The sequence below is a fragment of the Lichenibacterium minor genome (assembly GCF_004137685.1).
Taxonomy (GTDB): Bacteria; Pseudomonadota; Alphaproteobacteria; order Rhizobiales; family Beijerinckiaceae; genus Lichenihabitans; species Lichenihabitans minor.
In genome coordinates, this window is sequence record NZ_QYBB01000010.1 from 109663 (window position 1) to 152532 (window position 42870).

Sequence of the window (42870 nt, forward strand, 5' to 3'; positions counted from 1 at the left end):
CGGGCCGCGGAAGCGTCCCTGGCGGCGGCCGGGATCGCCTACACGGTCTTCGACGCCGTGGTGGCGGACCCTCCGGCGGCCGTGGTCGAGGCCGCGGCGGCCCGGGCGCGGGCGGAGGACGTCGACCTCGTGCTGTCGATCGGCGGCGGCTCGGCGCTCGACACCGCCAAGCTCGTCGCCTACCTGGCGCGCTCGGACGAGCCGCTCGACGCGCTCTACGGGGTCGGCCTGGCGAAGGGGCAGCGCCTGCCCCTGGTCCTGGTCCCGACGACCTCCGGCACGGGCTCCGAGGTCACGCCCATCGCCATCGTGACGACGCCGTCGCAGGAGAAGAAGGGCGTGGTGTCGCCGCGCCTCCTCCCCGATTGGGCCATCCTGGATCCCGAGCTGACGCTCGGCCTCCCCGCCGCCGTCACGGCCGCGACGGGCATCGACGCCATGGTGCATGCCATCGAGGCCTACACCAGCCGCCACCGCAAGAACCCCCTGTCGGACCAGTTCGCCCGCCAAGCGCTGGCCTTGTTGTCCGGCAGCATCCGGACCGCTTGCCGCGACGGCGCCGACCTCGCGGCGCGCTCCGACATGCTGCTCGGCGCCAGCCTCGCCGGCATGGCCTTCGCCAACGCGCCGGTGGCGGCCGTGCATGCGCTGGCCTACCCGATCGGGGCGCTGTTCCACGTGCCGCACGGCCTGTCGAACGCGCTGGTGCTGACGGGCGTGATGCGGTTCAACCTGCCCGACGCCGCGGCGCTCTACGCCGAACTGGCGCCCATCGTGGACCCCGCCGCGGCGGGGCGGCCCGAAGCCGAGGCCGCCGGGATGCTGGTCGACGCGCTGGACGCGATCGGCCGGGACTGCGGCGTGCCGGCCACCCTGTCGGCCGTCGGCATCGGGGAGGGCGATCTCGACCGGCTCGCCGCCGACGCGATGCGTCAGACGCGGCTCCTCGTCAACAACCCGCGCGAGATGACCCCCGCGGACGCGCGCGCCATCTACGCGAACGCGCTGTGACGGCGCCGGCCCCCGAGGGCGCGGGGTTCCCGTAGGGTCCGCTCGTGCCGGCCGGTCCCGCCCGGGGGCTCGTGCCCGCCGGGTCACGCCGCGGGACGGGCGACGCATCGTCGGTCCTGCGGCGTCGATGCCGTGCCGCGCGGGGCGGCGATCCTCGTCCGGCCGTTCGGCCGGACGCCGCCTCAATCCCCGTCGAAACCGTAGACTTCGGGCAGGATGAAGATCGCGGCGAGCAGGCCGCAGAGCGGGAAGATGCACACGAACAGCGTGGCGGCGGCCTGCCCCACGGCGGTGAACAGCGGCGGGAACAGGAAGATCGACAGGAAGGAGGGCAGCTTCACGAACATGTAGGCGAAGCCGCTCGCCGTGCCGCGATATTCCGATCGGGCCACCAGGGTCGGGATCGTCATGCAGTTCGAGGCGTCCCAATAGTGACCCCACAGCATGGCCGCGGCGGCGAAGGGCAGCACCGTGTTGTGGCCGGCCCAGATCGCCCAGGCGGCGACCACCAGCGACACCAGCACGATGGAGAAGCCCGCGATGGAGATGCCGCGATGGCCGATCTTCGGCGTCAGCAGCGGCCCGACCCAGCCCGACACGGCGGCCAGGCTGTAGAGCGCCATCAGGACGAAGTTGTTGCCCAGCACGGACGACACGCCCACCATGGTGAACAGCACCGGCAGGTAGAAGCCGAAGGTGGCGAATTCGGCGCCCTGGGCGAAGCAGGCGATCCAACCGAAGATCGTGGCGCGCCAGCGGATCGGGTCCTTGCGCAGGTCGGCCAGGAAGGCGGTCGGCCGCGGCTTCGGCACCGCCACGTCGCGGTCGGGCAGCATGGCGAGCTCGTCGCCGTACATCGCCAAGGTGGTGCGCTTGGCTTCGCGGAAGCGCCCGTGGCGGATCAGCCAGACCGCCGTCTCGGGCAGGTCGTGGCGCATCAGCAGGATCACCAGCGCGGGCAGGGCGCCGAGGCCCAGCGTCACCCGCCACAGCATCTCGTGGTCGAGGCCGGCCAGCAGGAACACGGCGATCACCGCCAGCGTCAGCACCTCGCCCACCGCGAACATGAACTGCCAACGGTTGCCCATCACCTCGCGCACGCCCTTGGGCATGGATTCCATGATGTAGGTGTAGCCGTTGGAGATGTCGGAGCCGAGCGGCACCCCGAGCAGCAGCCGGACCACCACGAGCCAGCCGACGCTGGTGACGAAGGCCTGGGCCACCGCCAGCACGATGAACAGCACCATGGTGGTGAGGAACATGATGCGTCGCCCGACCTTGTCGGCGAGCCAGCCGCCCAGGATGGCGCCGACCAGCGCGCCACCCTGGGTGGCGGCGGCGGCGAGGCCGAGCAGGAACGGGTCCGGATGGTACTGGTCCTTGATGAAGACCAGCACGAAGGCGATGGAGTACAGATCCCAGGCCTCGACCAGGATCGAGGACAGCATCAGCCACCCGACCCTGTTGCCCTTGGGGTTGTAGTGGGTCACGAGGTGCCGGACGGCACCGTCCATCACGGCCCGATCCGACCTGTCCAGCGCCATCGTCACGATGCGTCCCTTCCCCTCGGCTATCCCTTGGAAGAGTGCCCGCGACTGCGTCGGGCTTCTCTTCGGGCAAGAAGGCCCGGGATGGGCCCCGCCTGTCAAGGCGGGATGCCCGAGGCTCCGAACCAAAGGCGGGACGGCGCGGGCTCGCCCGACGCCATCCCGCCTCGTTTCGCTTTCAGGGGCGCCAGGCGTCCGCGGGCCGACCCGCGAACGCCTGCCGCAGTGCCGGGTCCGGCGGGTTCAGTAATCCATCCCGCCCATGCCCCCCATGCCGCCGCCGCCCATGCCGCCCATGGCGGGCGCGTCCTTCTGGGGACGATCGGCCACCATGGCCTCGGTGGTGATGAGCAGCCCCGCCACCGAGGCGGCGTCCTGCAGCGCCACGCGCACCACCTTGGCGGGGTCGACGATGCCGGCTTCCAGCATGTCGACGTAGCGCTCGCGGTAGGCGTCGAAGCCGAAGGTCGGCGACGCGTTCTCGCCGACCTTGAACACCACGGTCGAGCCTTCGACGCCGGCGTTGGCGACGATCTGGCGGATGGGGGCCTCCAGCGCCTTCAGCAGGATCGAGATGCCGGCCTTCACGTCGGGGTTGTCGGCCTTGATGTCGCCGACGGCGAGGCGGGCGCGCAGCAGCGCGATGCCGCCGCCCGGCACGATGCCCTCCTCGACGGCGGCGCGGGTCGCGTGCAGCGCGTCGTCGACGCGGTCCTTGCGCTCCTTCACCTCGACCTCGGTCGAGCCGCCGACGCGGATCACCGCGACGCCGCCCGAAAGCTTGGCCAGCCGCTCCTGCAGCTTTTCCTTGTCGTAGTCCGACGTCGTGTCGGCGATCTGCGCCTTGATCTGCGCCACGCGGGCGTCGATGTCGGCCTTGGCGCCGGCGCCGTCGATGATCGTGGTGGTCTCCTTGTCGATGCGGACCCGCTTCGCCCGGCCGAGCATCTCCAGGGACACGTTCTCGAGCTTGATGCCGAGGTCTTCCGACACGGTCTGGCCGGCCGTCAGAACGGCGACATCCTCCAGGATGGCCTTGCGGCGGTCGCCGAAGCCGGGGGCCTTCACGGCCGCGACCTTGAGGCCGCCGCGCAGCTTGTTGACCACCAGCGTCGCCAGCGCTTCGCCGTCGATGTCCTCGGCGACGATGAGCAGCGGCTTGCCGGTCTGCACCACGGCTTCGAGGATCGGCAGCATGGCCTGGAGCGAAGACAGCTTCTTCTCGTGGATGAGGATGTAGGGATCCTCGAGCTCCACCGTCATCTTCTGCGCGTCGGTGATGAAGTAGGGGCTGAGGTAGCCGCGGTCGAACTGCATGCCTTCGACGACGTCGAGTTCGGATTCGGCGGTCTTGGCCTCCTCGACCGTGATGACGCCCTCCTTGCCGACCTTGCCCATGGCTTCCGCGATCATGTCGCCCACGGCCTTGTCGCCGTTGGACGCGACCGTGCCCACCTGGGCGATCTCCTCCGACGATGCGATGCTCTTGGCGCGGGCCTTGATGTCGGCCACGACGGCCGTGACGGCGAGGTCGATGCCGCGCTTCAGGTCCATCGGGTTCATGCCGGCGGCGACGAGCTTCATGCCTTCGCGCATGATCGCGGCGGCCAGCACAGTGGCGGTGGTGGTGCCGTCGCCGGCGAGGTCGTTGGTCTTGGACGCGACCTCGCGCACCATCTGGGCGCCCATGTTCTCGAACTTGTCGGCGAGTTCGATCTCCTTGGCGACGGTGACGCCGTCCTTGGTGATGCGCGGGGCGCCGTAGGTCTTGTCGATCACCACGTTGCGGCCCTTCGGCCCCAGCGTGACCTTCACGGCGTCGGCCAGGATGGTGATGCCGCGCAGCATGCGGTCGCGGGCATCGGAGGAGAAGCGGACGTCTTTGGCGGCCATGGGGTCGGATCTTTCGAAGGGCGCCGCGGACGGCGCCGGGCCGGCGCCCGGGAGCGGGCTTGGCACTCCAGAACTGTGAGTGCCAAGGACCGGAATAGCGAGGCCGAAAGCGCCCGGCGGGCGAAATAAAAACAAACGGGGGTCAGGGGGCCGGCGGGCGGCACTTTCCGCGGACGTCCGGCGTTCGCGGGGCATCGCGACGGATTTCGACCGTCCACGCCCGTCAAAGCGACGGCGACGCCTTGTCGCGGGCCCGCTTTGACGCCACCTTCAGGGGTGGGCGGCGGACACAAGACGCAGGCCGCCCCGGGCTGAGGCCCGCTATGCGCGGCACCGTCGCGCGGATGGGACCCACATGGGACAAGAGAAGCGGTTCGGCAAGCGGGTCGCCGAGCCCTCGTCCGTGCAGATCGTCCACGAGCTGAAGCTCATGGCGCTGCGCCAGTCGCTCGACGCCACCGTCGCCCGGGACGGCACGGCGCCGCTCCCCGCCGACGAAGCCCGGCATCCCGTCCGCGACGGAACCGCCCCGTCCTTCCCCGACAGCCTGTGAGCCCCGCTATGGCGACCCATCTCTACGCCGTGGGCGAGCGCGTCTCGCTCGAATCCTCCATGCGCAACAGCGCCGACCGCGCCGACGTCTTCGTGGTGAAGACCCGGATGCCGCATGTCGGCTCGCAGTTGCAGTATCGCGTCAAGACCGAGGGCGAGCCCTACGACAGGGTTGTGACCGAGGGGCAGCTGACGCGGGTGGGCGGCATCGCCGCGGAGTGAGAGTCTGTGAATGAATGCCCTTTTGGCCGAAACCGAGGGGAAATGTCCTCGGTGTCGTCACGGGGCATTCAGGCACAGGTTCGATACCGTCACGAACCCTGAGCCGGTGCCGGCCGTGCCGCCCCCGGCGGGGTGACGGCGTGGCCCGGGGGCCGCGCATCCACGCGGGGCCTCATTCCACCACGAGTTCCCGCGGCCCGTCCGAGATCGCGACCCGCGGCACCAGCAGCGACAGCAGCAGCGTCAGCACAGCGATGCCGAAGATGCCCCAGAACGTGACGTGCAGGGACTGCCCGAGCGCGCCCCGCACGGCGTCGGCCGAGGCCGCGAGGGTGTCGGGCGCGTCGAGCAGGCGGCGGAGCTGGTCGGAGGACACGGCGGGACCGCTCAGCGGGTGGGCGAGCCCGTAGTTCAGCACCGTGCCCAGCACGGTCGCGCCCAGCGTCGAGCCGAGGTTGCGCGAGAAGATGTTCGACGCGGTCGCCGAGCCGCGCTGCGCCCAGGCCACCGAATCCTGGATGATGACGATGCAGGCCGTCGACAGGAACCCCATGCCGAACCCCATGATGGTGGAGCCCACGCCCGCCACCACGGGCGACGAAGACGAGCCGAGCACCACGAAGGCGACGGCGCCGAGCGGCAGCAGCACCGCGCCGAACAGCAGCGTCGGCTTGAGGCCGAAACGGACGAAGTTCTTCGCCGCCAGCGTGGCGCCGATGGGCCAGCCGAACACCATCATGGTCAGGGCGAAGCCCGCCACCAGCGGCGACTGGCGCATCACCCCCTGAACGAACATGGGCAGGAAGGTCGTCAGCCCGATGATCGTCATGCCGCTGAGCAGCGTCGCGGCGTTGGAGGTCGCGATGGGCCGCTGCGCCCACAGCTTGAAGTCGAGCATCGGGTCGGGCGCGCGCCGCTCCTGCAGGACGAACAGCACGGCCGCCACCACGAAGACCAGCGCGGGCCACAGCGTCGCCGTGCCCGAGGTGCCGGCCTCCGTCAGCGCCATCATCAGGGACGCGATGGCGACGGTGAACAGCGCCGCGCCGGCCACGTCGATCGAGCGGCGCTGCCGCTCGACGCCCTCGTGCAGGAACAGCACGAAGCCCGCCGCCGCGATCGCGCCGATCGGCAGGTTGATCCAGAAGATCCAGGCCCAGGACGCGTGCTGGATGATGAGGCCGCCGGCCAGCGGCCCGATCACCGACGAGATGCCCCACACGGAAGCCAGGTAGCCCTGGATCTTGCCGCGCTCCTGCGCGGAATAAAGGTCGCCCACCACCGTGATGCCGATGGGCTGGATGGCGCCGGCCCCCACGCCCTGGATCAGCCGAAAGACGATGAGGAGCGGGATGGAGGTGGCGAAGCCGCACAACAGCGAACCGACAAGGAACACCGCGATGCCGACGAGCAGCACCGGGCGCCGCCCGTAAAGGTCGGACAGCTTGCCGAACACCACCGTGGTGGCGGTCTGGGTCAGGAGGAAGGCCGAGAACACCCAGGCGTAGAGGTGCAGGTCTCCCAGCTGGCCGGCGATCTGCGGCATGGCGGTCGACACGATCGTGGCCTCGATGGCGATCATGAACATCGCCGCCATCACCGAAGCGAGGACCAGGGGTCGATTGGTGCGTGAAATGTCGGACATGCATGCAGGTGTAGCGCCGGATCGCGGCGATTGCAGGTGCGCCGGGGCATCGTGAGTTAAAAAGGTTCTTAAGGTCGGCCTTTCCCCGCCCCCTCGCCCGGCCGGTTCCTTGCATTATGTGAGGCAGGACCGGGCGGAACGGGGGACGGCATGGATCTCAGGGCCGATGTCGTGGTGTTGGGCGCCGGGATCGTGGGCGTGTCGGCGGCGCTGCACCTGCAGGAGCGGGGCCGCGACGTCGCGCTCGTCGAGCGGGCGCCTAGGGCCGGCATGGGGACGAGCTACGGCAATGCCGGGCTGATCGAGCGGTCCTCCATCTACCCCTACGCCTTCCCGCGCGACCTCCGCTCCCTCGCCCGCTACGCGCTCAACCGCACCACGGACGCGCATTACCACGCGTCGGCGCTGCCCGGCCTCGCGCCCTTCCTGGTGCGCTACTGGTTCAACTCGTCGCCGAAGGGCGTCGAGCGCATCGCCCGCGCGGCCCGGCCCCTCATCGAGCATTCGCTGATCGAGCACGAGCGGCTGATGGGCGCCGCGGGCGCGACGGGGCTGATGCGCAAGGTCGGCTGGATCAAGGGCTTCCGGTCGCAGCGCTCCTTCGACAAGGGCCGCCGGGATGCCGCCCGCCTCGACGGGCTCGGCCTCGACGTCGAGGAGCTCGACGCGTCCGGCCTCGCCGAACGCGAGCCGCATCTGGGCGAGGGCATGGTGGGCGCCCTCCATTTCCGCGATCCCGGCGCCGTGTCGGACCCGGGCGGCCTCGTCGAGCGTTACGCGGCGCTGTTCCGCGAGCGCGGCGGCCGCTTCCTCAAGGGCGACGCCGCCACGCTGGAAGAATCCGCCCCGGGCTGGCGCGTCAGGACGCGCGACGGCTGGCTGGGCGCCCGCGACGTCGTGGTCGCCCTGGGGCCGTGGTCGGACGTGGTCTTCGCCAAGCTCGGCTACAGGCTGCCCTTCGGCATCAAGCGCGGCTACCACATGCACTTCAGGGCGCGCGGCAACGCCGTGCTGAACCATCCCGTGCTCGACGCCGACGGCGGCTACCTGCTGGCGCCGATGGACCGGGGCATCCGCCTCACCACCGGCGCCGAATTCGCCCGCCGCGACGCGCCGATGACGCCGGTGCAGCTCCAGCGCGCCCTGCCCAAGGCGCGCGCCCTGTTCCCGCTCGCCGAGCCGCTGGAGGACATGCCCTGGATGGGCTCGCGCCCCTGCCTGCCCGACATGCTGCCGGTGATCGGCCGCGCGCCCAGGCACGACGGCCTGTGGTTCGACTTCGGCCACCAGCACCACGGCCTGACGCTGGGGCCGGTGTCCGGCCGCCTGCTCGCCGAGCAGATGACGGGGGAAACGCCCTTCACCGACCCGGCGCCCTACCGGATGGAGCGGTTCGGGTGAGGGCTCGGCGACCGGCCGGCGCGGGGGCGGCGGGCCCGGCCCGTCAGGCGCGGGCGAACCGGTCGCGCCAGCTCGGCATCGCGCCCGGGAAGGGCAGGGCGGCGGCCTCGTAGACGCCCCGGGCCACCGCGCGGGCCAGCGTTTCGGCGGCCAGGGCGCCGATCTCGGTCAGGTCCCGCGTCGTGGGGACCCGCGGATGGGACCCCGTCGCGGCCGCGAAGACCACGTCGCCGTCGAGCGCCGCGTGGGCGGGCCGCAGTGCCAGCGCCAGGCCGCCCTGCGCCACCACGGCGAGGCGCTTGCACTGTGCCTTGGTGAGGGCCGCATCGGTGGCGACGACGCAGACCGTCGTGTTGACCGGCGCCGTGCCCTTGGTGCGGAACGGCGGCGCGCCGCCGAGCCCGAAGGCGGGCAGGCCCAGGCCGCCGAACTCGCCGCCCCGCTCGTAGGGGGAGGCCCAGAAATGCGCGCCGTCGCCCACCGTGGCCTGGCCGAGCGCGTTGACGGCCGCGAGCGCCCCGACGACGAAGCCGCGCGCCGTGGCGGCGCTGGCGGAGCCGAGCCCGCCTTTCAGGTCCGCCGTGGTGGCGCCGAGCCCGGCGCCGACGCTGCCGAGGGCGAAATCGAGCGCCGCGGCCTCGACGGCGGCGTGCCCGAACTCCCAATAGGGCGGGCGCCGGCCCCAGGCCTTGTCGCCGCCGTTGGCGAGGTCGAACAGGACGGCGCCCGGCACGATCGGCACGCGCGCGGCCCCCACGGCGAAGCCCCGCCCGCGCCCGGCCAGCGCCGCCATCGCCCCGCCCATGCCGTCGAGCCCGAAGGCGGAGCCGCCGGACAGCACGATCGCGTCCACGGCTTCCACCGTCATCTCGGGTTCGAGCAGCGCCGTGTCGCGCACGCCGGGCGCCCCGCCGTGGATGGCGATCGACGCCGTCGCGGCGCGGTCGAAGACGATCGCCGTCAGGCCCGAGGCGAGCTTCGCGTCATCGGCGTGGCCGACCCGCAGGCCGGGCACGTCGGTGACGAGGTTGCGCATGCGGCCCGCTCAGCCCTTGCGGCGGAGCACCACCTCGTGGCGGATGCGGCGATGGTGGCGGACGGGGCCGCACACCGGCTCGCGGCCGAAGTCCCGCCGGTAGTCGGCGAGGTATGCCGCCATCGTTTCCCCGCCGTCGTGGTCTTCCGGCACGCCGGGGCCCTGCCACGAATAGCCGGCGTCCCAGCCGAAGCGCCGGCGGTAGCGGTCGCCGATCTTGTAGGCGCCGGGGCCTTGCCAGCCCGAGCGGTAGCGGCAGTAGGTCGTGGCGTCCCACTTGAATTCGGCGTGGCGCCGCGCCCGGCGGTCGATCGCCCCGTAGGTCGTGTCGAGCCGGGCGTAGTTCAGCTTCCAGTACGGGTAATCGCCGTTGGCGATCAGCGGCGAGGTGGCGCAGGCCGGAGCCGCGGAGGCCGCCAGCAGCGTGGAGGCCGCGAGGCCCAGGAACCAGTGACGCAAGCTCATCTCCCGCGCGGCCGTGCCGCCATGATCGCGTCCATCTAACGCCGAACCCGGCCCCGCCGTCGCACCCATTCTCGCGCCCGCCCGGAGAAAGCCGCGCTGTGTCGCCGCGGCGCAACGACCGCGGGCCCGGCGGCGGCGCGCTCGAACCGTCGGGCGGCGTTCCCCTCCCCGACGCGGAGGGGTAAGGAGGGGCCATGCCGACACATGTCTCGTTTCCGGCCGCGGTCCTGGCCGGGCTGATCTCCTTCCTCAGCCCCTGTGTGCTGCCGCTGGTGCCGCCCTACCTGTGCTTCATGGCCGGCACGACGCTGGAAGAGCTGCAGGGCGGCGACGCCGCCCGCTCGCGGCGCGGCGCGCTCCTGGCGAGCCTCCTCTTCGTCGCGGGCTTTTCCACCGTCTTCGTGGCCCTGGGCGCCACCGCCTCCGCCTTCGGCACGCTGCTGCGCCAATACGGGGAAGCGCTGTCGATCGTGGCGGGGCTCGCCATCATCGCCATGGGCCTGCACTTCGTCGGCCTGTTCCGGCTCGGCTTCCTGTACCGGCAGGCGCGCGTCGAGGTGGATCGGCCGCCCGGATTGTGGAGCGCCTACGCGATGGGCCTCGCCTTCGCGTTCGGGTGGACGCCCTGCATCGGGCCGATCCTCGCCGCCATCCTGGCCGTGGCGGGCTCGGCCGCCACCGTCAGCTACGGCGCCGCTTTGCTGCTCGCCTATTCGGTGGGGCTGGGCGTGCCCTTCGTGCTGGCCGCGGTGGCGATGGGGACGTTCACGGCCTTCCTGCGCGGGTTCAAGCGGCACTTCCAGACGGTGGAGCGGGTGGCCGGCGCGGCCCTGGTGCTGACCGGCATCGCCTTTCTGTCGGGCGGCATGCAGCAGGTGTCGTTCTGGCTGATCGAAACCTTTCCGGGGCTGGCGCGCCTGGGATGACGGCGGGCGTCGCGCCGGCCTCCGGCGGAAGGCCGGGTCAGGCCGCCAGCACCCGCCCGCCGTGGCGCTTCAGCCCGAAGCTCGCCGCGAAGGCGACCGCCGCGAAGGCCATCACCACCAGCGCCGGGGAGGTCGGCGCGCCGGTCGACGCCACCAGCGCGGCGGCGATCAGCGGCACCGTCCCGCCGAACAGCGTCTGCGAGATGTTGTAGGACACCGCCACGCCCGAAAAGCGCACCCGGGTCGGGAACAGGTCGGCGAGCACCATCGCGAAGGTGCCGTTGATCAGCGCCGCCACCAGCCCGGCGAGGACGAACAGCGTCACCACGTCGAGGCTCCGGTCCCGGAGCGCGGCGAAGAACGGGAAGGCCAGCAGCACGAGCAGCCCCGCGCCGAGCCCGAGCAGGAGCCGCCGCGGCATCCGGTCCCCGATCCAGGACACGACCAGCAGGCCCACCGATGTCGTGGCGAGGCCGACGTTCTGCGCCAGCGAGGCCTGCGCGGGCGAATACTGCAGCACCCGCACCAGGTAGGCCGGCAGGTAGGCGAACATCATGCCGTTGAACACCGAGGTGGCGGCCGAGGAGCCGACGCCCAGCACCAGCGGCACCCCGTGCCCGCGGAACAGCTCGCGCAGCGGCGTGCGCGACGCCACCGCCCGCATGGCGGCGAACTCGGCCGATTCGTGCAGCCGGCGCCGCACCAGGAACGACAGCAGCCCCGTGGCGCCGCCGATCACGAAGGCGATGCGCCAGCCGTAGGCGGCGGCGTCGGGCGGCGCCATGGCGGTGTTGATGGCCAGGGCCACCAGGGCGGCGAGGCTCACCCCCGAATTGACGCAGAAGAACAGCACCCCGCAGGCGAAGCCGCCCCGCGCGGGCGCGGTCTCGACCGCGTAGACGATGGAGCAGGGGAGCTCGCCGCCCAGGCACAGCCCCTGGACCAGCCGCAGCGCCACCATGGCGACGGCGGCGCCGAAGCCCCAGGTGGCGTAGCCGGGCAGCAGACCCATCAGCACCGTGGAGGTCGAGATGGCGGCGAGCGAGAACAGGAACACGCCCCGCCGCCCGAAGCGGTCGCCGAGCGCGCCGAGCAGCACGCCCCCGAGCGGGCGCGCCAGGTAGCCGCCCGCGAAGACCGAGTAGGACAGGACCAAGCCCACCAGCGGATCGGTGCCGGGGAAGAAGGCGGCCGCGATCGAGGGGGCGAAGATGCCGTAGACGATGAAATCATAGAACTCGAGCGCGCCGCCGAGGCTCGCCAGAACTATGGTGCGCCATTGCGCGCCGGTGAGCCGCGCGTTCGCGCCCCCGCGTCGCCCGGCATCGCCCGCCTCCGGACCCGCCCGCCGGACCTCCTCGATCGACATCGCCGCCTCCCGTCGCGCCCCGAAGCTCGACCCATGGGCGCAAGCGCGACGGCTCCGCGCCCCAGTCTCGTCGGTCCCTGGATGCACGTTTCCGCTGCGGGGGGGAAGCGCCTTCGGCGTCGTCGTCCCGGTCGTCCGCCCGGGCGGGCCGACGCGCCGCCGGGGCCGGGTTGCCGCGGCTGCCGCGGATCGTTACACCGGGACCGTTCGGACACGGGCGGATTCGCGGCGATGTCCCGCCGGAGCCACCATGCGCGCGCTGATCGAGATCGTCCTCCTCGTCCTGAACTGGTACAGCTACCTCATCATCGCGATGGCGATCCTGTCGTGGCTCGTCGCCTTCGACGTGATCAACTTCCGCAACGACATCGTGCGGTCGATCTGGCGCTTCCTCGAAGCCGTGACCGAGCCCGCCCTGCGCCCCATCCGGCGCGTGCTGCCCAACCTCGGCGGCATCGACGTGTCGCCGGTGATCCTGCTGCTGATCATCCTGTTCCTGCAGAAGCTGATCGTCGAGTACGCCTACCCCGCCGTCTACTGATCCGGCCCCGGCCGGGCGGCCTGCGCGTCGTCGTCCGCCGCGCCGGCCCCCTCGTCACGCCCCGACGGCGCCTGCGGCCGGCAGGGCCGCCGCTTCGGCCGGCCGGCGCGCGTAGCGCTGCGCCAGGGTCGCGCAGGCGAAGAGCTGGATCTGGTGGAAGATCATCAGCGGCAGCACGATGGCCCCCACCGCCATGCCGGGGAACAGGATGTTGGCCATGGGGATGCCGGACGCGAGGCTCTTCTTCGACCCGCAGAACACGATGGTGATCTCGTCCTCCTTCGAGAAGCCGAACAGGCGGCTCGCCGCGGTGGTGAGGCCCAGCACGAGGGCCAGCAGCAGGGCGTCGAGCCCGAAGACGAGCACGAGGCTCCAAGGGTCCATGTGGGTCCACACGCCCGCCACCACGCTTTCGCTGAAGGCCGAATACACGACAAGCAGGATCGAGCCGCGGTCGACGTAGGACAGGACGTGCTTCTGCCGGGTGATCCAGGGCCCCACCCAGGGCCGCAGCAGCTGGCCGAGGCCGAAGGGCAGCAGCAGCTCGACGGCGATGTCGGTGAGGGCCTTGAGCGAGAAGCCCGAGCCGTGGGTGGCGAGCAGGGCCGCCACCAACAGCGGCGTCAGCGCCATGCCGAGCAGGTTCGACACGGACGCGCTGCACAGGGCCGCGGGCACGTTGCCCCGCGCGATCGACGTGAAGGCGATCGACGACTGCACCGTGGACGGCAGAACGCAGACGAACATCAGGCCGGCGGCGAGCTGCGGCGGCAGCCAGCGGCCGAGCAGCGCCGTCAGCGCGAGGCCGAGCAGGGGGAACAGCGCGAAGGTCGACAGCAGCACGAGGCTCTGCAGCCGCCAATGCGCGATGCCTTCCACCACCGCCTTCGTGGACAGCCGCGCCCCGTACAGGAAGAACAGCAGGAACACCGCCACGGTGACGGCGTATTTGGCGATCGGCTCGGCGGCGCCCCGCGCCGGCAGCACGGCCGCGACCGCCACCGTGGCGAGCAGCGCGATGAGGTAATAGTCGAATTTCACGCGGGACAGGAGGCGGCTGAGCGGCATAGGCTGCATGCATCTTATGAAGTGACGGTCCGGCTTAGCAGGTTTCTCGCCGGGCGGAAGGGCGGCGGGACGAGCGGTCGGCCCCCTCGGCCGCTGGCGAGCGCACACGGCGACGGCGCGGCGCCGTGGCTGGACGCCCCTTCGTCGGCCGGCTAGCCTCGCGGCATGAAGCTCGGCCTGCGTCGCCCCTCGCCCCGCAAAAGCATCGCGGCCCGCACCTCGTGGCGGCGCTACGTCCGGCACAGCCTCGGCCTGAAGGCGCCGCGCGGCTGGGGCTGGCTGACGGATCCGCGCCGCGCCGCCTACAACCGCGTCTACGCCCGCACGACCTTCTCCTGGCGCCAGCTCCTGCGCTGGCTGCTCGGGTGAGCTTTCCCCACACGCTGGTGCTCGGCGGCGCCCGCTCGGGCAAGAGCCGCCACGCCGAGGCGCTCGCCCGCGGCACGGGCCTGGAGCGCGTCTACCTCGCCACCGCAACCGCCTGGGACGGCGAGATGCGCGACCGCATCGCCCGCCACCGCGACGAGCGTGCCGCCGACGGTTGGCGCACCGTCGAAGAACCTTTGGCGCTGGCCGCCGCCATGGAACGGGAAGCCGCCCCGGGACGCGTGCTGCTGGTCGACTGCCTGACGCTCTGGCTCACCAACGTGATGCTGGGCGCGCCCCCGGACGCCGCGCGAAGCGCCGTCGAGGCCGCCTGCGCGGCACTCGCCGCCGCGGTCCCGGCTCTCGCCGGGCCGGCGGTCCTGGTGTCGAACGAGGTCGGCTGGGGCATCGTGCCGGACAACCGCCTCGCCCGCGACTTCCGCGACGCCCAGGGCCGGCTGAACCAGCACATGGCGGAAAGCTGCGGGCGGGTCGTGCTCGTGGCGGCCGGGCTGCCGCTGACGCTCAAGGGCACCCCGGCCTGACGCGCGTCAGGCCAGCGCCTTCTCGATGTCGGCGACGGACTGGTTCGTGTAGTCCTTGCTCAGCGTGAAGGCCATGCTGGCCTCGACTTCCTTGTGCAGGCATTCGCGCATCTGGCCCAGCGTTTGCGGGTCGGCGATCAGCACGAGCTGCTTGTAGTCGCCGCGGTGGCGCATCGCGTAGAGCGCGTCGGCGAGCTGCTTGGCGAAGGTGGCCTCCTCGGTCTGGTGGACCGTCTGGTCCCCGGGCCGGGAGCCGGACGGGCCCTGGCTCCCTTCCGCGGACAGGCTCTTCGGCGTGATGCGGCGCTCCTCCTTCAGCGACAGGTCGGAGCCCGTCCCGGCGTTGCGGAGCAGGATGGCCTTGGCGCCGTCGGCCACGACCACGAGGGCGTCCGGCGGCACGGTGTGTTTCGACATGATGGGTCCCTTTCAGATGCCGGGGCAAACGCGCCCGGCGCCCGTCGGGTCCCGGCCATCGGACCCGCGGAGCGGGGTGCGGTCCGCGGACCGTACCGGGGAAGGTCGATGGGCGGGCTCCGGCGCGGCGCCTTGGGGCGAGGCGGGTCCTGCCCGTTCTCCGCGTCGTCCCGCGTCGGTCCCGAAGGATAGGCGGCCCCGCGGACGCCGCGTCCGGAGGATCGACTTCCCGACTGCATGGTCCATTCTGTCGCAGCCGGGCCCGCGGCCCCGAAACTCTTTGTCGTTTCTCGAAAGGCGGCGACGGAACCGAAGTCTGGTCGCCGACGTGTCAGAACGACGGCTTTTCCCCGACACAGCGATCGCGGGCTCGGCCGACAACGCGGGGGAACGGAACCACATGAACGACGCAAATTCGACCCACACCACCGAGGCCGGCGCCGAGCGTCCGCTCGACCTCGAAGCCGGCCGCCGCGCCTTCATGAAGGCGGCCGGCATCACCGGTGCCCTCGCGGCCTTCGCGGGCGCCATGGGAGCCACCGAAGCCAAGGCCCAATCCTCGGACGTCGACACGGCGATCCTGAACTTCGCCCTGAACCTCGAATATCTCGAAGGCGAATATTACAATCGCGGCGTCTACGGCGTCGGCCTGCCGGCGACCCTGACCTCGGGCAAGGGGTTCGGCGGTGGCGGCGTCCGCGGCGGCAGCAAGGTGAACTTCCAGAACGCCATCGTGCTCGACGCCATGGCGGAGGTCGCCAACGACGAGAAGAACCACGTCACCTTCATCCGTTCGACGCTCGGCTCCGCCGCCGCCGCCGAGCCGATCATCTCGCTCGACACGGCCTTCACGGCCTTCGCGGCCGCGGCCGGCCTGCCGGGCAACTTCACTCCCTACGACAACGACTACGATTTCCTGCTCGGCGCCTACATCCTCACCGAGGTCGGCGTGACGGCCTACAACGGCGCCGCGCCCTTCATCACGAGCAAGACCATCCTGGCCGCCGCCTCGTCGATCTTCGCCGCGGAAGCGTACCACCTCGGCACGATCCGCACCCTGCTCTTCGCCCAGCAGAACGCCGGCTACAACAACGCCACGGCGCTGATCTCCGCGGCCCGCGCCAAGCTGTCGGGCACGCTCGACGACGAGGGCATCGGGGCCGACCAGAGCACGCTGGCGGGCGGCTTCCCGTCGCCGGCCAACGTCACCGACACCGACCCCAACGGCCTCGCCTGGGCCCGCACCCCGCGCCAGGTGCTGAACGTCGTGACCGGCACCGCAGGGGCGATGGCCGGGGGATTCTTCCCGAGCGGCCTCAGCAACCCCAACGGCGAACTGGGCCGCCTGCTCGCCGCCACCGGGGGCTGATCCCCCCTCCGAGCCCGGCCGCGACGCGGCCGGGCCCTTCCATCCTGCCGCCGTCGCATGGCTGCGATCCCGCCGCGCGGGTTGACGCTGCTCGGGGTCCCGGGCGACCGCAGAGGGCTAAGCCTCGTGCCGGAGCTCCGCCCTTGTCCACGCTGACCACCGCGTCCGGAGATCCGCCCGCGCTCGACGCCGCCGTGCCGCGTGGCATGACGGTCCTGCTCGCCGCCACCTGCGGCCTGATCGTCGCCAACCTGTATTACGCCCAGCCGCTGGCCGGCCCGATCAGCGCGTCCCTCGGCCTGTCCCACGCCGAGGCCGGGCTCATCGTCACCATGACGCAGCTCGGCTACGGGGCGGGGCTGCTGTTCATCGTGCCGCTCGGCGACCTCGTCGAGAACCGCCGCCTCATCCTCGGCGTCACGGCGCTGGCGACCCTGGCCCTGCTCGCCGCCGCCCTGGCGCCCACCGCCGGCGCCTTCCTGCTGGCCGCGCTGCTGATCGGCGTGGGCTCCGTGGCGGTGCAGATCCTCGTCCCCTACGCGGCCCACCTCGCCCCGGAAGCCAAGCGCGGGCAGGTGGTCGGCAACGTGATGAGCGGGCTGATGCTCGGCATCATGCTGTCGCGGCCGGTGGCGAGCTTCATCGCCCAAGCCTCCTCCTGGCACGTCGTCTTCTTCGCCTCGACGGCCGTGATGGTGGTGCTGATGGCCGTGCTGCTGCGCGCGCTGCCGCCCCGCGTGCCGACGCAGCGGATCGCCTATGGGGCTCTGCTCGCCTCCATGCTGCGGCTGGCCCGCACGATGCCGGTGCTGCGCCGGCGCGCCCTGTACCAGTTCTGCCTGTTCGGCGCCTTCTCGCTGTTCTGGACCACGACGCCCCTGCTGCTCGCCGGCCCGGTCTACGGCCTGTCGCAGTTCGGCATCGCGCTCTTCGCGCTCGCGGGGGTGGCGGGGGCGGTGTCGGCGCCGCTCGCGGGCCGCGTGGCGGACCGGGGCTGGATCCGCCCGGCCTCGGGCCTCGCCATGGCGACCGTCGCGGCCGGATTCGGCCTCACGCATCTCGCGGCACCGGGTTCCCCGCTGGCGCTGGGGCTGCTCGTCGCGGGCGCCATCGTGGTGGATTTCGGCGTGACGGCGAACCTCGTGCTGGGCCAGCGCGCCATCTTCTCGCTCGGCGCGGAATACCGCGCGCGGTTGAACGGCATGTTCATGGCGTTCTTCTTCGTCGGCGGCGCGTTCGGGTCGGCGGTGGGCGGCTGGGCCTACGCGCAGGGCGGCTGGGCGCTGGCGTCCGCCATCGGCATCGCCCTGCCGATCCTGGCCCTGCTGCTGTGGCTCACGGAATGGACCGGCCGCCGGGCCTGACGCGGCATCCCGCATCCGCGGGCGGATCCCGCGGCGCGGGACCCACGTCGCGCCGGAGCGTCACGCCGCGGCGTGATGCCCCTCGATGCGGGCGATCTCGTCCTTCGAGCCGAAGATCAGCGACGCCCGCTGGTGGAGCTTGGTGGGCTCGATGTCCATGACGGTGCCGCCGAAGCCCGTGATGGCGTGGCCCCCGGCCTGCTCCACCACGAAGGCGATGGGCGACGCCTCGTAGAGCACGCGGATGCGGCCCTCGCCGTAGCCCGGCCGCGCGTCCCCCGGGTACAGGAACACGCCGCCGCGCATCAGCACGCGGTTGCAGTCCGCCACCAGGGACGCGACCCAGCGCATGTTGGTGTTCTCGCCCCGCGCGCCGTCGGCGCCCTGGAGGCATTCGTCGATGTAGTGCTGCACGGGCTTCGGCCAGTGGCGCTGGTTCGCCATGTTGATGGCGAATTCCTTGGTGGCATGCGGGATGGAAAGCTCGGCATGCGTCATCGCGAAGGCGTCGCGCTTGCGGTCGAGCGTGAAGCAGACCGCGCCCGCGCCCACCGTCATCACCAGGGTGGTCTGCGGCCCGTAGAGCACGTAGCCTCCGGCGAGCTGGTTGCGGCCCGGCTGAAGGAAGGCTTCGTCCGAGGCGGGGTCGACGCCCGGCTTCGTCGGCAGCACGGAGAAGATCGTGCCGATCGACACGTTGATGTCGATGTTCGAGGAGCCGTCGAGCGGGTCGAAGGCGACCAGCAGCGTGCCGTCCGGGTTGGCCGGCACGGGGTGCTCGTCCTCCTCCGACGCCACAGCCGCCACGGGGGCGCGGCGGCAGGCCTCGATCAGCATGCGGTCCGTGAGGTCGTCGAGCGCCTTCTGGGTTTCGCCCTGGACGTTCTGCGTCACGGCGGCGCCGAGGTCCTGCTCCAGGTTGCCCTGCGCGACCAGCACCGAGATGGCGCGGCAGGCGTCGGCGAGCGCCGCCACGGCGGCGGCGACGTCGCGCCGCCCCGCGTCGGCCCCGGCCCAGCCCTCGAGATAGTCGGCGAGAAGTTCTGCGGCCATGTGGTGCCCTCGTTCGGCGTCGATTCCCATCCTCGGTTAGCACAAACCGCGGCCGAGGGCAGGATTCGGCGGGCGCTTGCCACCGCGCCGTCCCGGCGCGGACCGGTCGGGGCGGCCTGCGAGGCTTCGCCTTTCCGCCGCCGCTGTGCCGACCGCGACCGGCGGGCGATCGGAAAGGCTCATCTCGGTCATCAGAATAATTTGTAAATCCGGGGTCTGCAATCGCAGACATGAATGACCTAACTAAAAGGCCAGCGACGGCCCGGTCGAACGTGCGACCTGGCCTTGGGAGCCCCCGTCATGGACCAATCTTTTCACTACGACCCCGCCGAATACCACGAGCAGGTCGTCCACATCGCCGAGCATGTCGTCGCCAACGACGACGCGATCCCGACCATCACGCCCCGCGTCGATGTCGAGACGAACAGCTATCACGGCTCCGCCATCCACCACGCCGAGCGGGACCGCCTGATCAAGCTGTATCCCCGCCTCCACCTCTGACCCCGGCGGGCGGAACCGCGAGACCGCCGGTCGGCCCGCCTTCGCGCGGCAGGACCGGCGTGGGACGGGGCCGCCCCGACGCCCGCTCCGGTGCCGCTCGACGCGTCGCCGGATGCCGTCCCGCCCAGCCGCGTGCCGTCAGGCCGCCCGGCGGTCCGCCGAGCGCTTGAAGCGCGACACCGCGCCGCCGAACTCTTCGAACAGGGCCCGGTTCACCGGGTTGGTGTGCGGGTCGTATTCCGCGTGCCACTGGACGGCCAGGGCGAAGCCGGCGGCGTCCCGGATCCGCAGGGCTTCGACCGTGCCGTCCTCGGCGACGCCTTCCACCACCACCCGCTCGCCGATCGCCATCAGCCCCTGGCCGTGCAGGGAATTGACGCGGATGTGGTCCCGCCCGAGCAGGCCCGCGAAGGTGCCGCCCCGCACCAGCGCGACGTCGTGTCGGTCCGCGAAGATGACGGCCGGGTCGGGGTGGGGTTCGCCGGTCGCCAGGCGCGGCATGCGGTGGTTCATGCGGCCGGGGAGCTCGCGGATCTCCGGATGGAGCGAGCCCCCGAAGGCGACGTTGAACTCCTGGAAGCCGCGGCAGATGCCGAACACCGGCATGCCGGCCTCCACGCAGGCGGCGATCAGCGGCAGGGCCAGCGCGTCCCGCTCCTGGTCGTAGGGCTCGTGGCTCGGGTGGTGTTCCGCGCCGAAGCGGTTGGGGTGGACGTTGGCGCGCGCGCCCGTGAGCAGGATGCCGTCGACGGCCTCCATCAGCGCCCCGAGGTCGGTGATGTCGGGTGTGCCGGCGAACATCAGCGGCAAGGCCCCGGCGGTTTCCGCCACCGCCTTCATGTTGGCCCGTGCCACGAGCTGCGCGTTGTAGCGGTCCTCGACCATGTGGCCGTTCCCGATGATGCCGACCACGGGTCTGGCCATTGCCCCCACCTCCACCGATGCCGCGTCACGGCGCTGCGCTCGCGCCGCGATCCCTCCGCATGCACGCGAACATCGTGCCAAGCGGGGCGGAAATCCACACCTTTGCGAGGCGGACGAGGGGCCACCCGCCCCGGATCGCAGCCATGGACCGGCCCGCTCACCCTTCGGCCAGCGGCAGCGTCAGCTCGACCTTCAGCCCGCCCAGGCCGGACCGCCCCAGCGCCAGCCCACCGCCGGACAGCTCCGCCAGCTCCCGGGCGATCGGCAGCCCGAAGCCGTGGCCGGGCGCCGCCTCGTCGAGCCGCCGGCCGGGGCGGAGCGCTTCCGGCATGGCGCTGTCCGACAGGCCGGGGCCGTCGTCCTCCACCGTCACGATCGCCTGGCGCCCTTCGGCACGCGCCGCCACGCGCACGCGCGAGCCCGCCCACTTGAAGGCGTTGTCCATCAGGTTGCCCATCATCTCGTCGACGTCCTGCGCGTCGCAGCCGAGCGAAACGTCGGCCGGCACCGACGTGTCGCAGGCGATGCGGCGGTCGGCGTAGATCTTGGGCAGCGCCGCCGCCAGGTCCTCGACGCGCGGCGCCAGCGCCGTGCGGGCGCGCGACGGGCCGCCGAGCGCCGCCGCCCGCGCCCGGCCGAGATGGTGGCGGATGCGCCGGTCCATCTGCTCGACGAGCCGCCTCATCTGCCCGTCCGGGTCGCCGGCCGGCGCGTCGAGCTTCACCGTCAGCGTGGCCAGCGGCGTCTTCAGCCCGTGCGCGAGATTGGCGACGTGGCGGCGGGCGCGCAGCAGGTTCTCGGCATTCTCGTCGAGCAGCGCGTTCACCTCGGACACGAGCGGCGCGACCTCGGCGGGCTGGCCCGGGGGGATGCGCTCGATCCGGCCGGCCCGCACGGCGGCGAGGTCGCGCTCCAGCCGCCGCAGCGGTTCCAGCCCCACCCGGACCTGAACGAGCGCGGCGGCCACCAGCCCGGCTCCGAGAAGCGCCAGCATGAGGGTAAGGTTGACCAGCACGTCGCGCAGAGGGTCCGTCAGCGCCGCCAGGGGGGCGGCGGCCAGCACCGTGGCGAGCGCCGGCCCGACCCGCGCCTCGCTCGACCGCAGCCGCAGCAGCGCCCCGTCCGGCCCGGACGCCACGCCGGGCCGCGGGTGGCCCGGGGGACGGTCGGGCGACGCCGGGGGCTCGCCGTCGCGCGCCTCGGGCGGCGGGGGCGGAAGGCTGCCCCGGGGCATGAGGGACCCGGAGCGTGCCACGACCTCCGACCCGGACAGCACTTCCCAGAACCAGCCGGAGCCCGGCCGGTCGAACGGCGGGCCTTCGACGTCGTGGCGGAGCGTCGGCCGCCCGTCCGGCGCGACGCCCAGGGCCGCCGTCACGGTGTTGATCTGCGTGTCGAGCCGGCTGTCGATCTGCGCTTCCATGAAGCGGCGCAGCGTCAGCGCGTCGACGAGGCCGGTCGCCACCACGGCCCCGACCACCAGCACCACGGCGCCTGTCGCCAGGCGGGCCCGCAGGGACCGGTGCCTGCGGGCCGGCGGCTTCGGCCGCGGGGGCTTCACGAGCCCGAAGCCGTGAGGCGGTAGCCGCGGCCCCGCACCGTTTCGATCCGGTCGTGGCCGATCTTGCGGCGCAGCCGCGCCACGATGACCTCCACGGAGTTCGAGTCCACCTCGGCGTCGCCGTCGTAGACGCGCTCGATCAGGTTCGCGCGCTCCACCACCACCTCCTTGCGCAGCGTCAGGCAGGCGAGCACCCGCCATTCGAGGCCGGTCAGGCGCAGCGGCAGCCCGTCGAGCTCGAAGGTCCCGAGCTGCGCGTCGAAGGTGAGCGGCCCGCAGACGATGCGCGACTCCGCATGACCTTCCGAGCGGCGGATCAGCGCGCGGAGGCGCAACACCACCTCGTCGACGCGGAACGGCTTCGTGAGGTAGTCGTCGGCGCCGGCCTTGAAGCCCTCGACCTTGTCGGACCAGCCGTCGCGCGCCGTGAGCACCAGCACGGGCAGCTTGCGGCCGGCCTTGCGCCAGGACTTGAGCACCGCGATGCCGTCGACCTTCGGCAGCCCGAGGTCGAGCACGGCGGCGTCGAAGCTTTCCGTTTCGCCGAGGTGCTGGGCGTCCTCGCCGTTGCGCGCGATGTCGACGGCGAAATGCTCGCGCTTCAGGACGGCCGCGACGCCCGCGGCGAGCTCGGCGTCGTCTTCGACCAGGAGCACGCGCATGGGACGGGTTTCCTTATGGGAGGGGAGGGCCGGGATAGGGGCGCCGGTTGAACCGAACCTGAACCGCCGGGTTCAGGGCCCGTCCTGGGGCCGGGCCTAGAAGGACGGCCATCGGCGCCGCCGCCGACCCGGAACGCGGGTCGGAGCCGGGAGGGTCCCGGGCGCCGAACCCAAGAGGATGACACGATGCGCAGACTGCTTCTCGCCGCCGCCGGACTGGCGCTGCTGATCCCCGCCGGCCTGTCCCAGACCGCCTGGGCCCAGACCGCCCCCGGCGCTGCCCCTGCCGCCCAGGCGACCCCGGCGGGCCAGACCGGCCCGATGGGCGGCCCCGGCATGCCCCCGCCGCCCCCCGGCGGCCCGCGCGGCCCCGGCGCCCCGGGCGGCCCCGGCATGATGCCGCCGCCCCCGCCGCCGAGCCGCGCCGCCCACTTCCACCTCCAGCGCGGCGATGCCGTGGTGGACGTGAAATGCGCCGACGACGATTCCACCAAGGGCTGCGCCGACATCGTGAACGCGATGCTCGACAAGCTCGCCGCCCTGCCGGTGCCGGCGGCCCGGAACTGAGGGGCGCCGCGGGGACCCCGCGGACCCGGGACGTCCGACGACAAAAGGCGCCGGCGGTGATCCGCCGGCGCCTTCCTGTATTTGGGTCAGGAGCCCGTCACGGTTCGTGCCGGGATCGGGCTTGTTTCCGGGCGCCCATGGGAAGCGCCGGCGACGTTCCGCCCGTCCGCGACCGATCGGGCACCCGTTCGCGGACCCTCAGTGGAACTGGGTCTTCAGCCGCTCGATCTCGCGCCCGGCGAGGTCGCTGACGCCGGTGCCGCGCGGGTCGCGGCGCAGCACGATCTCGGCAGCCTTCACGGCGGCGTCGGCCGCGGCGGCGCGCACGTCGGCGGTGGCCTGGATTTCCGCCATGGCGATCTTCTGCTCGGCCTGCTTGGTGCGGCGCGCGACGTAGTCGGTGAGGCGCGCCTGGGCCTCCTGGCCCATCAGCTCGGCCTCCTTGCGGGCCTGCGCCACGATGGCGGCGGCTTCGGCCTCGGCGGCCTGGGCCTTGCGCTTGAAGCTGTCGAGCACGGCGGCGGCCTCGTCGTGGAGGCGCTTGGCCGAGGCCAGCTCGTCCGCCACCTTGCGGGCCCGGTCGTCGAGCGCGGCGCCGAGCTTGCCGTGCACCCCGATGTAGGCGAGGCCGGCGACGAAGATGACGAAGCCGAGGGCGACCCAGAATTCAGCGTCCATGGCGGGCTCCTCAGATCTTCGACGCGGCGATGGCGGCGTCGACCGCCTGCGGGTCGGCCGGCTTGCCGGTCAGGTGTTCGACGATGGCGGCGGCGGCGTCGCGGGCGATGCCCTGCACGTTGCCCATGGCGCGGGTCTTGGTGTCGCCGATCTGGCGCTCGGCCGCGGCCATCTTGGCGTTGAGCTCGTCCTCGAGCGCGTGGCGCTTGGCGTCGTCGGCGGCGAGGAGCTCCTCGTGGGTCCTCTGGGCCAGGGCCTGGGCGCGCCCCTTGGCGTCGGCGAGCTTGGTGTCGTAGGCGGCGCCGGCCGCGGTGGCCTGTTCCTGCATGCGCGACGCGTCGGCGAGGTCGCCCTCGATGCGGCTGCGCCGGTTCTCCAGGATCGCGCCGACGCGCGGCAGGGCCACCGTCGACATCAGCCAGTAGAGGAGGCCGAAGATGATCACCAGCCAGAAGATCTGCGACAGGTAGGTCGAGCTCTCGAACGGCGGGAAGGCGGCCGATCCCGTGGCGAGGTCGGAGGCGTTGGCGAGGTTCTGTTCGGCGACGGCCATGTCGGTTCCGGGGTCGGGGCGCGGGCGGGGTCGGCGGTTCTGCGCCGGCGTGACGCCCCGGCGCGGGCCGGGACGGGGAACCGCCGCGGGGGATCCCCGCGGCGGTCGAGCATCACTTCACAAAGAGCAGCAGGATCGCCACGAGGAAGGCGAAGATGCCCAGGCCTTCGGCGAGGGCGGCGCCGATGAAGGCGCGGCCGAACTGGCCGTCGGCGGCCGACGGGTTGCGCAGCGCGCCCGACAGGAAGTTGCCGAAGATGGTGCCGACGCCGATGGCGGCGGCGCCCATGCCGATGGCGGCGAGACCGGCGCCGATGTACTTGGCGGCGTTCATGTAGGCGTCGGCCATGTGAAGCTGGGCCTGGACGGGATCCATGGGATGCTCTCTTTCTGGGTGGGGTCGGGCGACGTTTGTTGTTGGGTAATTATCAGTGGCCCGGATGGATTGCGTCGTTGAGGTAGACGCAAGTCAGGATGGCGAACACGTAGGCCTGCAGGGCGGCCACGAGCAGCTCAAAAGCGGTGAGGATGATGATGCCGATGAAGGGCAGGGGCGCGATCAGCGCCGCGGCGGTGCCGGAGCCCAGCAGCAGCACCACGAAGCCGCCGAACACCTTCAGGGTGATGTGCCCGGCCAGCATGTTGGCGAAAAGCCGGACGCTGAGCGAGATCGGCCGCGACAGGAACGAGATGATCTCGATCAGCACGATGAAGGGCAGGATCGGCTTCGCCACGCCCGAGGGGGCGAAGAGCCCGAGGAAATGCGTGCCGTGGCGGAACAGCCCGTAGCCGATGACGACCAGCATCACGAGCGCCGCCAGGGCGAAGGTGACGACGATCTGGCTCGTGACGGTGTAGGAGAAGGGCAGCAGGCCGAGCAGGTTGGCGAAGAGCACGAACATGAACAGGCTGAACACGAAGGGGAAGAAGCGCATTCCCTCGTTGCCGGCCGTGCCCCGCACCGTGTCGGCCACGAACTCGTAGCTCATCTCGGCCGCGGCCTGGAGCCGCCCCGGAACCAGCGAGCGGCGCGACGTGCCGTAGATCATCAGCAGCGACACCAGGCCGAGGATGATGACCATCAGCAGCGACGCGTTGGTGAAGGCGATGTCCGTGTGCCCGAGCTTGTGCGACGAGAACAGCGGCGAGACGTTGAACTGCTCGATCGGGTTGATTGCCTGCTCAGCCACGTCCAAACCTCTTCGCTGTCGGCGCCCCTCGCGGGGCCCCCCGTCCGATCCTGCGGCCCAGGGGCCGCCCCGTCTTCACCGTCCGCTGTCGCGCCGCGGCCCGGTGGGCTGCGCGGCGATGCGGTACACGTTCCAGAACCCCGCGACGGTGCCGAGGGCCCCGAACACGATGAGGGCGGCGGGCGAGATGCCCAGCCACCGGTCGATCGCCCAGCCGATGAACCCGCCCACCACCACGGCGGCGACGAATTCCGACATCACCCGGAAGCCCAGGCTCATGGCCTGGCCCATCCCGTTCGGGGAGGGGGCTCCGGCCGCGACCTTCGGCGCCGCGGCCGCCTTGCGGTGGCTGTCGAGCGCGCCGGACAGCTCCTTCAGGCGGGCCTTCATGGCCGCGTCGTCGTCGGGAGGGTTCGCCATGATCGGTGTCCCTCCCCGCCGCGGCCCGAACGTCGCGCCGCCGGGCCGCGAGGCTCGGGACGTGTTTCATCGCGAAAAAGGCACGGGCGTGCCCCATTCCGCTGGGCGGGTTCATAGAAACCAGCACCGGGATGGTGTCAAGAACGGCCCAGGCCTGTTTTCGCGGCTTTTCCGGGGACGCCCGGGTGCGACCCCGCCGTCGGAGGCGGCGCGCGCGGGCGACGTGCTAGGGTCGCCGGGCCGAAGCGTCCCGGAGCCCGGAATCCTCATGGCCAACGCCGTCCTCCGCCGCGCCGTCGCGGTTCTCGCACTCCTGCCGCTCGCCGCGATGCCGCCGGCCATGGCCGCCGCCGCCTCGGCCGCGCCCGCCAAGGCGGCGGTCGTGGCGCTCGCGCTGTGGAGCGACCCCGTGTTCCGGTCCGAGGCCGAGGGCGCCGCCCAGGTGCTGTCCGGGCGCTACGGCCACGGCGGGCCGGTGGTGGTGCGCTCCAACACGGCGCGCGCCATGGTGAACGGGCCCGCCGGCATCGCCGCGGCGCTGAAGGCCGCCGCGCGCGGCGTCGACCCGACCCGCGACGTGCTGATCCTGCTGCTGACCACCCACGGGTCGCCGGACGGCATGGCCGACAAGGGCGGGGGCCGCATCGACATCGTGCCGCCCGACCGGCTGCGCGCCATCCTCGACGCGAGCCCGTTCCGGCACCGCGTGCTGATCGTGTCCGCCTGCTATGCCGGCACCTACACGGCGCTGGCCGGTCCCGACACGCTGGTGATGACGGCGGCCGACAGCACGCACCCGTCCTTCGGCTGCCAGCCCGAGGCGCACTGGACCTATTTCGGCGATGCGCTCTTCAACCAGGCGCTCCGCCGGGACGCGTCGCTGCCGGCGGCCTTCGCCGACGCCCGCGCCATCGTGGCGGCCCGGGAAGCTCAGGACGGGTTCGCGCCGTCGAACCCGCAGATGGCGGGCGGCGAAGCGGTGCTGCCGCTGCTCGACGGCGCGGCGGGGCGTTAGGCCGGCCGGCCCTCTTTGCCTTTCATCAAGGCTGCCGCGCCATTATATGGAGTGTGATCCCGATGCCGCGCCGCGGCGTCCCGCATGCGGTCCTGGCCGGCCCATCGGCCGGTCGGAGAAAGTCGAGTCCGATGTCCCAATCGCCCGTCCCGTCAGCCCCGCCCGAGCCGAACGCCTATGGCGCCGATTCGATCAAGGTGCTGCGCGGCCTCGACGCGGTGCGCAAGCGCCCCGGCATGTATATCGGCGACACGGACGACGGTTCCGGCCTGCACCACATGATCTACGAGGTGGTGGACAACGCCATCGACGAGGCGCTGGCGGGCCACGCCGACCTCGTCACCGTGACGCTCAACGCGGACGGGTCGGTGTCCGTCACCGACAACGGCCGCGGCATCCCGACCGGCATCCACACCGAGGAAGGGATCTCGGCCGCCGAGGTCATCATGACTCAGCTGCATGCGGGCGGTAAGTTCGACCAGAACTCCTACAAGGTGTCGGGCGGCCTGCACGGCGTCGGCGTGTCGGTCGTCAACGCCCTGTCGATCAAGCTGGAGCTGCGCATCTGGCGCGACGGCTCCGAACACGAGATCGAGTTCGCCCACGGCGACTCCGTGTATCCGCTGCGCGTCGTCGGCCCGGCCGGCGAGGACGAGCGCGGGCGGCCTAAGCGCGGCACCGCCGTGACCTTCTGGCCCTCGCACGAGACCTTCACCAGGACCGAGTTCGATTACGGCACCGTCGAGCATCGGCTGCGCGAGCTGGCCTTCCTCAACTCCGGCGTCCGCATCGTGCTGACGGACGCGCGCCGCCCCGAGGTGAAGCGCGAGGAGCTCTATTACGAGGGGGGCCTCGAAGCCTTCGTCCGCTACCTCGACCGCACCAAGGCGGCGCTGATCGCCGCCCCCATCCTGATGAAGGGCGAGAAGGACGGCATGACCGTCGAGGTCGCGCTGTGGTGGAACGACAGCTACCACGAGAACGTGCTGCCCTTCACCAACAACATCCCGCAGCGCGACGGCGGCACCCACATGGCGGGCTTCCGCGGCGCCCTCACGCGCCAGGTGACCGGCTACGCCGAGCGCTCCGGCATCTCCAAGAAGGAGAAGGTCGACGTCACCGGCGACGACTGCCGCGAAGGCCTGACCTGCGTGCTGTCGGTGAAGGTGCCGGACCCGAAGTTCTCGTCGCAGACCAAGGACAAGCTGGTCTCGTCCGAGGTGCGGCCCGTCGTCGAGAGCATCGTCAACGAGACGCTGGGCCGCTGGTTCGAGGAGCACCCCGCCGACGCGAAGGTCATCGCCGGCAAGGTGGCCGAGGCCGCCGCGGCCCGCGAGGCGGCCAAGAAGGCGCGCGAGCTGACGCGGCGCAAGGGCGTGCTCGACGTCGCCAACCTCCCCGGCAAGCTCGCCGACTGCCAGGAGCGCGACCCCGCCCTCGCGGAGATCTTCCTCGTGGAGGGCGATTCCGCCGGCGGTTCCGCCAAGCAGGGCCGCAACCGCGAGTTCCAGGCCGTGCTGCCGCTGCGCGGCAAGATCCTCAACGTCGAGCGCGCGCGCTTCGACAAGATGCTGTCGTCCCAGGAGATCGGCACGCTGATCACCGCGCTCGGCACCGGCATCGGCCGCGAGGACTTCAACGCCGACAAGCTGCGCTACCACAAGATCATCATCATGACGGACGCCGACGTCGACGGCTCCCACATCCGCACGCTGCTATTGACGTTCTTCTTCCGCCAGATGCCGGCGCTGATCGAGCGCGGGCACATCTTCATCGCCCAGCCGCCGCTCTACAAGGTGAAGCGCGGCAAGTCCGAACAGTACCTGAAGGACGAGCGCGCCAAGGAGGACTACCTCACCGACAACGGCATCGATGGGGCGGTGCTGCGCCTCGGCTCCGGCGAGGAGCGCGCGCGGGGCGACCTCCGCACCGCCATCGAGCAGGCGCGGCTGGTGCGCGCCGTGCTGGCGCAGCTCCATTCCCGCTACGACCGCGGCGTGGTCGAGCAGGCGGCCGTCGCCGGCGCCCTGAAGCCGCTGTCGGTGCTCGGCGACGCGGAAGCGCTGAGGGTCGCCGAGGACGTGGCGCGGCGGCTCAACGCGCTGGCCGAGGAAACCGAGCGCGGCTGGCAGGGCGACATCGGCAACGACGGCTTCGTGTTCACCCGCGTCGTGCGCGGCGTGAAGGAGGCGGCGGTCCTCGACGGCGGGCTGCTCGCCTCGGCCGAAGCGCGCCGCCTCGACGAGCTTGGCCCCTCGCTTATCGAGCTCTACGACCGCCCGGCGGCCTTCGTCCGCGGCTCGGATTCGACCGCCGTGGCGGGGCCGACGGACCTCGTCGAGGCCGTGATGGCGGCGGGCTCGAAGGGCATCACCCAGATCCAGCGCTACAAGGGCCTGGGCGAGATGAACCCCGAGCAGCTTTGGGAAACCACGCTCGACCGCAACGCGCGGTCGCTGCTCCAGGTGAAGATCAAGGAGGTCGACGAGGCCGACGACATGTTCGTGAAGCTCATGGGCGACGTTGTCGAACCCCGCCGCGAGTTCATCCAGGAGAACGCCCTGTCGGTCGCCAACCTCGACGTCTGAGGAGGCCGTCGCCCCGGTCCGGACCAGCCCGGCCCGCGGCGGTCGGCGTCCGACGCGGACCGGTCGGGTGGTCGACCTGACGATGAGCCGGGCCAATCGACGGTGGCGGGTAGCGCCCGCGCCCACGAAGGTGGAAGCCGCGGGGACGCTTCGACGCCGATGACCCGGACCTCGCGCGCCGCTTCCCAAGCTCGTGCCGCGACGTCGTCGTGTCGACGACGCTTCGACATCCCTCCTCCGGCGGATCGGGTTCCGAAACAGACGCCCGGGACCGTGGCCCCGAGCCTGCCGTCACGCCCGAACGCCCTGCCGCGAGAGGCCGGCCCCGCACCGGGCGGGTCCGATCGCGGCTGCGAGGTTCGACCCTGCAGCCGCCGTCAGGGGGCGTCGAGCGTCACCGACATGGAGAAGACGCGCGCTTCGCCCGGCGCCAGGATCGTCATGCCCGGCTTCTCGGCCAATGGCCCGTCGAAGCCGACCGGGCTGGCATACCCCGACCAGGGCTCGATGCACAGGAACGGCGCGCCGGGCTTCGACCAGATGCCGAGCTGCGGCATGTCGGGGAAATCCACGCGCAGGCCCCGCCCGACAGGCGGCCCATAATGCACCGAGCGGCTCCGCGGGGCGAGAAACACGAGCGCGTCCGCGTCGAACAGGTGAGGCCCGAGGTCGAGCCTCCGACCCCGCACCGGCGACGGCTCGCGCCGCTCGGACAGCAGGCCGCCCTCGACGGCGGCGATGGGCTCCGGCTCGTCCGCCGCGAAGGTGACGACGTGGTCGGCGGGATCGGCGCCGTAGGGCAGGGGGCGGCGGAAGGCCGGGTGGAACCCGAAGGACGCCGGCATCGCGACCGCGCCGGCGTTGCGCACGGTGCCGGCGAGCGTGAGGGTCGCCCCTTCGATCCGGTAGTCGAGGTCGAGGGTGAAATCGAAGGGATAGGCGCGCCGCGTGGCCTCGTCCGCCGTGAGGCGCAGGCGGCAGGCGTCCGCGCCCGTTTCGACGGGCGAGAACGCCGCGGTGCGGGCGATGCCGTGCTGCCGCATGGGGTACGAGGCGCCGTCGACGCTCGACCGATCGTCCTTCAGGCGGCCGACGATCGGGAACAGGATCGGCGAGCGGCCGGACCAAAAGGCCGGGTTTCCGTCCCACAGGAGGTCGCGGCCCGCCTCGTCCCGCAGCCGCACGAGTTCGGCCCCGCGCAGGGCGATCTCCGCCGTGAGCCGCGCCGTGCCGATCCGGATCGTTTCAGCGTCGCCGTCCGCCATGCATCCGTCCTTCCGATCGACCGGGCCGGCGCCCATCATGGCGCGATCCGCCGCCCCCGTCACGCGGCGTCGGCGAGGCCGCGCATGGACAGGCCCGACCGCGCGCGCCATCCTGGGCGTCGACGGATCCGACGGATCCGACGGATCCGACGGAGCCCGGCATGCGCGCCTTCCACCATCCCTTCCGGACCTCGCCTGCGCCCGGCATCCCCGCGCCCCCCGGGCGGGACGGCGAGTGCGCCGTCGCGGCCTCCGGCGCCGGCGCGCTCGCGTGAGGGTCAACCCGCTCCTCGCCGCGACCGCGGCCCCGCCGATCCCCGCGGCGGGGCGCTGGAAGGCCGCCTACGACGGGCGGCGCGGCCCGCTGATCGACCTCGCCCAGGCGGTGCCGGGCGTGCCGCCGCCTGACGCGCTGCTGGAGCGCCTCGCCGCCGCGGCCCGCGATCCGGCCTCCGCCGCCTACGGGCCGATCGCCGGCGACCCGGCGCTGAGGGCCGCGCTCGCCGCCGACGTGTCGGCGCTCTACGGCGCGGCGGTGAGGCCCGAGGACGTCGCCATCACGTCCGGCTGCAACGAGGCCTTCGCGGTGAGCGTCCTGGCGCTGGCGGGCCGGGGCGACGCCGTGATCCTGCCGACGCCCTGGTACTTCAACCACAAGATGACGCTCGACATGCTGGGCGTGGAAGCCGTGCCGCTGCCGGCCGGCGCCGACGACGGCTTCGTGCCCTCGCCCGCGGCCGCGCGGGCCCTCATCGGCCCGAACACCCGCGCCATCGTGCTGGTGTCGCCCAACAACCCCACCGGCGCCACCTACCCGCCGGACGTGCTGTCGGCCTTCCTGGCGCTGGCCCGGGAAACCGGCATCGCCCTGGTGCTCGACGAAACCTATCGCGACTTCCTGCCCGCCGGCCGGGTGCGGCCGCACGGGCTCTTCGCCGAGGACGGATGGCGGGACGCGCTGGTCCACCTTTATTCCTTCTCGAAGAGCTACGCCGTGCCGGGCCACCGCCTCGGCGCCGCCGTGGCGGACCCCGCCCTGCTGGCCGAGGTCGCCAAGGTGCTCGATTGCGTGACCATCTGCCCGCCCCGCGCCCCCCAGGCCGCCGTGGCCTGGGCGGTCGAGGGCACGCGCGGCTGGCGCGCCGCGACGCGCGCCGCCGTGGACCGCCGCGCGGCGCTGTTCGCCCGCGCCGTCGCGGCTTCGCCGGGCTGGTCGGTGTCGGCGATCGGCGCCTATTTCGCCTATGTCCGCCACCCGTTCGGCGGCACCGCCGAAGCCGCGGCGGCGCGGCTCTGCGCCGAAGGGGGCGTGCTGGCGCTGCCCGGCTCGTTCTTCGGCCCCGGGCAGGAGGACTACCTGCGCTTCGCCTTTCCCAACGTCCGCGACGACGAGGTCGCGGGCCTGGCGGAGCGCCTCACGGCCGTCGGAAGGGTTCCATGAAGATCACCGCGATCGAAACGCTGCGCACGGCCGAGTTCGCCAACCTGCTCTGGGTGCGGGTCCACACCGATGCCGGGGTGGTGGGGCTCGGCGAAACCTTCTACGGCGCCGGCGCCGTCGAGGCCCACATCCACGACACGCTGGCGGGGCGCCTGCTCGGGAAGAACCCCCTCCACATCGAGGCGCTGAACCGCGAGATGCTGAACCTGCCGATGGCGCAGGCGAGCACCGGCGTCGAATACCGCGCCGCGTCGGCGATCGACATCGCGCTGTGGGACGCCTTCGGCAAGGTGTGCGGCCAGCCCGTGCACCAGATGCTCGGGGGCCTGTGCCGGCCGCGGCAGCGGATCTACAACACCTGCGCGGGCTACGGCTACGTCCGCTCGAACGACATCAAGCCCGTGTCGAACTGGAACCGCGCCGCCGAGGCGGCCGGCCCCTACGAGGACCTCGGCGGCTTCATGACCCGCGCCGACGCCCTGGCGGAAAGCCTGCTCGAACAGGGCATCACCGCGATGAAGATCTGGCCCTTCGACCCGGCGGCGATCCGCAACGAGGGCATGTCGATCACGACGGACGAGCTCAAGGCCGCGCTCGAGCCCTTCGAGAAGATCCGCAGGGCGGTGGGCGACCGGATGGAGATCATGGTGGAGTTCCATTCGCTGTGGAACCTGCCGATGGCCAAGAAGCTCGCCCGCTGGATCGAGCCCTACGCGCCGACCTGGTACGAGGACCCGATCCGCATGACCTCGCCCGGGGCGCTGGCCGAACTCGCGCGCTCGACCGACGTGTGGATCTGCGCCAGCGAAACGCTGGGCTCGCGCTTCCCCTACAAGGACATGCTCGACCGCGACGCGGTGCACGTCGTGATGGCGGACCTGTGCTGGACGGGCGGGCTGACCGAGGGCCGCAAGATCGCGGCCCTGGCCGACACCTACCACCGCCCCTTCGCGCCGCACGATTGCGTCGGCCCGGTGGGCTTCGTGGCCGGCATCCACGCTTCCTTCTCCCAGCCCAACACGCTGATCCAGGAAAGCGTGCGGGCCTTCTACACGGGCTGGTACCGGGAGCTCGTGACGGTGATGCCGGCCATCGAGGACGGTTTCGTCCTGCCCCTGGAAGGCCCGGGGCTCGGCACGGAACTCCTCCCGGCGGTGTTCGAGCGTCCCGACCTCACCCTGCGGCGGTCGGAGCCGTGACGGTGCCGGGCCTGTTCGATCTCGGCGGGCGCACCGCGCTCGTCACCGGCTCCTCCCGGGGCCTCGGCCGCGCCATGGCGCAGGGGCTGGCCGAGGCCGGCGCCGCGCTGGTGCTCAACGGCGTCGACGCGGGGCGGCTCGCCGAAGCCGCCGCCGCGCTGCGGGCCGCCGGCCACGAGGTGCACGAGGCGCCCTTCGACGTCACCGACGAGGCCGCCGTGGCGGCGGCCTTCGCCCGGCTCGACGCCGAGGGCATCGCCGTCGACGTGCTGGTCAACAACGCCGGCATCCAGCTGCGGCGCCCCCTGGTGGAGCTCGACACGGCCGATTGGCGGCGCGTCATCGACACCAACCTGACGAGCGCCTTCGTGGTGGGGCGCGAAGCGGCGCGGCGGATGATCCCGCGCGGCGCCGGCAAGATCGTCAACATCGGTTCGCTGACCAGCGCCGCGGCGCGCGCCACGGTGGCGCCCTACACGGTGGCCAAGGGCGGCATCAAGATGCTGACGCAGGCCATGACGGCCGAATGGGCGCGCCACGGCATCCAGGCCAACGCCATCGGCCCGGGCTACATGCTGACCGACATGAACCGGGCGCTCGTCGACGACCCGGCCTTCAACGATTGGGTGATCGGCCGCACGCCGGCGAAGCGCTGGGGCCGGCCCGAGGAACTGGTGGGCGCCGCGGTGTTCCTGGCATCGCGCGCGTCGGACTACGTCAACGGCCAGATCGTCTACGTCGACGGCGGCATGCTGGCGGTGCTGTGAGCGCGGTGTCCGAAGCGCGACCCCTTCGGCGCCCTCCGGGGCGCGGCGCGAAGGACCCGTGCCCCGGCGGCGGCGAGGTGGCCGCCGCGCGCGGCCATTGACGGCGCCCCCCATCCGTCCTCTCCTGTCGCATCGGTCATCGGCGGGAGGCGGCGATGGAGCGGCGGACGGTCCTGAACGGGGTGGCGGCGCTGCTCGGCGGGGCCGCGCTGGGGGTGGGGCGGGGCGGGGCGGCGGAGCCCGCCGCGGTCGACCTGATGCTGGTGCTGGCCGCGGACGTGTCGCATTCCATCACCGACGAGAAATACGAGCTGCAGCGCAAGGGCTATGCCAGCGCCATGGCGGACCCCGAGGTGCTCCGCGCGATAGCGGCGGGGCCGCGCGGCCGCATCGCGGTGAGCTTCGTGGAATGGTCCGGCAGCCAGTCGCAGAAGCTGGTGATCCCGTGGACGGGGATCGGCGGGGCCGAGGAAGCGCGGGGCTTCGGCCTCGCCGTGGCGACGGCGCCGCGCTCCTTCTCGGACCGCACCGCGATCGGCTCGGCGCTGGACTTCTCGGCCGCGCTCTTCGCCGAAGCGCCGTTCGCGGCCGAGCGGCGCGTCATCGACGTGTCGGGCGACGGGGACAGCAACGGCGGCAGCGATATCGGCGGCGCGCGGGACGCCGCCCTGGCGCGGGGCGTCACGGCCATCAACGGCATCGTGATCCTCAGCGACGCGTCGGGGCCCGCCTATCTGGTGGCCCACACGCACCCGCCGGGCGGGCTGCAGAGCTACTACCGCAGGAACGTGGCGGGCGGCCTCGACAGCTTCGTGGCCGTGGCCGAGGACTTCGACAGCTTCGGACGGGCGCTGGTGCGCAAGCTGATCCAGGAGATCTCGTGAAGCCGGAGGAGATCTCGTGAAGCCGGGCCGCGCGTCAGGTCGGCGGCACGGGCCGGGGGCGGCCTTCGTCGTCGATGGCCACGAAGGTGAAGGTGGCGGCCGTCACCTTGTCGCGCCCCGCGGTGCGGAAGCGCCGCGCCCAGGCTTCCACCAGGATGCGCATGGAGGTGCGCCCCACCCGCTCGACCTCGGCGTAGACGCAGAGCACGTCGCCGATCTTCACCGGGCTGATGAAGGTCATGCCGTCGACCGCCACGGTGACGACGCGGCCCCGCGCCCTGTCGACGCCGGCGATGCCCCCCGCGAGGTCCATCTGCGACATCACCCACCCGCCGAAGATGTCGCCGTTGGCGTTGGTGTCCGCCGGCATGGCGACGGTGCGGACCATCAGCTCGCCCCGTGGGCCGGTGTCCGGATCGGTCACGCGCCCGCTCCCGCGGCCGCCGGCACGGTGACGCCGATGAGGTGTCCCTCGTCGAGCAGGGCGGCCAGCCGCTCCTCGTCCCAGCCGTCGGTCCCGGCGGGCCGGCGCGGCAGCACCATCCAGCGGTAGTCGGCCGTGGAATCGACCACGCGGATCCGCTGCCCTTCCGGGAGGACGGTGTTCCATTCCGCCAGCAGCCCGCGCGGGTCGCGCACGGCGCGCGCCCGGTAGGCGGCGGATTTGAACCAGAAGGGCGGGTAGCCCAGCACGGCGCGCGGGTAGCACGAGCACAGGGTGCAGACCACGAGGTGATGCAGTTCCGCGGTGTTCTCCAGCACGCCGAGCGGCGGCAGGCCGCGCATGGCGATGCCGAGGCTTTCGGCGGCGGCGGTGCCGTCCGCGAGCAGCAGGGCGCGGAAGCCGGGGTCGCACCAGGCGCGGGCCACCAGGGCGGCCCCGCGGCGCGGCGACGCCTGTTCGGTGAGGGCGATGCGCTCGGCGATCTCCTCCGGCGTGACGACGCCCTTCTCGGCCAGGAGCAGCCGCAGGGCGCCGAGCAGCCGCCCGCCGTCGGCTTCGAGGAGGCTCAACACGGGTCGCTCACGACGGAACGCTCATGGGGTGGACTCCAGCCAATGTTCGTAGATCTCCACCAGCAGGTCGCCGTCCCCCGCCGCGTCGGGCCACAGCGCCGATGCCGCGAAGGCGACGTGGTAGAGCGGCACGACCGGGGCCGGCGCCCCGAAGGCGAGGCCTTCCGGGTTGGGAAAGGCGCCGAGGCGTCGCAGGACGCGGCCTTCCCGCCCGCGCAGGTAGTGCGGCGTTCGCTGGTGCACGGTGCCGAAGCGCTCGGGCCAGGCGTCGCGCACCCGCACCGGGGCCCCCGCGTCGAACCCGCCGCTCACGCGACCCCGCCCCCCGCCGTGCCGCCCACGCGGTCGAGTGCCGCGGCGAGCTCGGCTTCGGTGACGGTGCCCGAGCGCAGGAGGTTGTCGGCGATCGCCCGGATCCAGCGCTGGTAGTAGGACAGGCGATGGTACTCGGCCTCGGGGATGGCTTCGATGCCGCGGCGCAGCTCGTCGACCGACATGATGCGCTTGGCGCCGAGGAGCTGCCGCAGCGCGTCGACTTCGCGGTCGAAGTCGGACAGCGCGTGCGGCTCGGTATCGACCTCGCGGCACATGAAGCCCGGGACGCCCCCGATGTCGTGATGCTGGCGCGGCCTGTCCTGATCCATGGCGCGATTGTAGGCCAGCGGCGGGTCCGATGGAACCGGTCTTCGACGCCCCGCGCGCCATCCGTCGCGAGTTTCGCTGGACACGGCGGCCCGACCTGCTACAAGGACCACGCCCTCGATAACGCCTCGGGGAACGGTCGCCGCAATAGCTCAGCTGGTAGAGCACCTCATTCGTAATGAGGGGGTCGGGGGTTCGAATCCCTCTTGCGGCACCAAACAAATTCAGGCACTTAGCGTACGTTTGCAGGGGGAGCTGCTTCCCAAACAAGCTGATTGGGAAGCGCATGGGAAGCTCGGGCGTCCTCAAGCGGCTCTTCTGGTCTCGCCACGGGCTTGTTGGGAGCCACATGGCGGCTCGGGGTTCGGGGAGGACCGCCCCCGCTCGGCGCATCCCGGACGAACGCTTGGAGGGGTCCACGCGCGAGGTGCCCACCGGGGAAGCCGCTCCTGTCCTGGACGATCCTACCTCTACCCTAAAGATTGTGGCGGGCGTCGACCCAAGCGAAGGCGGGCCGGTCCGCTCGGATATGCGCGTTGTGGTATTCAAATACCACACGCGCACCCCGCGGAAATTCGGGGTCTCGGCTTTCATATTTTCTCGACGGGATCCGTATTTTTCTCGCGCCCTCGATCGTCCAAGGGGAAGCCCGGGACGAAGGGAGAGAGACGTCATCGACGCTGGATCCGGTGCTGTCTTCGGCCAAGACCGGTGACGCCGCCGTCACACTTTGGGCGGACGTCCTTTCGGGCGCTGAACCCGCTGCCTGGGGTGGGGTTGTGGGGGGGGGGGTCGGCCTCGTTCTCAAAGCAGCGTGAGTGACGCCCTCGCGCGCTCCTCCTCCTGCGGGGTGAGCGAGTCGAACAGCATCGGCTCGCGCTCCGAGCTGAGCCAAACTGCCGTGTGGCGGGCGCCACGTCGTCGGCGCTCGCCGTGACGAGCAATGGGCCGTAGCCGATGAGGGATGACGGCTCGGCGACCATGCCGGGTTGTCGCGCGGGATGAGGCCACCGCAACACGGGCACCAACTCGAAACAGCCGGGGTGGATGTCCCGGCGTGCAGACCTGTCCTTGTCGAACCACGCGTCGAAGGGCCGGAGGCCAGACAGGCCGAGGCTCTCGACAGTCACGCCGAAGCTGCGGACCGTGCCGGCGGTCGGGTTGAAGACCGCGACTCGATACTCGTGGAAGATGTCGGGTTGCTGATTGCCGTCCCTGTCACGGGGTGACTCGAATGACCAGAACCGTTTGGCGGGATTGGACGGGTCGAAGTGGATCTCAAGCGCGGGAGTTGGCGCCGTCATGCCCTGACCGTGACGATGCTCCCGAATGACGTAGAACTGGTTGACCGGCCGCGAGGACGAGCAAGGCCACCGAGGCGGCGAGCGGGATCCAGAGGTCGGGCGGCACCTTACAGGCGGCCGAGACGAGGGCCGTGGCGATGCTGTCGGCGGCGCCCACGGCGGCGCCCCATGTCGCGGGGAGGATCCACGAGAAGGTGCTGGCATCGCCGAGACGGCGCCAGCCGAAGCCGAAGGCGGCGAGAATCTTGCTGAGCATGAGCGTTACCCGGTCGAACGGACGGCCGGAATGCTACCACCGAGGCGTCATGGGCTCGCTCGCGGGTCCCCGCCCTTGCCACACATTTCGCGCGCGGAACGACCGCGTCTGGGGGTGTGCTGGGACCCGTTCGCGCCCTGTCCGGGTGTTTGCGGATGTCCCCTGGCCCTCAACGAAGCCGTGCCCGTCTCCCCACAGTCAGCGTGGGTCGTTTTCCGGGCTCGGGGGTGAACGATGTCCCTGCGGATGATGAAGGCTGTCCTCGGAGCCCGGGAGTGGCCTTTCGCCTTCCCTGGTGAACACCCCGCCATGACGTCTTGAGGCCTTGCCCATCGAGGCCCGGGGCGGCCGGTTGACGGTCGATTGGTAGCTGGAGTGGTGGGCCGACGCTCCCCGCGATGGCCTTGGGACCGGATGTGGTTCAAGTGCAGGCCTTTGGCGTGCTCAACCCGCGATGGTAGGAAGGCAGTCCGGCCTGTCCGATGAAGGGGAGGTCGCGCGAGGGCCTCCATGGACGACATGCCGGAGACGCGGATCGATCAGGTCACGATGATCGAGGGCATTCTCACGGCCGCCGCGACGGGCGGATCCGACGATGGCCCCATGTACGAAGCTCTTCGGCGCGAACTGCTCGCCGACGACCGATTGAAGCCGCTCCTGCCCTCGTTCGTCCGGACGAACCGGAGCCTCGGCGCCTTCTGGCCATTCATCAAGGGTCGATCGGGTAAGTGGGCAGAGCGCCGGCAGATTATCTCCGAGGCGTTCACGCCGTTGGTGGACTACCTCGAAGGGCGAGGCCGCGCCCCGAGCGACGACATGACCTCAGACGCGCTGGTGACCTTCGACCCCGAGGGGGCGATAACGGTCGCGCGAACGCTGCTGGAGACCGTGTGCAAGCGCATCCTCAACGAACTCGGCCTTCCACATGCAGAGAAGGACGACCTCCCGAAGCTGTACGGGGCGGTCGCGAAGGCGCTCCGCCTGGCTCCAGATCAACACGTCGAGGAGCCGATCAAGGCCATCCTCGGCGGCGCCATGAACTTGGTCAACGGGATCGGCACGCTCCGGAACCGGTTCTCCGACGCGCACGCTCCCGGTGCCAAAATGCCAGTCAAGCCCTCGGAGCGGCACGCCAAGCTCGCCGTCAACACCGCCGGGGCCGTCGCGTCCTTCCTCGTCGAGACGTACCTCGACCGTGCGGAGGCCATGGGGGGTGTGAAGGCTCGAACCGGCTGATTGTCGAAATAGACAGGCCGGCGGCGACGGCGACATCCATCCGGGGCTGGACGAAGGACGGGCTGTCTGACAAATCCGGAGTGGAAACCGTCCAGAACCGGAAGAGCGTTACGGCCAACCCCCTCCAAATTCTTGAGATTTCCAGGACGAAGACCAACTGACCCTCCACCGCCGTCGACCTCAGCCGTCGGGCCTCGTCCGGGTACCATCTCGATGAAGGTGCCGGGGACGGGGCGGGTTCTCCCGGAGATCAGACAGGTCGATCTCGGCCCCCTGGGGCTGCTCCCGGTCCCCAAGGGGCCGGCGGCCCATCGGAAGGCAGCATAGGCAGTTGTCTCGGGAGGTCGGTGGAGAGGGGCGCTGCTGCGCCTCCCCCCTTACCCCCCGTGGATTTGAATAGGTGCTGAGGATGCACTCTCGGCTACATCCAGAGTTGCCGTGCATCTCAGGAACGACGATGAAGGCTGGGAGGGCGCCGTCGACGGCTGCATCCTCGCTTCGGAGGCCTCACCCATGCCGGTCGATGTCGGTCAGGTACCCCGCGTTCCGGACCTCTTCGTGCCCATGCTCAAGGCCCTCGACAGCCTGGGCGGCTCCGCCTCGAATGACGAGATCAACGACCGCGTCGCGGAGGTGCTCGCCCTACCGGCCGACGTGCGGGCCTACATACACAAGGAGGGGCCGCTCCCGAAGGTCGATTACCGGTGCGCCTGGGCCCGGAGCTGGCTGAAGAACGCCGGCCTCGTCGAGAACAGCGGACGAGGGGTGTGGGCGCTGACGGGAGAGGGGCGGGCGGCGCTCGGAGGCGGCGACGAGCCCGGGCTCGTGCGGCGGGTGCGTCAGGCGAGCTACGCGCTCCGGAAAGGTGCTCCTCTCGTTGAAGATGCCCCTCCGGGGGGCGATGAAGCCTCGACCTCGGACCAGAATGCTCCGGGGTGGCGGGAGCGACTCCTCGTGGCGTTGGGCGACATACATCCCTCTGCCTTCGAACGCCTGTGCCAGCGCCTCCTCCGCGAGGCGGGCTTCACCCGCGTCGAGGTCACCGGGAAAACCGGGGACGGCGGCATCGACGGCACCGGCGTGCTCCGGATGAACCTGCTCTCCTTCCAGGTCATCTTTCAATGCAGGCGGTGGAAGGGCTCCGTGGGCGCCTCGACCGTGCGTGACTTCCGCGGGGCGATGGTCGGACGCGCCGACAAGGGGCTGATCCTGACCACCGGGGCATTCACGGCCGACGCGCGGCGCGAAGCGACCCGCGATGGGGCGCCGGCCATCGACCTCGTCGACGGCGACGCGCTCTGCGATCTCCTCAAGGCGCACGGGGTCGGGGTTAAGGTGAGGGTGGTCGAAGAGGTCACTCTCGACGAGGCAGCCCTGGCGAGCTTTTGAACGCGGGGTCAGATAGCTTGGCCGCCGGGGTTGCCGTTCAGCCCCATGTCGACCGACCGGAGCTTGCGGATCCACCGCTGCTCGGCGACCTGGACGTCGTGGGTCGTCGCCGTCGAGCCAGCGACCTCAAGGACTGTGACGGAGTAGTCAGACGGCTCCCGGCTCCGGAACTTGACCGCGTCGCCTCCCTTGGCCGCGTGCTGCTCCCACCGAGCCACGAAGCCGCCCTCCCCCGTGGCCGAGCCGACGTACTGTTCGCGGGTCCGCGGGCACGTCAGAAGGTAGACGCCTCGCGACGAGGACAGGATAGCCCGCCATCCCCGGGGCAACCGGGCCACCTCCGACAAGGTGGCCTCGAACTCGACGAAGCCGGGAAATCGTTCCTCGCGGAACTCGCGCCGGACCTCCACAACCTCCTTGTCCTGCTTGTGCGCCCGCTGCACCCACGAACGATAGCCGGTGCCCCACTCGATCACGACCTTGCCGATGTAGAAGGCGAGCCGCGGATCGGGGCTGAGGTCGTACAGATTGATGCCGCTGACGTCGTGGCCCCCGACCGGGTCGAGAGTTCCCGGCGCGGCGGTGCCGACGCCGTGGATCCCATACAGCCCAGCAAACAACGTCTCCGCCGCGGGCGTCACGACGAAGCTGGCGATCAGGCTGCCCTTGTCGGTCCGGAAGACCGGCCGAGCCTGGATGGCTTGGTACAGCTCGAAGCCGGGGTCGCGGTCGACCCAAAGGGCGTACGGCGACGTCGTCGTCCCGGCCCGGGCGTCCTGGTGCCGCACGAGCTGGACTCGGTCAGGCGTGATGCCCTCAACATCGAAGAGGCGGTTGAAGGTGAGCCGCATGAGGCTTCCGATGAAGTCCGGCCGGGCCGACTCGGCAAACGATACACGGGTCTGGGCAGGTTCGACACCGCGTATCCGGGGAGCGCCCTTCCGGCTTTCGTCACGCCCTCTTTGGGACGGGACGTGGCGGCTCGGGGATCGGGGAGGACCGATCCCGCTCGGCACGTCCTGCACGAACGCCTGTAGGGGCTTCGCGCGGGAGCGCGTCACCGCCGGAAGAGCGCTCTCTCGACAGACCGCCCAGCCCTCGACCTCAACGATTGTGGCGGACGCCGCCGAAAACGAAGGCGGAGCCCGTCGGTCCGATATAAGCGCTTTCGGGCGATCGGAGCCGGTGGCGTCCCGGGCGGAAAATCACGAGCCGGGCTTTCCCATTTTTCCTGACCGCCGCCGAATTTCTCGCGCCCCCTACGATCGAGGGGACGACGGGGATGAAGGCATCGCCGTCACCGGATTTGCCGCTGCCCGGTCAGAGGCCGAGTTGGTGCTCCGTCACACTTTGGGCAAAGGCCGTGAGGGGCACTCAACCCGTATCCTGGAGCCGGGGTCGTGGGACTCGAGTCCATCCCTGACCGGATCCACGCGGACATCCCATGTACGCGTCCGACGAAGACCGCCTTGCGGGATGACTGGCCCGCGGCCGACTTTACGGGCTTACGGCTAGCCTAAAGGTCATCAGGTCGATGCGGGTCGAGGTTCTGAGCGGGGTCGAGCGCCGGCGTCAGTGGTCGGACGATGAGAAGGCCCGGATCATCGAGGAGACCCTGGTTCCGGGAGCGCGGGTGGCCGAGGTGGCCAGGCGCAACGCGGTGAGTGCAAGCCTGGTGTTTGGATGGCGACGCCTGGCGCGCGACGGCCTGCTGGGACGGGGCGTTCCGGCGTTGGTTCCGGTCGAGATCGTGGCTCCCGTCCCCGCGCTTCCGGCCCCGATGGCACCGAGCGTGCCGCGCCCGAGGCGGTCGGCCGGGCTGATCGAGATCGAGCTGTCGCAGGGGCGCCGCCTGCGCGTGGGCCCTGATGTCGATGGCGACGCGCTGCGGCGCGTTCTCGACGCCCTGGATCGGCGATGATCCCGCTGCCGAGCGGCACCAAGGTGTGGCTGGCGACGGGCCACACCGACATGCGCAAGGGGATCGGTGGCCTGTCGCTGCTGGTGCAGGAGGTGCTTGG

The 42870-nt window shown here is 71.6% G+C and carries 46 protein-coding genes and 1 tRNA gene (1 of these 47 only partly in view); 23 read left to right on the plus strand and 24 right to left on the minus strand.

The genetic code is table 11. The annotated features are described in order from the left end of the window. On the plus strand, window positions 1–1011 hold the 3' portion of the coding sequence (locus D3273_RS11165; protein ID WP_129226491.1) for an iron-containing alcohol dehydrogenase. Its footprint begins 144 nt before the window's first position; the window shows 1011 of its 1155 coding nt (coding positions 145–1155); the start codon falls outside the window, past its left edge; its stop codon occupies window positions 1009–1011. Window positions 1012–1193: 182 nt separating this feature from the next. On the opposite strand, the gene D3273_RS11170 is transcribed toward D3273_RS11165, so the two are convergent. After that, entirely contained in the window at window positions 1194–2564 is a 1371-nt protein-coding gene (locus D3273_RS11170) for an MFS transporter (protein WP_428977769.1), read from the minus strand. 237 nt (window positions 2565–2801) lie between these two features. After that, complete coding sequence (gene groL, locus D3273_RS11175; protein ID WP_129226493.1) at window positions 2802–4451, minus strand: chaperonin GroEL; 1650 nt, start codon at window positions 4449–4451, stop codon at window positions 2802–2804. Window positions 4452–4806: 355 nt separating this feature from the next. On the opposite strand from groL, the gene D3273_RS11180 reads away from it, so the two are divergent. Together D3273_RS11180 and D3273_RS11185 are read left to right on the plus strand one after the other, a co-directional pair. Then, window positions 4807–5004: a hypothetical protein gene (locus D3273_RS11180; protein WP_129226495.1), complete on the plus strand. Its 198-nt coding sequence runs from the start codon at window positions 4807–4809 to the stop codon at window positions 5002–5004. A gap of 8 nt (window positions 5005–5012) precedes the next feature. Then, window positions 5013–5225, plus strand: a complete 213-nt coding sequence (locus D3273_RS11185; protein WP_129226497.1) for a hypothetical protein — start codon at window positions 5013–5015, stop codon at window positions 5223–5225. A gap of 172 nt (window positions 5226–5397) precedes the next feature. Here D3273_RS11185 and D3273_RS11190 read toward each other — a convergent pair whose 3' ends face one another. Beyond that, window positions 5398–6870, minus strand: a complete 1473-nt coding sequence (locus tag D3273_RS11190) for an MDR family MFS transporter (protein ID WP_129226499.1) — start codon at window positions 6868–6870, stop codon at window positions 5398–5400. A gap of 150 nt (window positions 6871–7020) precedes the next feature. Here D3273_RS11190 and D3273_RS11195 point away from each other — a divergent pair, with 150 nt between their 5' ends. Next, window positions 7021–8271 carry an NAD(P)/FAD-dependent oxidoreductase gene (locus tag D3273_RS11195; RefSeq protein WP_129226501.1) on the plus strand — a complete coding sequence of 417 codons (1251 nt, stop codon included), beginning with the start codon at window positions 7021–7023 and terminating at the stop codon, window positions 8269–8271. Between the two features lie 43 nt (window positions 8272–8314). Here the strand turns inward: D3273_RS11195 and D3273_RS11200 are convergent, their stop codons facing one another. Together D3273_RS11200 and D3273_RS11205 are read right to left on the minus strand one after the other, a co-directional pair. Next, window positions 8315–9307, minus strand: a complete 993-nt coding sequence (locus D3273_RS11200; RefSeq protein WP_129226503.1) for a P1 family peptidase — start codon at window positions 9305–9307, stop codon at window positions 8315–8317. Window positions 9308–9316: 9 nt separating this feature from the next. Beyond that, window positions 9317–9766 (minus strand): hypothetical protein, encoded by a 450-nt coding sequence (locus D3273_RS11205; protein WP_129226505.1) that lies wholly within the window; start codon window positions 9764–9766, stop codon window positions 9317–9319. A 200-nt stretch (window positions 9767–9966) separates the two neighbouring features. On the opposite strand from D3273_RS11205, the gene D3273_RS11210 reads away from it, so the two are divergent. Further along, on the plus strand, window positions 9967–10698 hold the full coding sequence (locus tag D3273_RS11210; protein ID WP_129226507.1) for a cytochrome c biogenesis CcdA family protein: 732 nt from the start codon (window positions 9967–9969) through the stop codon (window positions 10696–10698). A 37-nt stretch (window positions 10699–10735) separates the two neighbouring features. On the opposite strand, the gene D3273_RS11215 is transcribed toward D3273_RS11210, so the two are convergent. Next, window positions 10736–12067, minus strand: coding sequence for an MFS transporter (locus tag D3273_RS11215; protein WP_129226509.1), 1332 nt, complete (start codon window positions 12065–12067; stop codon window positions 10736–10738). A gap of 250 nt (window positions 12068–12317) precedes the next feature. Here D3273_RS11215 and D3273_RS11220 point away from each other — a divergent pair, with 250 nt between their 5' ends. Further along, entirely contained in the window at window positions 12318–12608 is a 291-nt protein-coding gene (locus D3273_RS11220; protein WP_129226511.1) for a YggT family protein, read from the plus strand. A gap of 54 nt (window positions 12609–12662) precedes the next feature. On the opposite strand, the gene D3273_RS11225 is transcribed toward D3273_RS11220, so the two are convergent. Beyond that, window positions 12663–13676: a bile acid:sodium symporter family protein gene (locus D3273_RS11225; RefSeq protein WP_129226513.1), complete on the minus strand. Its 1014-nt coding sequence runs from the start codon at window positions 13674–13676 to the stop codon at window positions 12663–12665. Window positions 13677–13841: 165 nt separating this feature from the next. On the opposite strand from D3273_RS11225, the gene D3273_RS11230 reads away from it, so the two are divergent. Both D3273_RS11230 and cobU read left to right on the plus strand, forming a co-directional pair. Continuing rightward, window positions 13842–14045: a hypothetical protein gene (locus D3273_RS11230; RefSeq protein ID WP_129226515.1), complete on the plus strand. Its 204-nt coding sequence runs from the start codon at window positions 13842–13844 to the stop codon at window positions 14043–14045. Beyond that, window positions 14042–14587, plus strand: coding sequence for a bifunctional adenosylcobinamide kinase/adenosylcobinamide-phosphate guanylyltransferase (gene cobU / locus D3273_RS11235; protein ID WP_129226517.1), 546 nt, complete (start codon window positions 14042–14044; stop codon window positions 14585–14587). The genes D3273_RS11230 and cobU overlap by 4 nt, the downstream gene beginning before the upstream one ends. Before the next feature lie 6 nt (window positions 14588–14593). Here the strand turns inward: cobU and D3273_RS11240 are convergent, their stop codons facing one another. Beyond that, entirely contained in the window at window positions 14594–15004 is a 411-nt protein-coding gene (locus D3273_RS11240) for a host attachment family protein (protein ID WP_129226519.1), read from the minus strand. A 400-nt stretch (window positions 15005–15404) separates the two neighbouring features. Between D3273_RS11240 and D3273_RS11245 the strand changes: the two genes are divergently transcribed. Together D3273_RS11245 and D3273_RS11250 are read left to right on the plus strand one after the other, a co-directional pair. Continuing rightward, the gene (locus tag D3273_RS11245) at window positions 15405–16373 is read left to right on the plus strand and encodes a ferritin-like domain-containing protein (protein WP_129226521.1); all 969 of its coding nucleotides are present in this window, start codon (window positions 15405–15407) and stop codon (window positions 16371–16373) included. A gap of 206 nt (window positions 16374–16579) precedes the next feature. Then, window positions 16580–17737, plus strand: a complete 1158-nt coding sequence (locus D3273_RS11250) for an MFS transporter (protein WP_129226589.1) — start codon at window positions 16580–16582, stop codon at window positions 17735–17737. 60 nt (window positions 17738–17797) lie between these two features. Here D3273_RS11250 and D3273_RS11255 read toward each other — a convergent pair whose 3' ends face one another. Next, on the minus strand, window positions 17798–18790 hold the full coding sequence (locus D3273_RS11255) for a class 1 fructose-bisphosphatase (RefSeq protein ID WP_129226523.1): 993 nt from the start codon (window positions 18788–18790) through the stop codon (window positions 17798–17800). A gap of 300 nt (window positions 18791–19090) precedes the next feature. Here D3273_RS11255 and D3273_RS11260 point away from each other — a divergent pair, with 300 nt between their 5' ends. Continuing rightward, the gene (locus D3273_RS11260) at window positions 19091–19291 is read left to right on the plus strand and encodes a hypothetical protein (RefSeq protein ID WP_129226525.1); all 201 of its coding nucleotides are present in this window, start codon (window positions 19091–19093) and stop codon (window positions 19289–19291) included. Between the two features lie 138 nt (window positions 19292–19429). Here D3273_RS11260 and D3273_RS11265 read toward each other — a convergent pair whose 3' ends face one another. The 3 genes from D3273_RS11265 to D3273_RS11275 form a co-directional block, all read right to left on the minus strand. Beyond that, on the minus strand, window positions 19430–20215 hold the full coding sequence (locus D3273_RS11265) for a gamma-glutamyl-gamma-aminobutyrate hydrolase family protein (RefSeq protein WP_129226527.1): 786 nt from the start codon (window positions 20213–20215) through the stop codon (window positions 19430–19432). A gap of 157 nt (window positions 20216–20372) precedes the next feature. Next, window positions 20373–21776, minus strand: coding sequence for a sensor histidine kinase (locus D3273_RS11270; protein ID WP_129226529.1), 1404 nt, complete (start codon window positions 21774–21776; stop codon window positions 20373–20375). Beyond that, on the minus strand, window positions 21773–22438 hold the full coding sequence (locus D3273_RS11275; protein ID WP_129226531.1) for a response regulator: 666 nt from the start codon (window positions 22436–22438) through the stop codon (window positions 21773–21775). Before D3273_RS11275 ends, D3273_RS11270 begins: the two co-directional genes overlap by 4 nt. 186 nt (window positions 22439–22624) lie before the next feature. Between D3273_RS11275 and D3273_RS11280 the strand changes: the two genes are divergently transcribed. Continuing rightward, a complete protein-coding gene (locus D3273_RS11280; protein WP_129226533.1) occupies window positions 22625–23005 on the plus strand; it encodes a hypothetical protein in 381 nt (126 codons plus the stop codon). A gap of 198 nt (window positions 23006–23203) precedes the next feature. On the opposite strand, the gene D3273_RS11285 is transcribed toward D3273_RS11280, so the two are convergent. From D3273_RS11285 to D3273_RS11305, 5 genes are all read right to left on the minus strand, one after another. Further along, window positions 23204–23683, minus strand: a complete 480-nt coding sequence (locus D3273_RS11285) for a F0F1 ATP synthase subunit B family protein (RefSeq protein ID WP_129226535.1) — start codon at window positions 23681–23683, stop codon at window positions 23204–23206. A gap of 10 nt (window positions 23684–23693) precedes the next feature. Further along, on the minus strand, window positions 23694–24236 hold the full coding sequence (locus tag D3273_RS11290) for a F0F1 ATP synthase subunit B family protein (RefSeq protein WP_129226537.1): 543 nt from the start codon (window positions 24234–24236) through the stop codon (window positions 23694–23696). A gap of 112 nt (window positions 24237–24348) precedes the next feature. After that, a complete protein-coding gene (locus D3273_RS11295; protein ID WP_245501111.1) occupies window positions 24349–24612 on the minus strand; it encodes a F0F1 ATP synthase subunit C in 264 nt (87 codons plus the stop codon). Between the two features lie 52 nt (window positions 24613–24664). Beyond that, window positions 24665–25426: a F0F1 ATP synthase subunit A gene (locus D3273_RS11300; RefSeq protein ID WP_207210762.1), complete on the minus strand. Its 762-nt coding sequence runs from the start codon at window positions 25424–25426 to the stop codon at window positions 24665–24667. A 75-nt stretch (window positions 25427–25501) separates the two neighbouring features. After that, window positions 25502–25846, minus strand: a complete 345-nt coding sequence (locus D3273_RS11305; RefSeq protein WP_129226539.1) for an AtpZ/AtpI family protein — start codon at window positions 25844–25846, stop codon at window positions 25502–25504. Between the two features lie 268 nt (window positions 25847–26114). Between D3273_RS11305 and D3273_RS11310 the strand changes: the two genes are divergently transcribed. Next, entirely contained in the window at window positions 26115–26861 is a 747-nt protein-coding gene (locus tag D3273_RS11310; RefSeq protein ID WP_245501112.1) for a C13 family peptidase, read from the plus strand. 131 nt (window positions 26862–26992) lie between these two features. After that, a complete protein-coding gene (gene gyrB, locus D3273_RS11315; RefSeq protein ID WP_129226541.1) occupies window positions 26993–29449 on the plus strand; it encodes a DNA topoisomerase (ATP-hydrolyzing) subunit B in 2457 nt (818 codons plus the stop codon). A 377-nt stretch (window positions 29450–29826) separates the two neighbouring features. On the opposite strand, the gene D3273_RS11320 is transcribed toward gyrB, so the two are convergent. Then, window positions 29827–30714, minus strand: a complete 888-nt coding sequence (locus D3273_RS11320; RefSeq protein WP_129226543.1) for an aldose 1-epimerase family protein — start codon at window positions 30712–30714, stop codon at window positions 29827–29829. Window positions 30715–30985: 271 nt separating this feature from the next. Here D3273_RS11320 and D3273_RS11325 point away from each other — a divergent pair, with 271 nt between their 5' ends. The 4 genes from D3273_RS11325 (at window position 30986) to D3273_RS11340 (ending at window position 35005) form a co-directional block, all read left to right on the plus strand. After that, on the plus strand, window positions 30986–32155 hold the full coding sequence (locus D3273_RS11325; protein WP_245501113.1) for an aminotransferase: 1170 nt from the start codon (window positions 30986–30988) through the stop codon (window positions 32153–32155). Continuing rightward, window positions 32152–33354, plus strand: coding sequence for a mandelate racemase/muconate lactonizing enzyme family protein (locus D3273_RS11330; RefSeq protein ID WP_129226547.1), 1203 nt, complete (start codon window positions 32152–32154; stop codon window positions 33352–33354). The genes D3273_RS11325 and D3273_RS11330 overlap by 4 nt, the downstream gene beginning before the upstream one ends. Continuing rightward, window positions 33351–34121 carry an SDR family oxidoreductase gene (locus D3273_RS11335; protein WP_129226549.1) on the plus strand — a complete coding sequence of 257 codons (771 nt, stop codon included), beginning with the start codon at window positions 33351–33353 and terminating at the stop codon, window positions 34119–34121. Before D3273_RS11330 ends, D3273_RS11335 begins: the two co-directional genes overlap by 4 nt. A 155-nt stretch (window positions 34122–34276) precedes the next feature. Beyond that, complete coding sequence (locus D3273_RS11340) at window positions 34277–35005, plus strand: DUF1194 domain-containing protein (RefSeq protein ID WP_129226551.1); 729 nt, start codon at window positions 34277–34279, stop codon at window positions 35003–35005. A gap of 34 nt (window positions 35006–35039) precedes the next feature. Here D3273_RS11340 and D3273_RS11345 read toward each other — a convergent pair whose 3' ends face one another. The 4 genes from D3273_RS11345 to D3273_RS29605 are packed head-to-tail and all read right to left on the minus strand — an operon-like array spanning window position 35040 to window position 36666. Beyond that, window positions 35040–35393: an acyl-CoA thioesterase gene (locus tag D3273_RS11345; RefSeq protein WP_129226597.1), complete on the minus strand. Its 354-nt coding sequence runs from the start codon at window positions 35391–35393 to the stop codon at window positions 35040–35042. A gap of 32 nt (window positions 35394–35425) precedes the next feature. After that, window positions 35426–36019, minus strand: a complete 594-nt coding sequence (locus tag D3273_RS11350; RefSeq protein WP_129226552.1) for a nitrile hydratase subunit alpha — start codon at window positions 36017–36019, stop codon at window positions 35426–35428. 24 nt (window positions 36020–36043) lie between these two features. Further along, window positions 36044–36334, minus strand: a complete 291-nt coding sequence (locus D3273_RS29600; RefSeq protein ID WP_165359460.1) for an SH3-like domain-containing protein — start codon at window positions 36332–36334, stop codon at window positions 36044–36046. Beyond that, entirely contained in the window at window positions 36331–36666 is a 336-nt protein-coding gene (locus D3273_RS29605; protein WP_129226554.1) for an SH3-like domain-containing protein, read from the minus strand. Before D3273_RS29605 ends, D3273_RS29600 begins: the two co-directional genes overlap by 4 nt. A 139-nt stretch (window positions 36667–36805) precedes the next feature. On the opposite strand from D3273_RS29605, the gene D3273_RS11365 reads away from it, so the two are divergent. After that, window positions 36806–36881, plus strand: a tRNA-Thr gene (locus D3273_RS11365). A 1061-nt stretch (window positions 36882–37942) separates the two neighbouring features. On the opposite strand, the gene D3273_RS11370 is transcribed toward D3273_RS11365, so the two are convergent. Further along, window positions 37943–38224 (minus strand): hypothetical protein, encoded by a 282-nt coding sequence (locus D3273_RS11370; RefSeq protein ID WP_129226556.1) that lies wholly within the window; start codon window positions 38222–38224, stop codon window positions 37943–37945. Window positions 38225–38734: 510 nt separating this feature from the next. Between D3273_RS11370 and D3273_RS11375 the strand changes: the two genes are divergently transcribed. Together D3273_RS11375 and D3273_RS11380 are read left to right on the plus strand one after the other, a co-directional pair. Continuing rightward, window positions 38735–39460 (plus strand): abortive infection family protein, encoded by a 726-nt coding sequence (locus tag D3273_RS11375; protein WP_129226558.1) that lies wholly within the window; start codon window positions 38735–38737, stop codon window positions 39458–39460. Between the two features lie 513 nt (window positions 39461–39973). Next, window positions 39974–40849 carry a restriction endonuclease gene (locus tag D3273_RS11380; RefSeq protein ID WP_129226560.1) on the plus strand — a complete coding sequence of 292 codons (876 nt, stop codon included), beginning with the start codon at window positions 39974–39976 and terminating at the stop codon, window positions 40847–40849. Between the two features lie 8 nt (window positions 40850–40857). On the opposite strand, the gene D3273_RS11385 is transcribed toward D3273_RS11380, so the two are convergent. After that, the gene (locus D3273_RS11385) at window positions 40858–41700 is read right to left on the minus strand and encodes a GIY-YIG nuclease family protein (protein ID WP_129226562.1); all 843 of its coding nucleotides are present in this window, start codon (window positions 41698–41700) and stop codon (window positions 40858–40860) included. A gap of 683 nt (window positions 41701–42383) precedes the next feature. On the opposite strand from D3273_RS11385, the gene tnpA reads away from it, so the two are divergent. Next, the gene (gene tnpA / locus D3273_RS11390; protein WP_129226564.1) at window positions 42384–42770 is read left to right on the plus strand and encodes an IS66-like element accessory protein TnpA; all 387 of its coding nucleotides are present in this window, start codon (window positions 42384–42386) and stop codon (window positions 42768–42770) included. Beyond that, a partial coding sequence (gene tnpB, locus D3273_RS29610) for an IS66 family insertion sequence element accessory protein TnpB (protein ID WP_165359461.1) occupies window positions 42767–42870 on the plus strand: 104 nt, incomplete at its 3' end. The genes tnpA and tnpB, both read left to right, overlap by 4 nt.

Bases quoted from the DNA above. Each gene is read 5' to 3' on its own strand.
- groL (WP_129226493.1), bottom strand. From the start codon at position 4,451: ATGGCCGCCAAAGACGTCCGCTTCTCCTCCGATGCCCGCGACCGCATG.
- D3273_RS11180 (WP_129226495.1), top strand. From the start codon at position 4,807: ATGGGACAAGAGAAGCGGTTCGGCAAGCGGGTCGCCGAGCCCTCGTCC.
- D3273_RS11185 (WP_129226497.1), top strand. From the start codon at position 5,013: ATGGCGACCCATCTCTACGCCGTGGGCGAGCGCGTCTCGCTCGAATCC.
- D3273_RS11190 (WP_129226499.1), bottom strand. From the start codon at position 6,870: ATGTCCGACATTTCACGCACCAATCGACCCCTGGTCCTCGCTTCGGTG.
- D3273_RS11195 (WP_129226501.1), top strand. From the start codon at position 7,021: ATGGATCTCAGGGCCGATGTCGTGGTGTTGGGCGCCGGGATCGTGGGC.
- D3273_RS11200 (WP_129226503.1), bottom strand. From the start codon at position 9,307: ATGCGCAACCTCGTCACCGACGTGCCCGGCCTGCGGGTCGGCCACGCC.
- D3273_RS11210 (WP_129226507.1), top strand. From the start codon at position 9,967: ATGCCGACACATGTCTCGTTTCCGGCCGCGGTCCTGGCCGGGCTGATC.
- D3273_RS11215 (WP_129226509.1), bottom strand. From the start codon at position 12,067: ATGTCGATCGAGGAGGTCCGGCGGGCGGGTCCGGAGGCGGGCGATGCC.
- D3273_RS11220 (WP_129226511.1), top strand. From the start codon at position 12,318: ATGCGCGCGCTGATCGAGATCGTCCTCCTCGTCCTGAACTGGTACAGC.
- D3273_RS11225 (WP_129226513.1), bottom strand. From the start codon at position 13,676: ATGCCGCTCAGCCGCCTCCTGTCCCGCGTGAAATTCGACTATTACCTC.
- D3273_RS11230 (WP_129226515.1), top strand. From the start codon at position 13,842: ATGAAGCTCGGCCTGCGTCGCCCCTCGCCCCGCAAAAGCATCGCGGCC.
- D3273_RS11240 (WP_129226519.1), bottom strand. From the start codon at position 15,004: ATGTCGAAACACACCGTGCCGCCGGACGCCCTCGTGGTCGTGGCCGAC.
- D3273_RS11245 (WP_129226521.1), top strand. From the start codon at position 15,405: ATGAACGACGCAAATTCGACCCACACCACCGAGGCCGGCGCCGAGCGT.
- D3273_RS11250 (WP_129226589.1), top strand. From the start codon at position 16,580: ATGACGGTCCTGCTCGCCGCCACCTGCGGCCTGATCGTCGCCAACCTG.
- D3273_RS11255 (WP_129226523.1), bottom strand. From the start codon at position 18,790: ATGGCCGCAGAACTTCTCGCCGACTATCTCGAGGGCTGGGCCGGGGCC.
- D3273_RS11260 (WP_129226525.1), top strand. From the start codon at position 19,091: ATGGACCAATCTTTTCACTACGACCCCGCCGAATACCACGAGCAGGTC.
- D3273_RS11265 (WP_129226527.1), bottom strand. From the start codon at position 20,215: ATGGCCAGACCCGTGGTCGGCATCATCGGGAACGGCCACATGGTCGAG.
- D3273_RS11275 (WP_129226531.1), bottom strand. From the start codon at position 22,438: ATGCGCGTGCTCCTGGTCGAAGACGACGCCGAGCTCGCCGCGGGCGTC.
- D3273_RS11280 (WP_129226533.1), top strand. From the start codon at position 22,625: ATGCGCAGACTGCTTCTCGCCGCCGCCGGACTGGCGCTGCTGATCCCC.
- D3273_RS11285 (WP_129226535.1), bottom strand. From the start codon at position 23,683: ATGGACGCTGAATTCTGGGTCGCCCTCGGCTTCGTCATCTTCGTCGCC.
- D3273_RS11290 (WP_129226537.1), bottom strand. From the start codon at position 24,236: ATGGCCGTCGCCGAACAGAACCTCGCCAACGCCTCCGACCTCGCCACG.
- D3273_RS11295 (WP_245501111.1), bottom strand. From the start codon at position 24,612: ATGGATCCCGTCCAGGCCCAGCTTCACATGGCCGACGCCTACATGAAC.
- D3273_RS11305 (WP_129226539.1), bottom strand. From the start codon at position 25,846: ATGGCGAACCCTCCCGACGACGACGCGGCCATGAAGGCCCGCCTGAAG.
- D3273_RS11310 (WP_245501112.1), top strand. From the start codon at position 26,115: ATGGCCAACGCCGTCCTCCGCCGCGCCGTCGCGGTTCTCGCACTCCTG.
- gyrB (WP_129226541.1), top strand. From the start codon at position 26,993: ATGTCCCAATCGCCCGTCCCGTCAGCCCCGCCCGAGCCGAACGCCTAT.
- D3273_RS11320 (WP_129226543.1), bottom strand. From the start codon at position 30,714: ATGGCGGACGGCGACGCTGAAACGATCCGGATCGGCACGGCGCGGCTC.
- D3273_RS11330 (WP_129226547.1), top strand. From the start codon at position 32,152: ATGAAGATCACCGCGATCGAAACGCTGCGCACGGCCGAGTTCGCCAAC.
- D3273_RS11340 (WP_129226551.1), top strand. From the start codon at position 34,277: ATGGAGCGGCGGACGGTCCTGAACGGGGTGGCGGCGCTGCTCGGCGGG.
- D3273_RS11345 (WP_129226597.1), bottom strand. From the start codon at position 35,393: ATGGTCCGCACCGTCGCCATGCCGGCGGACACCAACGCCAACGGCGAC.
- D3273_RS29605 (WP_129226554.1), bottom strand. From the start codon at position 36,666: ATGGATCAGGACAGGCCGCGCCAGCATCACGACATCGGGGGCGTCCCG.
- D3273_RS11370 (WP_129226556.1), bottom strand. From the start codon at position 38,224: ATGCTCAGCAAGATTCTCGCCGCCTTCGGCTTCGGCTGGCGCCGTCTC.
- D3273_RS11375 (WP_129226558.1), top strand. From the start codon at position 38,735: ATGGACGACATGCCGGAGACGCGGATCGATCAGGTCACGATGATCGAG.
- D3273_RS11380 (WP_129226560.1), top strand. From the start codon at position 39,974: ATGCCGGTCGATGTCGGTCAGGTACCCCGCGTTCCGGACCTCTTCGTG.
- D3273_RS11385 (WP_129226562.1), bottom strand. From the start codon at position 41,700: ATGCGGCTCACCTTCAACCGCCTCTTCGATGTTGAGGGCATCACGCCT.
- tnpA (WP_129226564.1), top strand. From the start codon at position 42,384: ATGCGGGTCGAGGTTCTGAGCGGGGTCGAGCGCCGGCGTCAGTGGTCG.